This is a genomic window from Streptomyces sp. NPDC055966 (assembly GCF_042269865.1).
Lineage (GTDB): Bacteria > Actinomycetota > Actinomycetes > Streptomycetales > Streptomycetaceae > Streptomyces.
In genome coordinates this window covers 209137-265120 of record NZ_JBHJYK010000008.1, presented here as the reverse complement: position 1 = coordinate 265120, position 55984 = coordinate 209137, and the positions used below count along the sequence as shown (strand labels likewise).

Annotated in this window: 51 protein-coding genes (2 of these 51 running past the window's edge); 26 read left to right on the top strand and 25 right to left on the bottom strand. The window is 72.1% G+C overall.

Annotated features, from left to right (window positions below):
* Together lon and ACFC8N_RS19415 are read right to left on the bottom strand one after the other, a co-directional pair.
* Positions 1-1291, bottom strand: the 5' portion of a protein-coding gene (lon, locus tag ACFC8N_RS19420; protein ID WP_376288872.1) for an endopeptidase La. Its footprint begins 1145 nt before the window's first position; the window shows 1291 of its 2436 coding nt (coding positions 1-1291); the start codon lies at positions 1289-1291; the stop codon falls past the left edge of the window.
* A gap of 133 nt (positions 1292-1424) precedes the next feature.
* On the bottom strand, positions 1425-2255 hold the full coding sequence (locus ACFC8N_RS19415; protein ID WP_356027652.1) for a rhomboid-like protein: 831 nt from the start codon (positions 2253-2255) through the stop codon (positions 1425-1427).
* A 217-nt stretch (positions 2256-2472) separates the two neighbouring features.
* Between ACFC8N_RS19415 and ACFC8N_RS19410 the strand changes: the two genes are divergently transcribed.
* From ACFC8N_RS19410 to ACFC8N_RS19395, 4 genes are all read left to right on the top strand, one after another.
* A complete protein-coding gene (locus ACFC8N_RS19410; protein ID WP_356027649.1) occupies positions 2473-3150 on the top strand; it encodes a spermidine synthase in 678 nt (225 codons plus the stop codon).
* 125 nt (positions 3151-3275) lie between these two features.
* On the top strand, positions 3276-4016 hold the full coding sequence (locus ACFC8N_RS19405) for a response regulator transcription factor (RefSeq protein ID WP_356027647.1): 741 nt from the start codon (positions 3276-3278) through the stop codon (positions 4014-4016).
* Entirely contained in the window at positions 4013-5137 is a 1125-nt protein-coding gene (locus ACFC8N_RS19400) for a HAMP domain-containing sensor histidine kinase (RefSeq protein WP_356027644.1), read from the top strand. Before ACFC8N_RS19405 ends, ACFC8N_RS19400 begins: the two co-directional genes overlap by 4 nt.
* Before the next feature lie 303 nt (positions 5138-5440).
* Positions 5441-9259: a multifunctional oxoglutarate decarboxylase/oxoglutarate dehydrogenase thiamine pyrophosphate-binding subunit/dihydrolipoyllysine-residue succinyltransferase subunit gene (locus tag ACFC8N_RS19395; RefSeq protein ID WP_376288871.1), complete on the top strand. Its 3819-nt coding sequence runs from the start codon at positions 5441-5443 to the stop codon at positions 9257-9259.
* 65 nt (positions 9260-9324) lie between these two features.
* Here ACFC8N_RS19395 and fxsT read toward each other — a convergent pair whose 3' ends face one another.
* The 8 genes from fxsT to ACFC8N_RS19355 form a co-directional block, all read right to left on the bottom strand.
* Complete coding sequence (gene fxsT, locus ACFC8N_RS19390) at positions 9325-12333, bottom strand: FxSxx-COOH system tetratricopeptide repeat protein (protein ID WP_362818620.1); 3009 nt, start codon at positions 12331-12333, stop codon at positions 9325-9327.
* A 145-nt stretch (positions 12334-12478) separates the two neighbouring features.
* Entirely contained in the window at positions 12479-13900 is a 1422-nt protein-coding gene (locus tag ACFC8N_RS19385; protein ID WP_356027881.1) for an HEXXH motif-containing putative peptide modification protein, read from the bottom strand.
* Positions 13900-15102 (bottom strand): FxsB family cyclophane-forming radical SAM/SPASM peptide maturase, encoded by a 1203-nt coding sequence (locus tag ACFC8N_RS19380; RefSeq protein ID WP_376288870.1) that lies wholly within the window; start codon positions 15100-15102, stop codon positions 13900-13902. Before ACFC8N_RS19380 ends, ACFC8N_RS19385 begins: the two co-directional genes overlap by 1 nt.
* Before the next feature lie 172 nt (positions 15103-15274).
* The gene (gene fxsA, locus ACFC8N_RS19375) at positions 15275-15457 is read right to left on the bottom strand and encodes an FxSxx-COOH cyclophane-containing RiPP peptide (RefSeq protein WP_356027634.1); all 183 of its coding nucleotides are present in this window, start codon (positions 15455-15457) and stop codon (positions 15275-15277) included.
* A gap of 43 nt (positions 15458-15500) precedes the next feature.
* Entirely contained in the window at positions 15501-18920 is a 3420-nt protein-coding gene (locus ACFC8N_RS19370) for an SAV_2336 N-terminal domain-related protein (RefSeq protein ID WP_376288869.1), read from the bottom strand.
* A 7-nt stretch (positions 18921-18927) separates the two neighbouring features.
* Positions 18928-19944, bottom strand: coding sequence for a MoxR family ATPase (locus ACFC8N_RS19365; RefSeq protein ID WP_356027629.1), 1017 nt, complete (start codon positions 19942-19944; stop codon positions 18928-18930).
* Between the two features lie 109 nt (positions 19945-20053).
* Positions 20054-22306, bottom strand: coding sequence for a trypsin-like peptidase domain-containing protein (locus ACFC8N_RS19360; RefSeq protein ID WP_376288868.1), 2253 nt, complete (start codon positions 22304-22306; stop codon positions 20054-20056).
* A complete protein-coding gene (locus tag ACFC8N_RS19355; RefSeq protein ID WP_356027879.1) occupies positions 22303-22842 on the bottom strand; it encodes a CU044_2847 family protein in 540 nt (179 codons plus the stop codon). Before ACFC8N_RS19355 ends, ACFC8N_RS19360 begins: the two co-directional genes overlap by 4 nt.
* A 195-nt stretch (positions 22843-23037) precedes the next feature.
* Between ACFC8N_RS19355 and ACFC8N_RS19350 the strand changes: the two genes are divergently transcribed.
* The 3 genes from ACFC8N_RS19350 (at position 23038) to ACFC8N_RS19340 (ending at position 25501) form a co-directional block, all read left to right on the top strand.
* Complete coding sequence (locus ACFC8N_RS19350) at positions 23038-23217, top strand: DUF6104 family protein (protein WP_003992906.1); 180 nt, start codon at positions 23038-23040, stop codon at positions 23215-23217.
* 231 nt (positions 23218-23448) lie between these two features.
* On the top strand, positions 23449-24444 hold the full coding sequence (locus ACFC8N_RS19345; protein ID WP_356028875.1) for a DUF4097 family beta strand repeat-containing protein: 996 nt from the start codon (positions 23449-23451) through the stop codon (positions 24442-24444).
* A gap of 1 nt (position 24445) precedes the next feature.
* Entirely contained in the window at positions 24446-25501 is a 1056-nt protein-coding gene (locus ACFC8N_RS19340; RefSeq protein ID WP_376288867.1) for a helix-turn-helix transcriptional regulator, read from the top strand.
* Positions 25502-25598: 97 nt separating this feature from the next.
* Here the strand turns inward: ACFC8N_RS19340 and ACFC8N_RS19335 are convergent, their stop codons facing one another.
* The 4 genes from ACFC8N_RS19335 to ACFC8N_RS19320 all read right to left on the bottom strand — a co-directional run bounded on the left by ACFC8N_RS19335 (position 25599) and on the right by ACFC8N_RS19320 (position 28789).
* A complete protein-coding gene (locus tag ACFC8N_RS19335; RefSeq protein WP_376288866.1) occupies positions 25599-26135 on the bottom strand; it encodes a Clp protease N-terminal domain-containing protein in 537 nt (178 codons plus the stop codon).
* Positions 26135-26344 carry a helix-turn-helix domain-containing protein gene (locus ACFC8N_RS19330; protein ID WP_037851906.1) on the bottom strand — a complete coding sequence of 70 codons (210 nt, stop codon included), beginning with the start codon at positions 26342-26344 and terminating at the stop codon, positions 26135-26137. The genes ACFC8N_RS19335 and ACFC8N_RS19330 overlap by 1 nt, the downstream gene beginning before the upstream one ends.
* A gap of 80 nt (positions 26345-26424) precedes the next feature.
* Complete coding sequence (locus ACFC8N_RS19325; protein ID WP_356028883.1) at positions 26425-27390, bottom strand: zinc-binding dehydrogenase; 966 nt, start codon at positions 27388-27390, stop codon at positions 26425-26427.
* Positions 27391-27565: 175 nt separating this feature from the next.
* Entirely contained in the window at positions 27566-28789 is a 1224-nt protein-coding gene (locus ACFC8N_RS19320; RefSeq protein WP_356028886.1) for an NADP-dependent malic enzyme, read from the bottom strand.
* Between the two features lie 601 nt (positions 28790-29390).
* On the opposite strand from ACFC8N_RS19320, the gene ACFC8N_RS19315 reads away from it, so the two are divergent.
* The 3 genes from ACFC8N_RS19315 to ACFC8N_RS19305 are packed head-to-tail and all read left to right on the top strand — an operon-like array spanning position 29391 to position 32128.
* Positions 29391-30353: an ABC transporter substrate-binding protein gene (locus ACFC8N_RS19315; RefSeq protein ID WP_356028888.1), complete on the top strand. Its 963-nt coding sequence runs from the start codon at positions 29391-29393 to the stop codon at positions 30351-30353.
* Between the two features lie 36 nt (positions 30354-30389).
* Complete coding sequence (locus tag ACFC8N_RS19310) at positions 30390-31322, top strand: amino acid ABC transporter permease (RefSeq protein WP_356028891.1); 933 nt, start codon at positions 30390-30392, stop codon at positions 31320-31322.
* A 53-nt stretch (positions 31323-31375) separates the two neighbouring features.
* Positions 31376-32128, top strand: coding sequence for an amino acid ABC transporter ATP-binding protein (locus ACFC8N_RS19305; RefSeq protein ID WP_356029119.1), 753 nt, complete (start codon positions 31376-31378; stop codon positions 32126-32128).
* 63 nt (positions 32129-32191) lie between these two features.
* On the opposite strand, the gene ACFC8N_RS19300 is transcribed toward ACFC8N_RS19305, so the two are convergent.
* Positions 32192-32950: a class I SAM-dependent methyltransferase gene (locus ACFC8N_RS19300; RefSeq protein WP_356028893.1), complete on the bottom strand. Its 759-nt coding sequence runs from the start codon at positions 32948-32950 to the stop codon at positions 32192-32194.
* Between the two features lie 106 nt (positions 32951-33056).
* Here ACFC8N_RS19300 and ACFC8N_RS19295 point away from each other — a divergent pair, with 106 nt between their 5' ends.
* The gene (locus tag ACFC8N_RS19295) at positions 33057-33689 is read left to right on the top strand and encodes a CGNR zinc finger domain-containing protein (RefSeq protein ID WP_356028895.1); all 633 of its coding nucleotides are present in this window, start codon (positions 33057-33059) and stop codon (positions 33687-33689) included.
* On the opposite strand, the gene sodX is transcribed toward ACFC8N_RS19295, so the two are convergent.
* A complete protein-coding gene (sodX, locus tag ACFC8N_RS19290) occupies positions 33593-34027 on the bottom strand; it encodes a nickel-type superoxide dismutase maturation protease (RefSeq protein ID WP_356029121.1) in 435 nt (144 codons plus the stop codon). The genes ACFC8N_RS19295 and sodX overlap by 97 nt on opposite strands.
* A gap of 145 nt (positions 34028-34172) precedes the next feature.
* Here sodX and sodN point away from each other — a divergent pair, with 145 nt between their 5' ends.
* Positions 34173-34568, top strand: coding sequence for a superoxide dismutase, Ni (gene sodN / locus ACFC8N_RS19285; RefSeq protein ID WP_356028896.1), 396 nt, complete (start codon positions 34173-34175; stop codon positions 34566-34568).
* A gap of 412 nt (positions 34569-34980) precedes the next feature.
* On the opposite strand, the gene ACFC8N_RS19280 is transcribed toward sodN, so the two are convergent.
* Complete coding sequence (locus tag ACFC8N_RS19280) at positions 34981-35220, bottom strand: hypothetical protein (protein ID WP_356028899.1); 240 nt, start codon at positions 35218-35220, stop codon at positions 34981-34983.
* 17 nt (positions 35221-35237) lie between these two features.
* Positions 35238-36392, bottom strand: a complete 1155-nt coding sequence (locus ACFC8N_RS19275) for an anion permease (protein ID WP_376288865.1) — start codon at positions 36390-36392, stop codon at positions 35238-35240.
* Between the two features lie 157 nt (positions 36393-36549).
* Here ACFC8N_RS19275 and ACFC8N_RS19270 point away from each other — a divergent pair, with 157 nt between their 5' ends.
* The 3 genes from ACFC8N_RS19270 to ACFC8N_RS19260 all read left to right on the top strand — a co-directional run bounded on the left by ACFC8N_RS19270 (position 36550) and on the right by ACFC8N_RS19260 (position 38274).
* Positions 36550-36951, top strand: coding sequence for a helix-turn-helix transcriptional regulator (locus ACFC8N_RS19270; RefSeq protein WP_071384220.1), 402 nt, complete (start codon positions 36550-36552; stop codon positions 36949-36951).
* Positions 36952-37018: 67 nt separating this feature from the next.
* On the top strand, positions 37019-37435 hold the full coding sequence (locus ACFC8N_RS19265) for a VOC family protein (protein WP_071376507.1): 417 nt from the start codon (positions 37019-37021) through the stop codon (positions 37433-37435).
* Between the two features lie 77 nt (positions 37436-37512).
* The gene (locus ACFC8N_RS19260) at positions 37513-38274 is read left to right on the top strand and encodes a VOC family protein (protein ID WP_362818598.1); all 762 of its coding nucleotides are present in this window, start codon (positions 37513-37515) and stop codon (positions 38272-38274) included.
* A 257-nt stretch (positions 38275-38531) separates the two neighbouring features.
* On the opposite strand, the gene ACFC8N_RS19255 is transcribed toward ACFC8N_RS19260, so the two are convergent.
* The 3 genes from ACFC8N_RS19255 to ACFC8N_RS19245 all read right to left on the bottom strand — a co-directional run bounded on the left by ACFC8N_RS19255 (position 38532) and on the right by ACFC8N_RS19245 (position 41851).
* The gene (locus ACFC8N_RS19255; RefSeq protein WP_376288864.1) at positions 38532-38864 is read right to left on the bottom strand and encodes a DUF952 domain-containing protein; all 333 of its coding nucleotides are present in this window, start codon (positions 38862-38864) and stop codon (positions 38532-38534) included.
* A 247-nt stretch (positions 38865-39111) separates the two neighbouring features.
* A complete protein-coding gene (locus tag ACFC8N_RS19250) occupies positions 39112-40320 on the bottom strand; it encodes a family 2 encapsulin nanocompartment cargo protein polyprenyl transferase (protein WP_376288863.1) in 1209 nt (402 codons plus the stop codon).
* A gap of 124 nt (positions 40321-40444) precedes the next feature.
* Positions 40445-41851, bottom strand: a complete 1407-nt coding sequence (locus tag ACFC8N_RS19245; RefSeq protein ID WP_356028915.1) for a family 2B encapsulin nanocompartment shell protein — start codon at positions 41849-41851, stop codon at positions 40445-40447.
* 279 nt (positions 41852-42130) lie between these two features.
* On the opposite strand from ACFC8N_RS19245, the gene ACFC8N_RS19240 reads away from it, so the two are divergent.
* Positions 42131-42724: an N-acetylmuramoyl-L-alanine amidase gene (locus tag ACFC8N_RS19240; protein WP_376288862.1), complete on the top strand. Its 594-nt coding sequence runs from the start codon at positions 42131-42133 to the stop codon at positions 42722-42724.
* Between the two features lie 41 nt (positions 42725-42765).
* Positions 42766-43665 carry a 1-aminocyclopropane-1-carboxylate deaminase/D-cysteine desulfhydrase gene (locus ACFC8N_RS19235; protein ID WP_376288861.1) on the top strand — a complete coding sequence of 300 codons (900 nt, stop codon included), beginning with the start codon at positions 42766-42768 and terminating at the stop codon, positions 43663-43665.
* On the opposite strand, the gene ACFC8N_RS19230 is transcribed toward ACFC8N_RS19235, so the two are convergent.
* Entirely contained in the window at positions 43662-45257 is a 1596-nt protein-coding gene (locus ACFC8N_RS19230) for a Na+/H+ antiporter (RefSeq protein ID WP_376288860.1), read from the bottom strand. The genes ACFC8N_RS19235 and ACFC8N_RS19230 overlap by 4 nt on opposite strands.
* A 61-nt stretch (positions 45258-45318) precedes the next feature.
* Here ACFC8N_RS19230 and ACFC8N_RS19225 point away from each other — a divergent pair, with 61 nt between their 5' ends.
* The 3 genes from ACFC8N_RS19225 (at position 45319) to ACFC8N_RS19215 (ending at position 47388) form a co-directional block, all read left to right on the top strand.
* The gene (locus tag ACFC8N_RS19225) at positions 45319-45579 is read left to right on the top strand and encodes a UBP-type zinc finger domain-containing protein (RefSeq protein ID WP_356028922.1); all 261 of its coding nucleotides are present in this window, start codon (positions 45319-45321) and stop codon (positions 45577-45579) included.
* 262 nt (positions 45580-45841) lie between these two features.
* On the top strand, positions 45842-46258 hold the full coding sequence (locus ACFC8N_RS19220) for an anti-sigma regulatory factor (protein WP_031163342.1): 417 nt from the start codon (positions 45842-45844) through the stop codon (positions 46256-46258).
* A gap of 20 nt (positions 46259-46278) precedes the next feature.
* Positions 46279-47388 carry an RNA polymerase sigma factor SigF gene (locus ACFC8N_RS19215; RefSeq protein WP_356028924.1) on the top strand — a complete coding sequence of 370 codons (1110 nt, stop codon included), beginning with the start codon at positions 46279-46281 and terminating at the stop codon, positions 47386-47388.
* A gap of 42 nt (positions 47389-47430) precedes the next feature.
* Here ACFC8N_RS19215 and ACFC8N_RS19210 read toward each other — a convergent pair whose 3' ends face one another.
* Entirely contained in the window at positions 47431-47886 is a 456-nt protein-coding gene (locus ACFC8N_RS19210) for a hypothetical protein (protein ID WP_362818588.1), read from the bottom strand.
* A 140-nt stretch (positions 47887-48026) separates the two neighbouring features.
* On the opposite strand from ACFC8N_RS19210, the gene ACFC8N_RS19205 reads away from it, so the two are divergent.
* Both ACFC8N_RS19205 and ACFC8N_RS19200 read left to right on the top strand, forming a co-directional pair.
* On the top strand, positions 48027-48995 hold the full coding sequence (locus tag ACFC8N_RS19205; protein ID WP_356028928.1) for a diacylglycerol kinase family protein: 969 nt from the start codon (positions 48027-48029) through the stop codon (positions 48993-48995).
* Positions 48996-49315: 320 nt separating this feature from the next.
* The gene (locus tag ACFC8N_RS19200) at positions 49316-49573 is read left to right on the top strand and encodes a WhiB family transcriptional regulator (protein ID WP_003992873.1); all 258 of its coding nucleotides are present in this window, start codon (positions 49316-49318) and stop codon (positions 49571-49573) included.
* 196 nt (positions 49574-49769) lie between these two features.
* Here the strand turns inward: ACFC8N_RS19200 and ACFC8N_RS19195 are convergent, their stop codons facing one another.
* Both ACFC8N_RS19195 and ACFC8N_RS19190 read right to left on the bottom strand, forming a co-directional pair.
* Positions 49770-51236, bottom strand: coding sequence for a PAS domain-containing sensor histidine kinase (locus tag ACFC8N_RS19195; protein ID WP_356029123.1), 1467 nt, complete (start codon positions 51234-51236; stop codon positions 49770-49772).
* Positions 51237-51596: 360 nt separating this feature from the next.
* Positions 51597-52226 carry a TetR/AcrR family transcriptional regulator gene (locus ACFC8N_RS19190; protein ID WP_376288859.1) on the bottom strand — a complete coding sequence of 210 codons (630 nt, stop codon included), beginning with the start codon at positions 52224-52226 and terminating at the stop codon, positions 51597-51599.
* Positions 52227-52429: 203 nt separating this feature from the next.
* Here ACFC8N_RS19190 and nagB point away from each other — a divergent pair, with 203 nt between their 5' ends.
* The 4 genes from nagB to mctP all read left to right on the top strand — a co-directional run.
* Positions 52430-53215, top strand: a complete 786-nt coding sequence (gene nagB, locus ACFC8N_RS19185) for a glucosamine-6-phosphate deaminase (protein WP_376288858.1) — start codon at positions 52430-52432, stop codon at positions 53213-53215.
* A 166-nt stretch (positions 53216-53381) separates the two neighbouring features.
* On the top strand, positions 53382-54146 hold the full coding sequence (locus tag ACFC8N_RS19180; protein WP_356028934.1) for a GntR family transcriptional regulator: 765 nt from the start codon (positions 53382-53384) through the stop codon (positions 54144-54146).
* 154 nt (positions 54147-54300) lie between these two features.
* A complete protein-coding gene (locus tag ACFC8N_RS19175) occupies positions 54301-54564 on the top strand; it encodes a DUF3311 domain-containing protein (protein WP_356028936.1) in 264 nt (87 codons plus the stop codon).
* A protein-coding gene (gene mctP / locus ACFC8N_RS19170; protein ID WP_356028938.1) for a monocarboxylate uptake permease MctP crosses the window boundary here: on the top strand, positions 54561-55984 show its 5' portion. Its footprint extends 193 nt past the window's final position; 1424 of the gene's 1617 nt are visible here — the first part of the coding sequence; its start codon is at positions 54561-54563; the stop codon falls past the right edge of the window. Before ACFC8N_RS19175 ends, mctP begins: the two co-directional genes overlap by 4 nt.

The following is a 55984-nucleotide window of genomic DNA, read 5'->3' as shown; positions in this document are numbered from 1 at the left end:
ACCCGGCCTCCTTGACGGCGCGCACGATCCGGCCGGGCAGCGCGCCGACGTACGTACGCCGGTGGCCGCGGATCTCGGCCTCGTCGCGGACGCCGCCGAGCGCGACGCGGACGAACTTCCGCCCCATCGCGTGGGCGACACTCTCTCCCAGGCTGGTCTTTCCGACACCAGGCGGACCGACCAGGGCAAGCACAGCACCGCCACGTCGGCCGCCGATGACGCCGAGGCCGCGCTCGCCGCGCCGCTTGCGCACGGCCAGGTACTCGGTGATCCGCTCCTTCACGTCCTCCAGGCCCGCGTGCTCGGCGTCGAGGACCGCCTTGGCGCCCTGGATGTCGTAGGCGGAAGCACTGTCGTCAGTCCGCTCGTTCCAGGGCAGCTCCAGGACCGTGTCGAGCCAGGTGCGGATCCAGGAGCCCTCCGGGGACTGGTCGCTGGACCGCTCCAGCTTGTCGACCTCCTTGAGCGCGGCCTCGCGGACCTTCTCGGGCAGGTCGGCGGCCTCGACGCGGGCGCGGTAGTCGTCGGACTCCTCGGCCGTGTCCGTGCCGTCGCCGTTCAGCTCGCGCAGCTCCTTGCGGACGGCCTCCAGCTGGCGGCGCAGCAGGAACTCGCGCTGCTGCTTGTCGACGCCCTCCTGGACGTCCTTGGCGATGGTCTCGGCCACGTCCTGCTCGGCGAGGTGGTCGCGGAGCTGCTGCGCGGCGAGCCTGAGCCGGGCCACCGGGTCGGCGGTCTCCAGCAGTTCGACCTTCTGTTCGATGGCGAGGAACGGTGAGTATCCGGAGTTGTCGGCGAGCGCGGAGACGTCCTCGATCGCCTGGACGCGGTCGACGACCTGCCAGGCGCCGCGCTTCTTCAGCCAGTTGGTGGCCAGCGCCTTGTACTCCTTGACGAGGTCGGCGACCTGACCGGGCAGCGGCTCGGGCACGCTCTCCTCGATCCGGGCGCCCTCGACCCACAGGGCCGCGCCGGGCCCCGTGGTGCCCGCGCCGATCCGCACCCGGCCGCGGCCGCGGATCAGAGCCCCCGGGTCGCCGTCGGCCAGCCGGCCGACCTGCTCGACCGTACCGAGCACACCGGTCTTGGCGTACGTGCCGTCGATGCGTGGCACCAGCAGCACCTGGGGCTTCCCGGGCGCCGACCGGGCGGCGGCCTGTGCGGCCTCCACCGCGGCCCGCACCTCGGCGTCGCTCAGGTCCAGCGGAACCACCATGCCGGGCAGCACGACCTCGTCGTCGAGCGGCAGCACGGGCAGTACGAGCGTGAACGCCGTGGACTCAGCAGCCATGATCTCCCCTTCGGCAGTCAACTTGAGCTATGCCGACTCAACCTCTGGGCAGGGGCTGGTGTTCCCCCCACGTGTTCGCTGTGAGCGATCAGGAGGTGACGTAGAGATCCATGCAGGTGAAAGCAGTGAGAGGTCAGACCGCGCGGGCCCAGCGGCGCACGAGGGGCCAGCTCAGGACGCCTATCGTCAAAGCGATCAGGTGGCCCCAGTCCGTCATCGGGTCCACGAACTCGGCCAGGTCGTTCAGCAGCAGCCCGGCCACCACGGTGAGCAGGGGCCAGCGGAACCAGGGGCGGAGCAGACCGGCCAGGGAACCGATGCTGGCGGCCACGCCGAAGCTGATGCCGTAGTCGAGGCGGTGCAGGGACGTGGCCGGGAGATGGCCCGCCAGGACGGCGAGGCCCACCGGGACCTCGGTGGCGAGCGTGGCCAGGACGTGCCCGGCCAGGAAGACACAGGCCGCGCGCCCTCCGCCTATACGCCGCTCCAGCGCGGTGAGCACCAGCACGAAGGCCGCGCTGTACGGCGAGAGGATCCCGCCCGCGATCCACAGCGCGCTCGCCAGGAGCACCACCGCGGGCGACTGCACCAGATGGGCCACGTCGGTGCTGGAGCCCTGGTAGAGCGTGTTCATCAGGCCGGGGTCGGCCACGGCCGCGACGGCGGAGGTGACGGCGAGGAGGGCCGCGTAGCCGAAGGTGAAGGGCGTGGCGGCCGGGGTGGGCAGCAGCCGCCACAGCCGGGCGGCCGGGACCGGACGCGGTGCCCCGACGGGCACGGGAGCCGCCGGCGCGGGGCCGAGCGTGGCGGAGGGAGCCACCGGCTCGGGGCCGCGCTGGCGGGGCATGCCGTCCAGGAGGCCCTCGAACACGGGGGCCGGGACGACGGCGGCACCGTCGGACAGGGGCGTGCCCGCCGGGGGCGGGGACGCGGCCGCCGCAGGGCCCGTCGCGGTCCGTTCCACGATGAGGCACTCCTTCCGTCGCGCCCACCATTGAGGCTCGACCGGCCGCATGTCTATGACCGACGCCACGCGGAAGCCGATTCTCAGCAACCTCCTACATTCCGCTCGCGTCCGCACCCCGGCGTACGCCCCTCGGACGAGTACGTCGCACCGGGGCCGCGCCACCGTCATCCGCAATTCCCGTACCCGACAGGACACGTTCAAGCAGGATGGGGGCATGACTGCCGCGTACGACACTCCCGTGGTCCTCGACCGGCGTGACGGCCCGTACGGCGAGGTGGTGCTGCGCAGACACGGCGCGCTGCTCCAGATCATCGCCAACGGGTGTTTCCTGATGGACACCTCCGACGGCCGCTCGGAGCGGCTGCTGGTCGACGCGGCGTACGACGCGCTGGACGGGCGGCCGGGGCCGGCGCTGCTGCTCGGCGGGCTGGGCGTCGGGTTCTCGCTCGCACACGCCGCCGCGGACCGGCGCTGGGGGCGGATCACCGTGGTGGAGCGCGAACCGGCGGTGATCGGCTGGCACCGGGACGGACCGCTCGGCCGGCTGTCCGCCGCGGCGCTCACCGATCCGCGCACCGACGTCGTCCAGGGCGATCTCGTTCCTTACGTCACTGAGACGTCGGACACGTTCGACGCGCTGTGCCTGGACATCGACAACGGGCCCGGCTGGACCGTCACGGACGGCAACGACAGCCTGTACTCCCCGGCCGGACTCGCTTCCTGCGCAAGGGTGTTGAAGCCCGGCGGGGTGCTCGCGGTGTGGTCGGCCGCACCCTCTCCGGATTTTGAAGGAAGCTTGCGGAATGCCGGGTTCCGGCAGGTGCGTACCGAAGAGGTGCCGGTTGCCCGGGGCGTTCCGGACGCTGTGCACCTCGCGGTCCGCCCTGGATAGCGGCAGCGCGGCGGATCCCCGTAGTGTGCTGCCCTGACGCGGATCATTCAACGGATCAACCAAGCGTCGATCGCAGACATGGGATCACCCCACTGATTCCGGAAAGCAACAAGCAGGGGCGGGCGATGGAGCAGACACACACCTCCCAGAGCGGCGCGGCGACGAGCACCCCGGGCGCTCAGCGCCGGGTGCTGGTCGTCGAGGACGACCCCACGATCGTCGACGCCATCGCGGCCCGGCTGCGTGCCGAGGGATTTCTCGTACAGACTGCGGTGGACGGTCCGGCCGCGGTCGACACGGCCGAGGCCTGGCAGCCCGACCTGCTGATCCTCGACATCATGCTGCCGGGCTTCGACGGTCTCGAGGTCTGCCGGCGGGTCCAGGCGCAGCGGCCGGTACCGGTGCTGATGCTGACCGCGCGGGACGACGAGACGGACATGCTCGTCGGTCTCGGCGTCGGCGCGGACGACTACATGACCAAGCCGTTCTCGATGCGCGAACTGGCGGCACGCGTGCACGTGCTGCTGCGCCGGGTGGAGCGGGCGGCCCTCGCCGCCACCACGCCCCGCTCCGGCATCCTGCGCCTCGGTGAGCTGGAGATCGACCACGCGCAGCGCCGGGTGCGGGTGAAGTCCGAGGACGTCCACCTGACGCCGACCGAGTTCGACCTGCTGGTGTGCCTGGCGAACACCCCGCGCGCGGTGCTCTCCCGGGAGCAGCTGCTGGCCGAGGTGTGGGACTGGGCGGACGCCTCCGGGACCCGCACGGTCGACAGCCACATCAAGGCGCTGCGCCGGAAGATCGGCGCCGAGCGGATCCGTACGGTGCACGGCGTGGGCTACGCCCTGGAGACACCGACGCCATGAGCGACGGCGGGCGGCAGGCCGCACGGAGGAGCCCCGGGAGCCCCGGCGAGGACCCCTGGGGCGGCGTACGCCCGTTCTCGGTCAAGACCAAGCTCGGCGCGCTGGTCGTCATCTCGGTGCTGATCACCACCGGTCTGTCGATGATCGCGGTGCACACCAAGACCGAGCTGCGCTTCATCACGGTCTTCTCGATGATCGCCACGCTGCTGATCACGCAGTTCGTGGCGCACTCGCTGACCTCGCCGCTGGACGAGATGAACGCGGTGGCCCGGTCGATCTCGCAGGGCGACTACACCCGCCGGGTCCGCGAGAACCGCCGGGACGAGCTGGGCGACCTGGCCGGGACGATCAACGTCATGGCCGACGAGCTGGAGGCCCAGGACCGCCAGCGCAAGGAGCTGGTCGCGAACGTCTCCCATGAGCTGCGCACGCCCATCGCCGGGCTGCGCGCGGTGCTGGAGAACATCGTCGACGGGGTCACCGAGGCCGACCAGGAGACCATGCGGACGGCCCTGAAGCAGACCGAGCGGCTGGGCCGGCTGGTGGAGACCCTGCTGGACCTGTCGCGGCTGGACAACGGCGTCGTCCCGCTGAAGATGCGCCGCTTCGAGGTGTGGCCGTACCTGTCCGGCGTGCTGAAGGAGGCCAACATGGTGGCCTCGGCACGGGCGGGCATCGCCTCCGGCTCCGGCAGCCACACGCGCACCGACGTCCACCTCCACCTGGACGTCTCGCCGCCCGAGCTGACCGCGCACGCGGACCCCGAGCGCATCCACCAGGTCGTCGCCAACCTGATCGACAACGCGGTCAAGCACAGCCCGCCGCACGGCCGCGTGACGGTGAAGGCGCGGCGCGGGCCGCAGCCGGAGTCGCTGGAGCTGGAGGTCCTGGACGAGGGTCCCGGAATCCCCCGGTCCGAGTGGCACCGGGTGTTCGAGCGCTTCAACCGGGGCGCGGTCACCCGGCCGCACGGCCCGGGCAGCGACGGCGGCACGGGACTCGGGCTGGCCATCGCCCGCTGGGCGGTGGATCTGCACCGCGGCCGGATCGGTGTGGCCGAATCCGAGCGGGGCTGCCGGATCATCGTCACCCTCCCGGGACTGACTTCCGCCCCAAGTTGACGTAAAGTCCGAACCGGAAGCACAAGATCCACGACGGTCGCCGCCGCTGCGGCGCAGCTGGACACGTGTGATCAGGGGCAGGCCCGCGCCACCCTTCGTGGGACGGCGCGCCGGGCCCGGGTTTGTGCACCCTCTCACATGCGGAACCACGCTTGTTTCCCGCCATATCAAGCCCTGAAACAAGATTTCCGATGTGACTTACGCGACGATGACCTTGCTCGACCTGACCTTCCCGGCCATGGAGGCGTAGCCTTTATTCCCGCTGTCCATCACCTTGTGAAGCGGAAGAGGGCGGTTGCCGCCGTGTCGCCACAGTCCCCCAGTAACCCGAGCGTCTCCACCGACGACCAAGCCGGGAAGAACCCCGCAGCTGCCTTCGGTCCGAACGAGTGGCTCGTCGACGAGATCTATCAGCAGTACCTCCAGGACCCGAATTCGGTAGACCGCGCCTGGTGGGACTTCTTCGCCGATTACAAGCCGGGTGCACCTGTCACCCCGGCTGCGGCGGGTACTGCGGCCGCGGGGGCCGCAGGGACCACCTCCACGGCCCCGCAGGCCCAGCCCGCGGCCCCGGCCCCCCAGGCCGCCGCCGCGCCGGCTCCCGCCGCCCCGAAGCCCGCCGCGGCCCCCGCCCCGGCACCGGCTCCCGCGGCGCAGGCCCCGGCACCGGCCAAGCCGGCGCAGCCCGCACAGGCGCCCGCCCAGCCGAAGCCGGCCGCCGCCAAGGCGGCCCCGGCCGCCGCGGCCCCCGAGGGCCCCGAGCTGGTCACGCTGCGCGGTCCGGCCGCCGCGGTCGCCAAGAACATGAACGCCTCTCTGGAGCTGCCGACGGCCACCTCGGTCCGCGCGGTCCCGGTGAAGCTGCTGTTCGACAACCGCATCGTCATCAACAACCACCTCAAGCGCGCCCGGGGCGGGAAGATCTCCTTCACGCACCTGATCGGCTACGCGATGGTGCAGGCCATCAAGGCCATGCCGGCGATGAACCACGCGTTCGGCGAGAAGGACGGCAAGCCGACCCTCATCAAGCCGGCCCACGTCAACCTCGGCCTGGCCATCGACCTGGTGAAGCCCAACGGCGACCGCCAGCTCGTCGTGGCCGCCATCAAGAAGGCCGAGACGCTGAACTTCTTCGAGTTCTGGCAGGCCTACGAGGACATCGTCCGCCGCGCCCGTGACGGCAAGCTGACGATGGACGACTTCACCGGTGTCACGGTCTCCCTGACCAACCCCGGCGGCCTCGGCACCGTCCACTCGGTCCCGCGCCTGATGCCCGGCCAGTCGGTCATCATGGGCGTCGGCTCCATGGACTACCCCGCGGAGTTCCAGGGCACCAGCCAGGACACCCTGAACAAGCTCGGCATCTCGAAGGTCATGACGCTCACGTCGACCTACGACCACCGGGTGATCCAGGGCGCCGCCTCCGGCGAGTTCCTGCGCGCCGTCGCGAACCTCCTCCTCGGCGAGAACGGCTTCTACGACGACATCTTCGAGGCCCTGCGCATCCCCTACGAGCCGGTCCGCTGGCTCCGGGACATCGACGCGTCCCACGACGACGACGTCACCAAGGCCGCCCGCGTCTTCGAGCTGATCCACTCCTACCGGGTCCGCGGCCACGTCATGGCCGACACCGACCCGCTGGAGTACAAGCAGCGCAAGCACCCCGACCTGGACATCACCGAGCACGGCCTCACCCTGTGGGACCTGGAGCGCGAGTTCGCGGTCGGCGGCTTCTCCGGCAAGTCCCTGATGAAGCTGCGCGACATCCTCGGTGTGCTGCGCGACTCGTACTGCCGCACCATCGGCATCGAGTTCATGCACATCCAGGACCCCAAGCAGCGCAAGTGGATCCAGGACCGCGTGGAGCGCCCGCACTCCAAGATGGAGCGCGAGGAGCAGCTGCGGATCCTGCGCCGCCTGAACGCCGCCGAGGCCTTCGAGACGTTCCTGCAGACCAAGTACGTCGGCCAGAAGCGCTTCTCGCTGGAGGGCGGCGAGTCCGTCATCCCGCTGCTCGACGCGGTGATCGACTCCGCGGCCGAGTCCCGGCTGGACGAGGTCGTCATCGGCATGGCCCACCGCGGCCGGCTGAACGTGCTCGCGAACATCGTCGGCAAGTCGTACGCGCAGATCTTCCGCGAGTTCGAGGGCAACCTCGACCCGAAGTCGATGCACGGCTCCGGCGACGTGAAGTACCACCTGGGCGCCCAGGGCACCTTCACCGGCCTGGACGGCGAGCAGATCACGGTCTCGCTGGCCGCCAACCCGTCCCACCTGGAGACGGTCGACCCGGTCATCGAGGGCATCGCCCGCGCCAAGCAGGACATCATCAACAAGGGCGGCACGGACTTCACGGTCCTGCCGGTCGCGCTGCACGGCGACGCGGCCTTCGCGGGCCAGGGCGTGGTGGCCGAGACCCTGAACATGTCGCAGCTGCGCGGCTACCGCACCGGCGGCACGGTCCACATCGTCATCAACAACCAGGTCGGCTTCACCGCGGCCCCCGAGTCCTCGCGTTCCTCCATGTACGCGACGGACGTGGCCCGCATGATCGAGGCCCCGATCTTCCACGTGAACGGCGACGACCCCGAGGCCGTCGTCCGCGTTGCCCGCCTGGCCTTCGAGTTCCGCCAGGCGTTCAACAAGGACGTCGTGATCGACCTCATCTGCTACCGCCGCCGCGGTCACAACGAGTCGGACAACCCGGCCTTCACCCAGCCGCTGATGTACGACCTGATCGACAAGAAGCGCTCGGTGCGCAAGCTCTACACCGAGTCCCTCATCGGTCGCGGCGACATCACGCTGGAAGAGGCCGAGCAGGCGCTGCAGGACTACCAGGGCCAGCTGGAGAAGGTCTTCACCGAGGTCCGCGAGGCCGTCACCGCCCAGCAGGGCGCCGAACCGGCGCCGGACCCGCAGGCGGACTTCCCGGTCGCCGTGAGTACCGCGATCTCCTCGGAGGTCGTCAAGCGCATCGCCGAGTCCCAGGTCAACATCCCGGACTCCTTCCACGTCCACCCGCGTCTGCTGCCGCAGCTGCAGCGCCGGGCGACGATGGTCGAGGACGGCACGATCGACTGGGGCATGGGCGAGACCCTCGCGGTCGGCTCCCTGCTCCTTGAGGGCACCCCGGTCCGGCTGTCCGGCCAGGACTCCCAGCGCGGCACCTTCGGCCAGCGGCACGCGGTCCTCATCGACCGCGAGTCGGGCGAGGAGTTCACGCCGCTGATGTACCTCGCCGAGGAGCAGGCGCGCTACAACGTCTACAACTCCCTGCTGTCCGAGTACGCGGTCATGGGCTTCGAGTACGGCTACTCGCTGGCCCGCCCCGACGCGCTCGTGATGTGGGAGGCGCAGTTCGGCGACTTCGTCAACGGCGCGCAGACGGTGGTCGACGAGTACATCTCGGCGGCGGAGCAGAAGTGGGGCCAGACGAGCGGTGTCACGCTGCTCCTCCCCCACGGCTACGAGGGCCAGGGCCCGGACCACTCCTCGGCCCGTGTCGAGCGGTTCCTCCAGCTCTGCGCGCAGAACAACATGACGGTCGCCATGCCGACCCTGCCGTCGAACTACTTCCACCTCCTGCGCTGGCAGGTGCACAACCCGCACCACAAGCCGCTGGTGGTCTTCACCCCGAAGTCGATGCTGCGCCTGAAGGCCGCCGCGTCGAAGACGGAGGAGTTCACGTCGGGTCAGTTCCGCCCCGTCATCGGCGACGCCTCGGTGGACCCGGCCGCGGTCCGCAAGGTCGTGTTCGTGGCCGGCAAGCTGTACTACGACCTGGAGGCCGAGCGTCAGAAGCGCGGCATCACCGACACGGCGATCATCCGCATCGAGCGCCTGTACCCGCTGCCGGGTGCCGAGCTCCAGGCGGAGGTCAACAAGTACCCGAACGCCGAGAAGTACCTGTGGGCCCAGGAGGAGCCGGCGAACCAGGGTGCCTGGCCGTTCATCGCGCTCAACCTGATCGACCACCTGGACCTGGCGGTCGGCGCGGACGTCCCGCACGGCGAGCGCCTGCGCCGCATCTCGCGTCCGCACTCCTCCTCCCCGGCGGTCGGCTCGGCCAAGCGCCACCAGGCGGAGCAGGAGCAGCTGGTGCGTGAGGTCTTCGAGGCGTAGGCCTTGGGACAAGGGCCCGGTACCGAGTTCGTACTCGGTACCGGGCCCTTCGCGTTGCCGGACGCTCAGCTCGCCTGCGGTTCGAAGTCCCAGTACGGACGGTTGCGGGAGCGGGCCGAGATGGTGTGGGTGTGCTGGGCGCCCAGGGTGGCCGCGAGGTCCGAGAGCGCCTCCTGCTCGACCTTCTCGGCCTGCTGACGGTCCCGCAGGGCGCGCAGGTCGGCCGCGTGGGCGACGCGGGCGGAGAGGGTGAGCGGGTGGGTGCGGCCCAGGGTCTCGGTCGCCCGGGCGATCGTGGCCCGGCTGAGGTCGGCGGCGGCCTCCGCGTCCCCGACGAGGTTGCGCAGCGCCGAGGCGTTGATGGCGCAGCCGAGGGTGTGCGGGTGGCCCTCGCCGAGCGCCGCGGTCAGCCCGGCCAGTGCTTCCTCGGCGACCGCGTACGCGTGCTCCCGTTCGCCGACGCTGCGCAGGATCAGGGCGTGGTTGGCGCGGGCGCCGATGACGAAGGGGTGGCCTTCGGGCAGCAGCATCTCGTAGCGGGCGATGACCGACTCGCTGGCCTCGCGGGCCTGGTCGATGTCGCCGTGCTCGCGGGCGAAGCAGCTCTGGCTGACGGCCGCGGCCAGGGTCAGCACGTGGGTGTCGCCCAGCTTGCGCTCGTAGCCTTCGAGCACGCGCGTGAGGAGCGTGCCCGCCGAGGCCCGGTCGCCGCCGCGCAGCTGGCACATGGCCAGGTTGTGCTCGGCGCGCAGGGTGTCCTGGTTGTCCCGGCCCATGACCATCCGGTACTCGCGCACGTTCTTCGCCTGGGCGGACTCCGCCTCGGCGTAGCGGCCCAGCAGCCGCAGGTCGATCGCGTACGACACCTCGGAGAAGAGCGTCCACGGATGGCGGCCCTTCAGCAGCAGGCGCCGGGCCTCCAGCGTGCGCTGGTCGATGCCCCGCGCCTCCTCGTAGCGGCCCATCAGCCGCACGGTGTAGCCGATGTTGTTCAGGGCGTTGAGGGTGCGCGAGTCCTGGTCCCCGAGCAGCTCGCGGTAGGCCGCGTAGAGCCACTCGGACATCTCCAGCGCCTCGTCGTAGCGGCCGAGTTCGCGCAGGTCGGCGGCGAGTCCGCCGGCCATGCGCAGATGGTCCAGGTCGTTCGCGCCCTTCTCCTCGCGCAGGTGCTCCACCGCCGCCCGCTCCAGGGCCTCCGTCTCCTGGAACCGCCCGGCCGAGCGCAGCAGGTTCGCGTAGTGGTAGGTGACCTCCCAGACCCGGGGGTGGGCCTCGCCGAGCAGCCGGCGCCAGGCGCGCAGGGCGCGGGCGCCGAGGTTGACGCCGGCGGTGTACTCGCCCGCGAAATACATGTAGCGCAGGCAGTTCAGCACCATCGTCTGGACCTTGCGGTCCTTGCTCTGCAGGACGTCGGCGTACTTCAGGTGCGGCACGATCTCCGCGTACGCGTCCCAGTTGCGGGTGTCCGTGGGGCGGCCGGGGTCGGCCTCGGCCAGGGCGCGGCGGACCACGTCGATGAACTCGCTCCGGTCCGACTCGGGCATGTCCTTGTGCACGATCTGGTGGACCATGCGGTGCAGGTAGACCGACTCGCCCGTGGCGGCCGTCTCGTCCAGGGCCCCCTCGTGGGACTCCAGGCGGACGACCGAGTACTGGCGGAGCTGGTTGACCGCCTTGTTCCACAGCAGGGGGTCGTCGAGGAGACCCGCGAGCTGTTCGGGCAGGTCGTCGTGGGACATCTCCTTCAGCAGCCGGACGGGGATGAACCCGGGGGCGAAGAAGGTGCACAGCCTCAGGAGGTCGACGGACTCGGGGACGGTCTCGCGGAGTTTGTTCAGCAGTATCGACCACGCGGTCTGGAAGGCGAGCGGGAAGTCCGCGGACACCTTGACCACGTCCTGGTCGATGCCGCCCTCCAGCAGGCCGATGTACTCCTCGACGGACAGGTCGGAGTCGTTGAGCCAGCCCGCCGTCTGGTCGAGCAGCAGCGGCAGGTCCTCCAGGGCCTCCGCCAGCTGGTCGGCGTCCGTCTCGGTCAGCCGGGGCGCGCGGCGCCGGATGAAGGCGACGGACTCGTCGCGGGCGTAGACGGGGACTTCGAGGAGCTTGCTGTTGTGCTCGCTCCACTCGGGGTTGCGGGAGGTGATGATCACGTGGCCGGGGCCGGACGGGACCAGGTCCCAGATCTGCTCGGGCTCGTCGGCGCCGTCGAGGATGAGCAGCCAGCGGGAGTACGGCTCGCCGCGGCGCAGGGAGTCACGGACGGCGCGCAGCCGTTCGCCGTACTCGGGGCCGGTGGACAGGCCCAGCTGGGGGGCGAGTTCGGCGAGGAGGCGGCGGTAGCTGACCCGTTTCTCGGAGCCGACCCACCACACGACGTCGTACTCGGAGCCGAAGCGGTACGCGTACTCGACGGCCAGCTGGGTCTTGCCCACTCCGGACATGCCGTGCAGCGTGAGGACGCCGGCGCCGGGCTCGCTGCCCTGCAGCAGGTGGTAGGCGTCGTTCAGGAGCGGCTCGCGGCCGGTGAATCGGGTGTTGCGGCGCGGCACACCGCCCCAGACGTCGGGCATCGAGGCGGGAAAGCGCGGGGCCGGGCGGGTGACGTCGCCGGTGACCTGGGTGTCGAGCGGCACGTCCAGCCGGTCCAGCAGCCGCCGTTCGGCCTCCTCCGCGCCCATGTTGGTCAGGTCGACCGGGGCGAGGACGGCGGTGGCGGAGGGCACGGTGGTGTTGGTGACGGACACCGCGGCGAACCGGTCCGGATCGGGCGCGACGACCTCGCGCAGGGCCTCGTTCCACTCCTCGTGGGTGCGCGGGCCCAGCTGGAAGTACCACTCGCTGACCAGGATCAGGGTGCGGCCGCCGGCCAGCGTGAGGTCGCGCAGCAGGCCGGTGAGGGACTGGTCCGGCGGGGCGTCCCAGCGCAGGTACACCACGCGCAGACCGCGCCGCTCCAGCCTGTCCCCGATCCACGCCGCCCAGGGCCGGTTGAACCCGGCGAAGCTGATCGCGACGGTCTGCCTCGCGACCCCCTTCCCGGTCGACCGGACCGGCGTACGAGCTTCAGACATGCGGCGGCCTCCAGCGCGTAGTACCTGAAATCGTAGAACCTCGGCGCGGCTCTGGGGAGTCCGGCGACTGCGGCAGCGCCGTGCCTGGGCCCGACGATCTTCCCGCAGTGCGGGGCGGGAAGTCTGTATTTTGCCGATCGGCCTTTCACCGATTCGTGAACGGAGGCGCCGGAGGCTGCCGCTGCCGCCACAGGTTCCGTACGGCCTTGACGTACGCCTGGGCGCGTGCGGTGTACCCCCGGGGTGCCGGGCGCGCGGCGAGCCGTTCGTGGACGGCGGCCATGGCGTCGACGAAGCGCCGGCCGGCCGGTGTCAGGTCGGGCGAGCCGGCGAGCGCGGGCAGGGCGGCGCCGACCATGGCGTGGTAGCGGGCGTGTTCCGCCCATGCGGCCGCCCCCCGGGCGGGGTCCGCGAGCGCCCGGCGCTGGAAGAAGTCCGCCATCGCCAGGTGGGAGTAGGCGCCCTGGAGGAGGCCGTCGTACGGCCGCGGGTCGGGGCGCCAGGGGGCGAAGTAGCGGGCCTCGGGGCCGGCCCGGTGCAGTTCCACCAGCTCGCTGAGCGCGGCGAGTTTGGTGTGCTGCACCTCGTGCACGAGGGTCGCGGCGAAGGCCACCGGGCTCGCGGGCGTGCTGCTGAGGAGCGCGCCGAACGCCTCGCGCCGGGTCGCGCTGCAGCCGCCGCGGCCGGCGGCGCCGGGGGGCGGCTCCAGCGGGACCAGGCAGCGCAGCAGGGCGAGCGTCTCGGCGAGCCGGTGCTCGCCCGCGCCGCGCAGTACGGCGGCGGTGCCGGACCAGGCCTGCAGCCAGCGTTTGCGCTCGGCGTCGTCGGGGGCCATGGGTCCGCTCAGCGCGTGCTGGTCGGGCTCGCGGGGCGGGACGCGGTAGGGGTCGAGGTCGTCCAGCGGCATGGGGGCGGCGCCGGGCACGAGGCCGGGCAGGGCGTGGGCCGGAATCCAGGCGGGGGTCGCGGACCAGGCGCCGGTGAGGTGCTCCGGGCACACGGTGACCTCGGGCGCCTCCGGCCGGCGCAGGGTCAGCCGGCCGTCGGCGTGCCGGACTTCGATCCGTACGTCGTCCCGCTCGTGCGTGCGCAGGGCGCCGAGGGAGGGCAGGGTCAGCACGCCGTCGCGGGCGGTGAGGTCGGTGGTGAACGGCAGCCCGGCGCGGGCCGCGGCGGCCACGGCGACCGCGCTGAAGTGGGCCAGGTCCCGCAGGAGTTCGGTGCGGTCCTGTGCCGTGGGGCGGCCGTCGCGGGGGTTCAGTCCGGCCAGGACGCGCCGGGCCCAGGGTCCCAGCAGCGGATGGGTGAGGCGGGCCCGCGCCGCGGAGTGCGCGCCGCCGTCGCCCGCCCGGTCCGCCGCCGTCAGCAGCGCCCAGTCCTCGCGCAGCCGGCGTTTCGCCGCGCCGGGGCAGACGGCGGGGTCGGCGGCCTCGGCGGCGTCGAGCACGGCACGGAGCATGAGCAGTCGTCGGGTGTCCTGGTCGCGGACGAGCAGCGCGAGGGTGTCCGGGCCGCCCTCGGTGCGGCTCAGCTCGGCAAGTGCCCGGTCCGGGACCGCCGGAGGTATCACGGGGTGCCCCCTTCGGATGACGCCGGAACCACCGGGCGGGTACTGCGGGTGTCCCGGGTCCCCCCGGCCAGCCGGCCGGCCACGTGCTGGATGAAGTGCTGGAGGTCCGCGCAGTACACGGACGGGTTCCGAAAGCCCTGTCCGGCCCGGTAGCGGTGGGCGTAGTGGCCGCCGCCGCACACCGTGAGCAGCGGACAGGCCCGGCAGCGGTCGGCCAGGGCGTCCGGTCCGGCCTGCCGGGCGGCGACGCCGGGGTGGGCGAGCGCCCGGTCGAAGTCGTGCCGGAAGACGTCCAGTCCGGTCGCGGCGGCGCCCTCGTACGCCGACTTCAGCGAGTCGACCTGCTCGATCGAGCCGTCCGTCTCGACCACGACGGCGTCGAAGGGCTGGAGCCCGAGCGACTCGGTGGCGGCCGGCAGGCCGAGCAGCAGCGCCAGGCACTCCTCGAAGAGCCGCACCCGCGTCTCGCGCCGCCCGGCCGACCACCAGCGGTCGAAGACCCGGCACAGCCAGGCGCCGTACCGCGCCTCACCCCAGTGCGGCGGCGGCGCGGACCAGTTGCCGTGCGGCAGCAGCAGATCCAGCGCGGGCGGACCGAGCGCGAGCAGCGACTCGTACGTGTCGACCGGGTCGCTCGTGGGGTCGACGACGGTGAGGACACCGGCGTACGACCGCGGGAAGTGCTCGGCGACCAGCCGGGCACCGCGTGCCGCGGCGGGCCAGGAGGGCCGGCCGGCGTGGTCGACGCGCCGGGCGTTGTGCGCGGGGCGGCCGCCGTCGAGGCTGATGCCGACGCGGATGCCGTGCCGGGCGAGGACGGTCATGCGCGCGTGGGTCAGCAGGGTGGCGTTGGTCTGCACGGTGGCCCGCACCGCGCAGCCGGCCGGGACGCGGGCGCGGACGTCGTCGGTGAAGCGGGCGAGCGTGTCCACGCCGGCCAGCAGGGGCTCTCCGCCGTGCAGGACGAGGGAGACGGTGCTCAGGGCGTGGGCACGCGCGTGCTCGACGACGCGGTCCGCGGTGCGGGCCAGGACCTCGGCGGGGGCGGCGGCCGGACGGGTGCGCCAGGTGTGGTCGGGGCCCTCGTACAGGTAGCAGTAGCGGCAGGCGAGGTTGCAGCGGCCGTGCACCTTGACGATGAACTGCCGGAAGGGGCGGGAAGGCTGGGCCACGGGCGTGTCGGCGGTGTTTTCGGACACTCCAGCACCCCCATGCCGTACGCCCCGCCGGCTGCGATTCGAGCGCGGGCCACGGCTCTCTCCGCCCGTATGGACGCGCATTCCCGGCCAGTGGCCGGGCGCAAACCCCCGACGGCCGAAGTTGGCTTCTTCTGCTCCTGGTTGACCGGGATGCGGAGGCGGTCACCGGGGTTCAGAGACAGTTGGTGAAACCCCAGAGCATCTCGCTCGGGCGCTCCGCCCGCTCCCGCAGGCCCGCCAGCACCTCCTTCAGGACCGGATGCTCGACCGTGCGCAGCTCCTCCAGGTCCAGCGCCAGCAGGTCCGGCAGTGGTCCGTCGTTCTCCGGCGGGGGTGTCCCGTCCCGTGCGCCCATCCCCGTTCCCCTCTCCTTTTCCGGCGTTGTTCCGCCGGTGTGCTCATTCCAGCTCGGCCAGCCGCTCCGCCGTGTCCGCCGCCGTCGGTCCGCCCGTGCCGAGGCTCGGGTCGGGCAGCCTCGACCACTCGGTGCGCGCCGCCCGGTAGGCCTCGCGGGCCGCGCGGGGGCGGGCGGCCGCCTCGTAGGACATACCCCGCCAGTGGTGCGCCTGCGCACCCAGCTCCACCGCGTCCAGCCGCCGGCGCTCGGTTTCGGCCTCCTCCTCGGCGTCCCGCGCGGATTCGGCCGCCGAGCGGAAGGCGTCCACCGCGTCGTCCAGGCGGGTGGGCCGGCCGAGGCTGCGGTAGGCCTCGTACTGCGTCTGCCCCAGCTCCAGCCGGCAGCGGGCGGCCAGCAGCGCGTCGGCCGCGTCCGCCGCGGCCAGGCCGAAGAGGTGCTCCGCCTCCCGCAGGTCGACCCGGTCACCGCGCAGCCGGTAGCGCAGGATCAGCGCGCGGCCCAGCATCAGCAGCCGGTACGCCGTGTGCCGGCTGCCCGTGGGGGTCTCCGTACGGCAGTCCCGCAGCACGCGGATCGCCTGGGACAACGGCTCCCACGCGCGGGCCCCGCTCTCCGCGACCGCGCGGCGCAGCAGCGCCTCGCCCCACTCGGCGAGGACGTCGGAGTAGCCGGCCGCGTCCCGCGGCACGTCCGCGGCCGCCAGGGCGAACGCGTCGGCGGCGTCGCGCAGTTCGCGCAGGTCCCCCGACTCGGTGTACCGGGCGATGCGGACGCGTCCGGCGCGCACGTGCAGGAGGGAGCGCAGGCTGCGGCTGCTGGTGCTCGCCAGCGCCTCCTCGACGTGGTCCTGGGCCTCGGCCAGGTCCCCGCCCGACGTCAGCAGGGCGTCGACCAGGTCGAGGCGGGCCCGGACGCGTTCCCGGGCACGGCCGGTGCCGCCCGGGCTCTCGTGCGCCTCCTCGGTCGCCAGCGCGTCGCGCAGGGATCCGCAGGCCTGCTCGGCATAGCCGCGGGCCTGCTCCGGGTCGGTCGTGGCGGCCGCGAGGCGGAGCAGCAACCGGCCGTGGGCGAGCGGCAGTTCGGGCGGGCGGTCCCGGCGGTCGGGCCAGATGTCGGCGAACGCCTCCAGCATGCCGACCGCGCCCTGGAGCAGCGCGCCGTCGTCGCCGCCGAGGTGCCACTGCGTCTCCAGCGCGCCCACCCGCTCCAGGGTCAGCCGCAGTGCCTCCTTCGGGTCCAGTCCGGGCGCGGCGCAGGCCACCGCGTACTCCCGGTCGGCGCGGCGCAGCAGGCCCAGGGCGCCGTGCTGGTCGCCGCGGCGCCTGCGGTCGGTGGCGGCGGCGCGCAGCACCCTGGCGAGCGCCGCCCGCTCGCGCAGCGCGTGCGGGTGCGCCACGGCCTGCTCGGCGGCCGTCTCGGCCTCCCGCAGCAGCTCGGCCCCGCCCTGCACCTCCCACAGCCGCAGCGTGGCGTAGGCGTACTCGGCCCACAGCTCGGGGTCGGCCCCGGCCGGACGCTCGTGCTCGGTGGCGCCGCGCAGCAGTTGTACGGCGTCGATCGCGTCCTGCACCATGCCCTCGGCGTCGAAGCGGGCGAGCAGGGTGCGGGCCCGGACCACCGCCGGATGCGTGGGCCGTTCCCCGGGTGTCTCGCCTCGGAACGGTTCGGGCAGCGGCATGAAGCGCTCCAGCACCCGCGCCGCGACCTCGGCGAAGGGCTGCGGGACCAGCGTCGCGTCCCCGTTGTCGCCGTTCTCCGCGGCGGGGTAGCCGGTGCGGGGCGCGTAGGCGGGCGCCGGCGCCGTGGCGCGCTCCCGCGGCTGACGCGTCTGCGCCTCGGCGTCGGCCGCGCCGCCGAGCTGGGCGAGGGCCAGGGCCGGGAAGTTGGCGCCGCCCTTGCCGAAGTGCTGTTCGATGTACTCGGAACAATGCTTGAGGACTAAAACGGCCTCGTCCCGGCCGAGCGTCGACAGCAGTGCCTCGCGCACGTCGGGGTCCATCTCGTACCACTGGGCGGCGTCCGGCCCGTAGTCCTCCTCGGCGCGCCGGACGAGGCCGCCGAGCAGTACCTCGGCGAGTTCGGAGGGGCCGGAGCCGGGCAGCATGGTGCGCTGCACCAGCTGCATCACCGGCAGGCACAGCGGGGCGGCCGCCAGATAGACGGCGAGCCGGCCGGCGGTCGGCGAGGCCGCGGCACGGAACCGGCTGATCCGCTCCACCGACGTCGGCCTGCGCGTACGGCGCGCCTCCGGGGCGGGCGGCTGGTCCGGGCGCACCCAGCCCACCGCGCCCGGCACCGGTCCGGTGCCGGCCCCGGACAGCAGCCGGGCCCACGCGCCGAGGGCCACCGGCTCGGGCGGCAGCACGGGTACGGGCAGCACGCCCGGCGGCGGGACCACGGGGGCGCCGCCGGGGGTGCGCACGCGCAGGGTCGTGCCGCCCAGGGTGTCGCCGCGGGTCAGTTCGCCGTACGTCACGGGCAGCAGGGTGCGGTTCCACAGGCGCTGCGGGAGCGGCTGGAGCACCGCGACGGGGGCGAGGCGGGCGAGGTGGTGCAGCAGCCGGTGCGCCCGGCCGGCGCGCCAGAGCTCGCCCGCGCAGTCGCTGACCAGCAGGGTGATCCGGCGGCCGGTGGGGTCGCTCAGCCGCTCCACGGTGTGCAGCGGGGCCGCGTGGGGGTCCGCGCTGCGGCTGACCGCGGGCTCGCCGTCCGGGCCGGCGTGCAGATGGCTGACCTGGATGTCCCCGAAGGCACCCAACTGGGCGAAGGCCTGGTGGAGTTCGGCGAACATCCGGTCCCACACCCGCATCGAGGGCGCCGCGTCGAGCACCAGCTGGAGCCGGGCGTCCCGGCGGGTCACCGCGCGGTGCACGGGCAGGATCAGGCCGCCCGCGCGGGCGCTCAGTTCGGCGGTGGCCGTCTCGTCCAACCGGGTGCGCAGCGCCGGTGCGGCGCTGCGGTAGGCCTGCAACGGCCGCAGGGCGCGCTGGAGTTCGAGGAGGGAGGGCAGCGCCGGGGCGGCGGGCACGCCGATCGGCAGTGCCTTGATCCGCCCGGTCGCGCGGGTGCTCGGGGCGCCGTCCCGCGGCAACGGGTACAGCGTCACACGCCGGTCGGGAACAGGGACGTCCGCCTCCGGCTCCACCCACGGGGCGGGCCGCGCGGCACCCGGCCCGGCCGGCCCCCCACCGCCCGGCCCAGGCACGGCCTCGCCCGCCTCCGTTGCCGTCCCCGGCGGGCCCTGGCCCCCGCCGGCGGCAGCCCCCTCACCGTCGTCCTCGTCCTCCGCCCCGGCCCAGCGCGCCAGCCACAGCGCGTCGCTCAGCTCCACGGCATCGGGGTCCATCCCGATCTCCCGCAACCGGCATACGAGTTCGGCCAGGAGACCACCGCCGCCCGGGTCGGGTCGGTCGGAGGGGTCCGGCGGGACCGGGCCGTGGCGTGCCGCTGCGTCGGGCATCAGCGCCTCACCTCGAACGGTCGAGTCGCTGGATGAGCAGATCGGCGAGGCGCTCGCGGCTCGGCGGGGCGGCGGCTGCGGTGAGGTGGATCGCGTTCAACAGCTGGTCGGCGGCGAGGAGTTCGCTGCGGGAACGCTCCAGGAAGCGGGCGATCAGGTCGTCGCCCGCCCGTGCGGCCTCGTCACCGAGGTGGGCGCGGACGAAGGTGGCGAGCCGGTTGTGGTCGGGCCGGTCCAGCTCCAGGTGGATGCACCGGCGCATCAGCGGCGCCGGGAAGTCGCGCTCCCCGTTGCTGGTGAGGACCACGAACGGGAAGGCGCGGCAGCGCACCCGGCCGTCGCGCACCCGGACCCTGGCGCCGTCGGCGGTGAGCACCTCGGCCTCGCCGCCGGGCAGCCGGTCGGCGATGCGCTGGAGCTCGGGTATCTCGAACTCGCCCTCCTCCAGCACGTTCAGCAGGTCGTTGGGCAGGTCGATGTCGCTCTTGTCCAGCTCGTCGATGAGCAGCACGCGCGGCGTGTCCGAGGGCAGCAGGGCGGTGCCGAGGGGCCCGAGCCGGATGTAGCTGCCGATGGCCTCCACGGCCCCAGGGCTGCCGGCCGCGCCGCCGTGGCCCCCCTGCGCCGCGATCTGGACGTCCTGCAGTCGGGCGATGGCGTCGTAGTGGTAGAGCCCGTCCTGGAGCGCGGTCCGGCTGACGATGGACCAGCGCAGCACCTCGCCCAGCCCCAGTTCGTACGCCACCGAATGGGCCAGGGTGCTCTTGCCCGCACCGGGGCTGCCGGTGACGAGCAGCGGGCGGCGCAGGTACAGCGCCGCGTTGATCATCTCCAGCTCCTCCGCGCCGGGGCGGTGCAGTTCGGCCAGGTGCCGGTGCGCGCCGAGCCTGCGGTCCTGGGAGCTGTCGCCGTCCGCGTCCCGGCCGGAGAAGTCCCGCCAGGGCGGTGGCGGCGGGAGCCGGCTCATCCCGTCGTGCGGTTCTCCGGCGCCTCGGTAGATGAGCCACTCACTGGATTCGGTCATGTCCAATCCTCGTCGTCACTCGTCCGCCACCGCAGCCGTCGAACGTGCCTCACGTTATCGACCCTCAGGACGCCTGGTAAGAGGAACTGGAGGGAACGCGCGCGCTGCGTCACGGCGCCTCCAGCAGATCTCCGGTTCCGGGCAGGGGGCTGTGCGGATCGTCGTACAACAGTGCTATTCCATGGGCCCAGTAGGCCTCCGTGAGCCCCGCGTGGACCTGCCGGCGCAGCCCGTGCACCACCCCGGGCAGCAGCGCCACCCCGACGCCGTCGTCGACGACCGTCTTGGCGCCCCGGTGGAACTCGCCGCACACGGACTCGGGCTGCCACCGCCTGCGGCGCCAGACCGCCACCCCGAACCCGGCGTTCAGGATCCGGCCGAGCGAGGCGGGGTCGCTCGCGTAGCGCTGGTCGCCCAGGCGGCAGAGCACCGGGACGTCGTGCGGCGCGAGGCCGCGCAGCGCCGGGGTGTCCGGTACGGGCCTGCGCACTCCGTCGTCGCAGTCGAGCACCTCGGCCCGCGCCTGACGGGTGTGCAGCCGCCGCCAGCGGTCGCGGCGTTCGCCGTCCTCGTCGTCGTACGGCTCCCAGGCCGCCGCCGGCCACGCGCCGGGGCCCTGCGCCGCCTCGTCGGGCAACTGGTCGCGGTCCGAGCAGCGTACGAGCACCGGCCGCTCGACGCCCACCGGGACGCCGTCCGGCCGCAGCCGCCAGTCGTCCACCGGCATGTCCAGGAGCCGGTGGGGCAGGGCCACGTACAGGGGCGCGGGCCGCCCGGGCTCGTCGCACTGCCGGAAGGCCTCGGTGAGCGCGGCGGCCGCCCGGGCGTCGAGGTCGGCCAGCGCGGTGCGCTGGGTCTCGTGCAGCAGCGTCGTCCCGCCGTCCGCGTCCGCGACGGAGACCGACCAGTCGCAGCGGTCGGGCTCCCAGCCCCGGCACAGCACCACCAGCAGCACGGACGGCCCGGGCGGCGCGAGGGGCGGATGCTGCGCGGGGCGCTCGGGCGCCCGGCCGGCCTCGTCGTCGGCCCGCTCGTGACCGGCCCGTTCGCGACCGTCCCGCTCCCGCCCGAGCAACTCCTCGCGCTGCTGGGCGAGTTCGGTGCGATAGCCGCTGTCCAGTCCCGTCGACGCGTGCCACACCCACTCCCACAGGGCCCGCTCGGCGGCGAGCACGCTGCGCGTGCGGTCGCGGTCGGCCAGCAGGATCCGCATCGCGTAGCCGACGACGAGCCTGCGCGCCTCGTCCTGCCGCGCGTGCTCGTACAGCACGCCCAGGCCGTCCCGCCAGCCGCGCGGCGCGGGCACCAAGGACGGCAGCCGGAAGCCGGGCAGCGATCCGAGGATGCCGAGCAGAGCGCGGGTGCTGACCGGGGGCGGCAGATCGGCCAGCCGCCCGAGCAACTCCCCGCGCTCGTGCGGACTGAGCGCGCGCCCGGGGCGCGCGCCGAGCTCACCCTGGATGTCGGCCCAGGTGGGCGCCGCCGACTCGGAGGGCTGCTGACGGTCGCGGTGGTAGCGGTCGTGGGCGTGGAAGACGGCTTGGTAGAGGTCGGTGTGGTCAGCGTGGTCGGTGTGGGGGGCGGTGTCCGCGTGGCGGGCGGGGCCCGGGTCGACGGGGCCCGGGAAGGTGCCGCGGGTGTGGCCGCCGTTCCCCTCGGCGCCGTCGCCCCGGCCGTCGCTCCGGTGGAGGGTGCGCAGCTGCTCGACGCCGATGGACGTGCCGCCCGCCCCCTGGTCCGCGCGGGACTTCAGGACCCCGACGACCTCACCGCGCACGGGGTCGATCACCGGCCCGCCGGAGACACCGGGCGGCAGGTCGTTCTGCCCGAGCCGCACCTGCTCCTCCGGCGACCAGGCGCTGATCGTCCCCTGGACCGAGAGGTACCCGTCGAGGATCTCCAGCCGGCCACGGGCGCCCGTCCAGCCCGCGTAGTACACCCTGTTCCCGCCGAAGTGCGGGTTGGGCCGCTCCGAGACGTACACGCACGCGTGGCCGACGGGCTCGCGGAGCCGGACCAGCGCGAGATCCGGGGCGGGCCAGCTGCCGGGGACGAGCCGGCCGGCGTGCTCCGGCAGGGTCGCCGCCACCTGCCCGGGCACGGCGCACGGGTCGTCGTAAGGGCTGGTCCGGTACACCACGACGACCTCGCCCCCCTCCTCGGCGTGAACCACGTGTGCGCAGGTCAGAACCCAGTTCGGCGCGACGAAGAATCCGCTGCCGAGGAAGCTGCCGGGCTCGTCGTGGGCATACCCGGCACCCGCGTGATGAATGCGCACCGTCGCCGCGAGAACGAGTTCACGCAGCGCAAGCCGGGCAGCATCGAAGCCGTCCGGTGCGCCCCCGTCGTACCCCTGCGTCATGCCGTGCCCCCGACGCCGCCGTCCCCGGCACCCCCGTGCCCCCGAGCGCCGGTGGGCGCGCCGGTACGGGAAGCCGGGCCGGGGGTCCGCGGGGGCGGCGGCACGGGGGTGTCGGGGCCGTGGGCCGGGCGGGGGGCGGAGGCGTCCGCGGACGACGGGTCCGGCGGACCGTCCCCGTGCCAGGTCAGGGTGACCGTGATGGCCGCCTTGGCCTCGCCGTCCGCGAGCAGGCCCACCACCTTTCCGGCCTTCGCGGTGAGCTCGATGCCGAACTCGACGCTCACCTCGTCCGGCCGCACCGCCCGCAACGGGCCGGACAGCGACCGCGCGACCCCGGTGATCAGCGACTGGAGGCTCTCGACGCTCGCCTCCACCCGCTCGGCGAACCCGGTGTCCGTGTACGACAGTCCCCCCGACGGATGTCCCGCCGACGGCGCGGCGAGCTCCTCCGCCCCGGAGATCCGGGCCCACACCGGCGTGCCGTCCGGCAGCTGGATCCGCGCTACCCGCGTCGACTCCGGCGACTGCGCGTTCATCATGTTCCCCCGTCCCCTCGCCCCGTCTCGCCCCGCGCGGACCGCTCGCCCGCCGGGGCCGGCGGCTGCCTATCATTTTCCTGTTCTCGCCAGGCTCCTCAGGCGGAAGAGCGGCATCTTCCACCTCTCACAGGTTGAGGGTTCTTCCCGCCCGGGAGCGGCCCTATCCCTGCACTGAACGACGGAGCGGCATCCATGTACTTCACCGACCGAGGCATCGAAGAACTGGAGAAGCGGCGCGGCGAGGAAGAGGTCACCTTCGAGTGGCTCGCCGAGCAGCTGCGCACGTTCGTCGACCTGAACCCCGACTTCGAGGTACCGGTGGAACGCCTCGCGACCTGGCTGGCCCGCCTGGACGACGAGGACGACGAGTAGTCCCCTTCCCGGCGGATTCCCGGCGCTTTCCCGGCGGTACGACAGCGGCCCCTGGCGGGGCGGTACGGCGACACGGCCGCACCGCGACCGCCAGGGGCCGCAGCACGTGAGGCCCACGAAAGGGTGTCTTGACTTTCCGCGACCGCGATATATCGTGAATAGGGAAGACGCGATATGGCGCGTCGCGAGTGCGTCGCCGCGCTTCGCCCCGCCGTGCCCGAGGAGGTCCCCATGCCCGAATGGTCCGTGACAGAGCCCCGGAAGCTGACCTTCGACTCACGCGTGAGCGATCTCCGGGTCCGCATCGTCAGCGGAACAGTGAACGTGGTGGGCACGGAAGAAGGTTCCGCCCGCCTGGAGGTCTCGGAGATCAAAGGCCCGCCCCTCGTGGTCACCGAGGAGGACGGCCGGCTGACGGTGGCCTACGAGGACCTGCCCTGGAAGGGCTTCCTCAAGTGGCTCGACCGCAAGGGCTGGCGGCGCAGCGCCGTCGTCTCCCTCGCGGTCCCGGCGGACACGCGCGTGGAGGTCGGCGTCGTCGACGCCGACGCGATCGTCTCCGGCATCCACGGCCCCGCCGTCGTCAAGGGCGTGACCGGCGACACGACCCTGGTCGCCGTCTCCGGCCCGGTCCACGCGGACACCGTGTCGGGCAGCCTGGAGGCCCAGGCGGTCACCGGCGACCTGCGGTTCAACTCGGTCTCGGGCGACCTGACGGTGGTCGAGGGCTCCGGCCGCTCCGTCCGCGCCGACTCGGTCAGCGGATCCATGATCGTCGACCTGGACCCGGACGGCCCGACGGAGGTCAGCCTCACCAGCGTCTCCGGCGAGATCGCCATCCGCCTGCCGCACCCGGCGGACGCCGAGGTGGAGGCGAACACCGCGAGCGGCACGATCTCCAACGCCTTCGACGGACTGCGGGTGCACGGCAACTGGGGCGCCCACAAGATCACCGGCCGGCTCGGCGCGGGCACCGGCAGGCTCCGGGCCACCACGGTCTCCGGTTCCATCGCCCTGCTGCGCCGGCCACCGCGCGAGGACGAGAAGAGCACCCCGTGGGAGCCCGAGCCCCCACGGGCCCCCGGCACCGCCCCCGCCGCGGGCTCCCCGGCCGCCCCGGGGGAGAATTCCGTCTCCGGCCAGGACGCGCAGGCGACGGACGCCACCGGCGGCTCCGACACCTCCGGCACCCCGGCCGACGGTACGACCGACAAGAAGGTGCTCTGACATGCCCCCCGTCTTCGCCCACGGGCGCCTCCGCCTGTACCTGCTCAAGCTGCTCGACGAGGCACCGCGCCACGGCTACGAGGTGATCAGGCTCCTGGAGGAGCGCTTCCAGGGGCTGTACGCCCCCTCGGCGGGCACGGTCTACCCCCGCCTGGCCAAGCTGGAGGCCGAGGGCCTGGTCCGCCACACCACGGAGGGTGGCCGCAAGGTCTACTCCATCACGGACGCGGGCCGCGCCGAACTGGCCGACCGAAGCGGCGAGTTGGCCGACCTGGAGCTGGAGATCCGCGAGTCCGTCGCGGAACTGGCGGCCGAGATCAGGGCCGATGTGCGCGGCGCGGCCGGCGACCTGCGCCGCGAGATGCGCGCGGCCGCCACCGAGGCCCGCCAGGGCGCGCGGACGGGCGCGGCGGGCCCGTCCGGGGAGTACCTGGGCGGCGACAAGGAGTCCTGGCGCGTCGCCAAGGAGGAGATGCGCCGGGCCAAGCAGGAGTGGAAGGAGCAGGCCCGCCGCGCCAAGGACGAGAGCCGCCGGGCCCGCGAGGAGGCCCAGCGGGCCCGCCACCAGGCCCAGGAGGCGCAGGCGCGGGCGCGGGCCCAGGCGCAGGAGGAGATGCAGCGCATCGCCCGCCATGTCCAGGACCGAGTCCAGGACCACTTCACGCGCGGCGACTGGCCGACCGGCGTCCGCGAGGGCCTGACCGAACTGGCCAAGGAGTTCGGCGACTTCGGCAAGGAGTGGAGCAAGGGGCTGGGCAAGGAGCGGGGCTTCACCCGCACCCCGCAGGATACGGCCCAGCCCCCCACCACCCCGGCGCCCGACTACGTCGAGCCGGCCGAGGAGTTCCCGGCCGAGTACGAACCTTCCTGGTCCCACGAGGACTTCACCGGAGACCCGGCCCGCGACCTGGACCGCCTGCTGGACCGCTTCCGCGACGACATCCGCGACACGGCCCGCGACCACGGGGTCACCACCGACCAACTCCGCGAAACCCGCCACCACCTGTCCACGGCGGCAGCGCGCATCGCCGCCCTGCTGCACCAGCCGAAGCCCTGACGCACCCCCGGCCGCCGGGGCGCCCCCCAAGGACGCCTCGCCCGGCCGGGACGGCCCACCCGCCCGGCCGGAAGGTCCGGCGGGGCGGGTGGGCCCGTCACAGCACGCCCTGCACCGTCTCGTACGTCACCCCGTGATCCGCCAGGACCTCGCCCGCCACCCCGGGACGCATCGTCAGGGACAGCAGGATGTGTTCGTCGCCGATACGGCCGTCACGGCGGCCGGCGGCGCTGCGCAGGGCGCCCTCCAGGACGCCCTTCGCGCCCCGGTCGAAGGAGCGCCGGCCCGACCACCGGCCCCGGCCCGCAGGGCCGCCGGCCATCGCGCCCACGCCGTGCGCCTCCTCGACCCGGGAGACGATCTCGGACACGTCGATCCCGAGTCCCGCGAGCGCGTCCGTCTCGGCCCGTGACAGCCCGGCCCGCCGCCGGGCCTCGGCCAGCGCCTCCCGTACGGAGGCCTTGCGCTGCGCGAGCCCGAGCGCGGCCAGCGCGGTCGGCGCACGGCCGCTCTCGCGGTCGAGAAGGGCGAGCAGCAGATGCTCGGCGCCCACGGTCCGCTCCCCCGCCCGCTCGCAGTGGCCGACCGCGCCCTCGACGACCTCGCGGGCGTCCTTGGTGAAGCGTTCGAACATCACTGCCTCCCGTACTTCTTGTGCACGGCCTGCCTGCTGACACCCAGTTCCGCGGCGATCTCCTGCCACGACCAGCCCTGATTGCGCGCACTGCGCACCTGCACCGCCTCCAGCTGCTCCAGCAGCCTGCGCAACGCGGCCACGGCCCGCAGTCCCACCCGCGGGTCACGGTCACCGGCGCGCTCGGCGAGATCGGTTGCATCGGTCATGGTGTCAACCTACATTGACAGGACCGCCACGTCAACCAAAGTTGACATGGCGGTCCCGCCGGCCAACCGGCCGACCACACTCAGGAGTTGGTCAGCACGATCTTCCCGAACTGCTCCCCCGACGCCAGCCGCTCGAAGCCCTCGCGGGCCCGGTCCAGCGGCAGCTCCTCGTCGATGACGGGCCGTACCCCGGTCGTGGCGCAGAAGGAGAGCAGGTCCTCCAGCTCCTCCTTGGTGCCCATGGTCGAGCCGACGACCTTCAGTTCCAGGAAGAAGATCCGGGTCAGCTCGGCGTGCGAGGGCCGGTCGCCGCTCGTCGCCCCGGAGATGACGATCGTCCCGCCGGGCCGCAGGGACTTCACCGAGTGCGACCAGGTGGCCGCGCCCACGGTCTCGATCACGGCGTCCACCCGCTGCGGCAGCCGCGCCCCCGGCTCCACGGCCTCCACGGCCCCCAGCTCCAGGGCCCGCTTCCGCTTCGCCTCGTCCCGGCTGGTGGCGAAGACGCGCAGCCCCGCCGCCCTGCCGAGCACGATCGCGGCCGTGGCGACCCCGCCACCCGCGCCCTGCACGAGGACCGAGTCACCGGGCCGTACCCCGGCGTTGGTGAACAGCATCCGGTACGCCGTGAGCCACGCGGTCGGCAGACAGGCCGCCTCGGCGAAGGACAGCTCCTTGGGCTTGGGCAGCACGTTCCAGGTCGGTACGGCGACCTGCTCGGCGAAGGTGCCCTGGTAGCGCTCCGTGAGGATGGAGCGCGGCTCGTCCGGGCCGACGCCGTGGCCGGTCTGGCCGATGACGGAGTGCAGGACGACCTCGTTGCCGTCCGCGTCGACCCCGGCGGCGTCGCAGCCGAGGATCATCGGCAGCCGGTCCTCGGGGAGGCCGACGCCGCGCAGGGACCAGAGGTCGTGGTGGTTGAGGGAGGCGGCGCGCACATCGATCGTGCTCCAGCCGGGCCGGGCCTCGGGAGCCGGACGCTCCCCCAACTCAAGGCCGGTGAGCGGCTGGTCGCGGTCGATTCGGGCGGCGTAGACAGCGAACATGGGCCCGACGATAGGTGCGCGGATCAGCCGAGGGAACCAGGCACCCCTGTGACACATGCCCTCTTGCGCACCGGCACCCGTGCGGCGCAGACCGCGCGGCCGGCGCCGCGGAGAGCCCCTGACACGACTGGCCCCGCCTCAGCAGGCGGGGCCAGTCGATCCGGAGGTGTGTGCCCTAGAGGCGCGCGACCCCTTCGGCGCGGGCGGCCGCGGCCACCGCCGCGGTCACGGCCGGGGCGACCCGCTCGTCGAACGGCGAGGGGATCACGTAGTCGGCGGCGAGGTCGTCGCCCACCACGGCGGCCAGCGCCTCCGCGGCGGCGATCTTCATGCCCTCGGTGATCCGGGTGGCCCGCACCTGGAGCGCGCCCGCGAAGATGCCCGGGAACGCCAACACGTTGTTGATCTGGTTCGGGAAGTCCGAGCGCCCGGTGGCGACGACCGCCGCGTACTTGTGCGCGACGTCCGGGTGGACCTCGGGGTTCGGGTTGGCCATCGCGAACACGAAGGCGCCCTCGGCCATGGAGGCCACGGCCGCCTCGGGCACCGTACCGCCGGAGACGCCGATGAAGACGTCGGCGCCCGCGAGGGCGTCCTCCAGCGAGCCGGTGATGCCCGCCTTGTTGGTGAAGCCGGCCACCTCGCGCTTGACCGGGGTGAGGTCCTCCCGGTCGGCGGAGATGACGCCCTTGCGGTCCGTGAGGGCCACGTCCCCGACGCCGGCCCCGATCAGCATCTTGGCGATGGCCACACCGGCCGCGCCGGCGCCCGAGATGACGGCCCGCAGGTCGCCGATCTCCCGGCCGCTCAGCTTCGCCGCGTTGCGCAGCGCCGCGAGCGTCACGACGGCCGTGCCGTGCTGGTCGTCATGGAAGACCGGGATGTCGAGGCGCTCCTGGAGCTGCTTCTCGATCTCGAAGCACCGGGGCGCCGAGATGTCCTCCAGGTTCACGCCGCCGAAGGACGGAGCGAGCCGGACGACGGTCTCGACGATCTCGTCCACACCCGTGCAGTCGAGCGCGATCGGGACCGCGTCGACGCCGCCGAACTGCTTGAAAAGGATCGCCTTGCCCTCCATCACGGGGAGGGAGGCCTGGGGACCGATGTCCCCGAGCCCGAGCACGGCCGTACCGTCGGTCACGACGGCGACCACGTTGGACTTCCACGTGTAGTCGTTGACCAGTTCCGGCTGCTCCGCGATCGCGGTGCACACGCGCGCGACGCCGGGCGTGTACGCGAGGGAAAGGTCGTCCTTGTCGCGGACCGGCACGGTGGCCTGCACGGCCATCTTGCCGCCGCGGTGCAGCGCGAACGCCGGATCGAAGGACTCCAGGGGCTCGGCCCCGGCGTCCTGGTCCGTATTGCTGTCGCTGCGAGGATTGACGATCTCCGCTGCCACTTTGTCTTACCCCTTAGGTATGCATGGTTTGAGGGTCGACCACTCCTGGTGAGGGGTGGGCGGGCACCGCGTACGGCCCGATTGCTGATACGTACGAGCACATACACGACGGGCGCGCCGCACACGCGCCCTGAGCCCCGGATGAGGGGTGTAAAGAACCTTCTTACCGGACGGACGGTGCCCACGACGAGTCCATTAGGTCCAAGGTCACATCTGACAACCAGAGAGCCACACGCAGATGACACGAGGCTGACGTCCGCCCCAAGGGCGCGGGGCCGGGCCCGCAGTCGGGCCCGCAGCCAGGCGCAAGCCGCCGCTACGCGGGTAGATACATGGACCACATCGTGAGATGCGCCGAAGATTCTCCGGCATAAGTGCTGGATTTCCGCAGATGGTCCGGCGGCCAACGACCGTTGTTGCGCCGACCTGATGCGGTTCGGGGGGTCACCCGTTATGCGATTTTGACATAGTCGCCACCTCGAATGGCGCAGTCCGAATGGCAAGATGCCGTAAACCCGCGAGGTCGTGACACCCGAAGGTGTGTGTTCCAGTCGACCCATCGGTACTTCTTCATCTCTTCCCATCCGCCGGAGGATCCACGATGACCGCACGTTCCACCCGTCGTACCACCGCCACGCACTCCCGTCTGGCCGCGGTGGGGGCGATCGCGGTCGCAGGCGCCCTGCTGGTCACCGGCTGCGGCGACCAGACGAAGGACAAGAACAAGGGCTCCGGCAGCGGCTCCTCCGTCGCCGGCGCGCCGCTCAGCAGCAAGCTCCCGGCCGACATCCGGAACAAGGGCGAGATAAAGGTCGGATCGGACATCGCGTACGCCCCCGTGGAGTTCAAGGACTCCTCCGGCAACGTCACCGGCCTCGACCCCGACCTCGCGGCGGCCATGGGCAAGCAGCTCGGCGTGAAGCTGACCTTCGAGAACGGCACCTTCGACGGCCTGCTCACCGGTCTGCGCTCGGGCCGCTACGACATCGCGATGTCCGCGATGACGGACAACAAGAACCGCCAGCAGGGCGTCGACCCGGACACGGGCAAGAAGGTCGGCGAGGGCGTCGACTTCGTGGACTACCTGACCGCCGGCGTCTCGATCTACACGCGCAAGGGCGACACCCAGGGCATCAACGGCTGGGCGGACCTGTGCGGCAAGAAGATCGCCGTCGAGCGCGGCACCGTCTCGGAGGACCTGGCCAAGCAGGAGGCCAAGAAGTGTCCGGGCGGCAAGAAGCTCTCCATCGAGCCCTTCGACGACGACCAGCAGTCCCAGACCCGGCTGCGCTCGGGCGGTGTGGACGCCGCCTCCTCCGACTTCCCGGTGGCCGCGTACGCGGTGAAGACCTCCGGCGGCGGCAAGGACTTCCAGACCGTCGGCCAGCAGGTCGAGGCGGCCCCGTACGGCATCGCCGTCTCCAAGGAGGCCACGCAGCTGCGCGACGCGCTCCAGGCCGCGATGAACGCGATCATCAAGAACGGCGAGTACGCGAAGATCCTCCAGAAGTGGGGCGCCCAGGACGGCGCCGTCCAGCAGTCCGTGATCAACGGCGGCAAGTGACCCGCGCAGGCGAGCGGCCACTGAGAGGCAACACCCGTGACTGACAACGAGAAGACGGCCGGGGCGGCGCCCGCGGCCCGCCCGGAGGCCGTCAGGGCCATCCCGGTCCGCCACTACGGACGGTACGTCACCGCCGTCGTGGCCATCGCGATCCTCGTCGCGATCATCTACGCGTTCGGCCAGGGCAAGATCAACTGGCACGCGGTGCCGGAGTACTTCTTCGACCACCGGATCATGACCGGTGTCAGCAAGACCCTCCTGCTGACCGTCCTGTCGATGCTGATCGGCATCGTCGGCGGCATCGTCCTCGCGATCATGCGGCTGTCGAAGAACCCGGTGACCTCGTCGATCGCCTGGTTCTACATCTGGTTCTTCCGCGGCACCCCGGTCCTGGTCCAGCTGTTCCTCTGGTTCAACCTGGGCCTGGTCTTCGAGTACATCAACCTGATGCCGTTCTACAAGGACTACTGGTCGAACTTCATGACGCCGCTGCTGACGGCGCTGCTCGGCCTGGGTCTGAACGAGGCGGCGTACATGGCCGAGATCTGCCGGGCGGGCCTGCTCGCGGTGGACGAGGGCCAGACCGAGGCGGCCCACGCGCTCGGCATGAGCCACGCCAGGACCCTGCGCCGGGTGATCATCCCGCAGGCGATGCGCGTGATCGTGCCGCCGACGGGCAACGAGGTCATCAACATGCTGAAGACGACCTCGCTCGTGGCGGCCGTCCAGTATCCCGAGCTCTTCCGTTACGCCCAGGACATCGGCCAGAACTCCGGCGCCCCGGTGGAGATGTACTTCCTCGCCGCGGCCTGGTACCTGATCATGACGTCGATCCTGAGCGTCGGCCAGTACTACATCGAGCGGTACTACGCCCGCGGCTCCAGCCGCAGCCTGCCGCCGACCCCGTGGCAGAAGGTGAAGGCCAACATGTTCTCGCTGGGCCGGCCGAAGGGAGCGGTGAGCGCATGAGCGACAAGCTGAACGAGACCGAGGGCGCCGCCCCCGTGCGCGGCGGCGTGCCGATGGTCAGGGCGCAGGGCGTGCACAAGTCCTTCGGCCACGTCGAGGTGCTCAAGGGCATCGACCTGGAGGTGAAGCCGGGCGAGGTGTTCTGCCTCATCGGCCCCTCCGGCTCCGGCAAGAGCACGTTTCTCAGGTGCATCAACCATCTTGAGAAGATCAACGCCGGCCGGCTGTACGTCGACGGCGAGCTGGTCGGCTACCGCCAGCAGGGCGACAAGCTGTACGAGCTGCGCGACCGCGAGGTCGCCATGAAGCGCCGGGACATCGGCATGGTCTTCCAGCGCTTCAACCTGTTCCCGCACATGACGGCCGTGGAGAACGTCATGGAGGCACCGGTCCAGGTCAAGGGGGCCGGCAAGGCGCAGGCCAAGGAGCGGGCCATGCAACTGCTGGAGCGCGTGGGCCTGGCCGACCGGGCCGGGCACTACCCCTCGCAGCTCTCCGGCGGCCAGCAGCAGCGCGTGGCGATCGCCCGGGCGCTCGCGATGGACCCGAAGCTGATGCTGTTCGACGAGCCGACCTCGGCCCTGGACCCGGAGCTGGTCGGTGACGTCCTGGACGTCATGCGCGATCTCGCCGAGTCCGGCATGACGATGGTCGTCGTCACGCACGAGATGGGCTTCGCCCGCGAAGTGGGCGACAGCCTGGTGTTCATGGACGAGGGCGTGGTGGTCGAATCCGGCCATCCGCGGGACGTCCTGACCAACCCGCAGCACGAGCGGACGCAGTCGTTCCTGTCCAAGGTGCTGTGAGCGGGTGACGCGGCGAGGGGCGGTACGGATCTCCCGTACCGCCCCTTTTCGCCCGTGAACGGCCTACTTCACGGCGAGCAGCAGCGTGTCCGACGGGGAGCACCACACCGCCCGCGCCTCGCCGAAGCCCCGGGCCAGCAGCGTGCGCGCGTGCCACGCGGCCGAGGGCGTGTCGCCTTCGGCGTGCTCGCCGTAGATCTCGAAGCGGCGGGCGGTGGGCTCGGCGAGCACCGGGTCCTGCGCCGCCAGCTGCCACCACTGGGCCCAGTCCACGACACCGTCCTCCTTGGCCCGATCCATCCGGGCGTGGCGCTGGGCGCGCTCGGCCGCGTTGATCCGGGGCGTGCCCTCGTCGATCATGTGGTCCGCGTTCATGAAGACACCGCCGTCGCGGACCAGCCCCGCGACCTGGCCGTAGAGGGTCGCGAGGGGTTCGCTGTGCAGCCAGTGCAGGGCCGTGGCGGTGAGGACGGCGTCGTAGGAGTCGTACGGCAGCTGCGCCGACCACGCGGGGTCCTTGAGGTCGGCGGTGACGAAGGAGACCCGCGCGTCGCCCGCGAAGGTGCCGCGCGCGATGGCGAGCAGGGCCGGGTCGAGGTCGACGCCGGTGCTGGTCGCCTCCGGGAAGCGGGCCAGCAGCCGGGCGGTGATGCTGCCGGTGCCGCACGCGAGGTCGAGGACCCGCGGGGCCGTCCCGACCAGCGCCTCGACCATGTCCAGCATGATCCGGAACCGCTCCTCGCGGTCCGGCATGTACCACTCCTGCTGCCGGTCCCAGCTGTGCTGCCAGGCGGCCCAGTCGGTGCCCGTGCTCGTCGTCATCGGATCCGTCCCCCTTGTCCACAAGGCATGCGTAATACCCTGGATGCACGACCGGCTGTTACCCGACCGCAGACACGACCATAAAGCGCCCTCGTAAGGACTACAAGTGGAACTGGCCTATTACTCGGATTACGCCGTCCGTCTCGTCAACAGCGAGGAACCGGCGCGGGGGAAGGACTCCCTGACCTCGGTCGAGGCCGTCCGCGATCTGTTCGGCGCCAACAACTCCTCCACGGCCCGGCGCGCCACCGACGCCGACGTCACCCGCTTCCGCTCGGTACGGGCACGGCTGCGCGCGGTCTTCGAGGCGGCGGACCAGGGCGACGAGACGCTGGCCGTGGACCTGCTGAACTCGCTGCTCCTGGAGTTCCCGGTCAGCCCGCAGATCTCCGGGCACGACTTCCGGGACGAGGACGGCCGCCCGCTGTGGCACATGCACCTGGCCGACCACCCGTCCAACCCGACCGCGGGCTACGCCGCCATCGCGGCGATGGGCCTGGCCTTCCACCTCACCGAGTACGGCGTCGACCGGCTGGGCCTGTGCGAGGCGGCCCCGTGCCGCAACGCCTATCTCGACACGTCCACCAACCGCTCCCGGCGCTACTGCTCGGACCGCTGCGCGACCCGCGCCAACGTCGCCGCCTACCGGGCCCGCAAGCGCCTGGAGGCCGACCGGTCCGGCAGCAGCGGCCGCGCGGCCGAGAGCACCCAGCGCGCCAGCGCCAGCGGCGAGCGCTGACCGGCGGGCCACGGCCGGTACCTGAAGTACGCCTTCCCCAGGACCAGTTCGTCCGGTACGACCCCGTAGTCGGTGCTGTCCCCGCCCGCGTACGGGTTGTCCCCGAGCACCCACCAGCCGCCCTCGCGCCGCTCCACGGCCCGCTTGACGACGAGCAGATCCTGCTGGAACGGATGCCGCAGCACGACGACGTCCCCCGGCCGCACGACCGCTCCGTACCGCAGCAGCAGCCGGTCCCCGTGCCGGAGCGTGGGCACCATGGACGGGCCCGTCACCTCGGCCAGCCCGAACGGCGCCCCGGCCCTCCCCCGTTCGGTCTCCTGCGACAGCTCCGGCATCCCCGGCACCTCCCCGGTCCGTTCCTCCACCAGTCTCAGTCTGACCCTGGACTTTTGTCCTAAGCCCTAGGGGGCACCCGAGAAATCGCCTTCCTCAGGGAGTAATGTCGCACCTGAGAAGACGATCACGAGGAAGGAATGCTCCATGCTTTCCCGCCTGTTTGCCCCCAAGGTCAAGGTCAGCGCCCACTGCGACCTGCCCTGCGGCGTCTACGACCCGGCCCAGGCCCGCATCGAGGCGGAGTCGGTGAAGGCCGTGCAGGAGAAGATGGCCGCCAACGACGACGCCCACTTCCAGGCGCGTGCCGCAATCATCAAGGAGCAGCGCGCGGAGCTCGCGAAGCACCACGTCTCCGTGCTGTGGAGCGACTACTTCAAGGCCCCGCACTTCGAGAAGTACCCGGAGCTGCACCAGCTGGTCAACGACACCCTGAAGGCCCTGTCGGCCGCCAAGGCGTCGACCGACCCGGCGACCGGCCAGAAGGCTCTGGACTACATCGCCCAGATCGACAAGATCTTCTGGGAGACCAAGAAGGCCTGATCCTGGATCAGACCTTGTGACCTGCATTCTCTTTATTCTGCAGGGTCTACTTGTCCGCACCCGGACCGCGGGGCGCCGAGCACGGCGTCCGCGTGGTCCGGGTGCGGACTTTTTGCTCCCTCTGCCGCCCGCCAGGGCCCCGGCTCCCGCGATCGCGGCATGCTGCGGCCGGGAGGAACCGGGCAGATCCCTGGGCGCGGCGACGACGACTCGGCCCCGTGCCGGGCGCATAGGCGGCAGGGTGGCAGGGCAGCGCCCAGCGCAGGGCGCGTGGTGGTTGCCGCTCCGTCATGCCAAGGCCCCTTCGGGCGGACGGCGGACGGCGGGCACGCGGCGCTCGGCCTCGGCGAGGGCGTAGACCTTGCGGGCCCGGCCGTTCCCGCGGCCGGGCCCCTCGGACGTACGCACCGAGTCAGTGGAACTGCGGCACGATCAGGTAGATCCCGTACGCCACCACCGCCGCGCAGGCGAGGAAGCACAGGCCTGCCTGGGCGCGGCCGGCCGCGCCGCCGGTGCCGTCGTCCGCGGCGTCGCGCGCGGTGTCGGCGCGGGACAGGCCGAGGACGCCGAAGGTGAAGACGACGACCACGGCGACCGTGACGCCGAGGCTGACCGCGGCCACGCGGCCGAGGGCGGACCAGTCGACATGCATGAGGGACTCCCGGGGGTTCAGGCGGCCGTGCCGACCTTGGTCGGGGCCGAGGTGCGAAGGGTGACCTCGTGGTCGTCGTTGACGTTGTCGGCGCGCACCGGGTTGCGGCGGGACGCGGCGACGATGACCCCGGCGAGGGCCAGGGCAACCAGCGCGATCACGGCCGTACCGACGTTGCCGCCGTGCTTGACGACGCTCGCCGCGAGGCCGCCGACCAGCGCCGCCGCGGGCAGCGTGATCAGCCAGGCCAGCACCATGCGGCCGGCCACGCCCCAGCGGACCTCCGCGAGCCGGCGGCCCAGGCCCGCGCCGAGGATGCTGCCGGAGGCGACCTGCGTGGTGGACAGCGCGAAGCCGAGGTGGGCGGAGGTGAGGATCACCGCCGTGGACGCGGTCTCGGCGGCGAAGCCCTGCGGGGACTGGATCTCCGCGAGGCCCTTGCCCATGGTGCGGATGATCCGCCAGCCGCCCAGGTAGGTGCCGAGGCCGATGGCCACGCCGGCCGAGCCGATCACCCACACCGGCGGGCCGGCCTCATGGCCGAGCGCGCCCGCCGAGATCAGGGTCAGCGTGATCACGCCCATGGTCTTCTGCGCGTCGTTCGTGCCGTGGGCGAGCGAGACCAGGGAGGCGGAGGCGATCTGGCCGAGCCGGAAGCCCTTCGTCACCGAGTCCTGGCGGGCGCGGGCGCTGAGCCTGTAGGCGAGGTAGGTGGCGACCAGCGCCGCCACACCGGCCACGACCGGGGAGACCACCGCGGGGAGGAGCACCTTCTCGACAACCTTGTCGAGGTGCACGCCGTGGGAACCCGCGCCGACCCAGACCGCGCCGATCAGTCCGCCGAAGAGGGCGTGGGAGGAACTGGAGGGGAGTCCGGCGAGCCACGTCACCAGGTTCCACAGGATCGCCCCGACCAGCCCCGCGAAGATCATCGCCGGGCTGGCCAGTGTGTCGTCCACGATCCCGCCGGAGATCGTCTTCGCGACCTCGGTGGACAGGAAGGCCCCGACGATGTTGAGGACCCCGCTGACCAGGACCGCTGTACGCGGTTTGAGCGCACCGGTGGCGATGGAGGTGGCCATCGCGTTCGCGGTGTCGTGGAATCCGTTCGTGAAGTCGAACGCCAGAGCCGTGACGATGACGACCGCCACGAGGAACGTGATGTGGTCCATTCCGCAAGGCTGGCAAGGGCAGGCCAATGCACGGAGAACTGAAGGCGAACGGCGTGTCGAAGATGGGGGACTCTGTTGTGTGCTCGTGTGCGGAAACGTCGGATCTCCCGGTGTCAGTGCCCTGTGCCACGCTGTGAACGCGACCGAGGAGGCACGGATGACCGTCCTGGAGGACCTCAGACGGCTGCGCCGCGTGCGCGACCGGATGGACCGTGAGTACGCCGAGCCGCTCGACATGACCGAGCTGGCCCGGGGCGCCCACATGTCCCCGGGCCACTTCCAGCGCAGCTTCCGCAAGGCCTTCGGCGAGACGCCGTACAGCTATCTGATGACCCGCAGGATCGAGCGGGCCAAGGCACTGCTGCGCCGGGGCGACCTCACGGTGACCGAGGTGTGCCTCGCCGTGGGCTGTACGTCGCTCGGCTCCTTCAGCTCCCGCTTCACCGAGCTGGTCGGGGAGACACCGAGCGCCTACCGCGCCCGGGACCACGAGGAGAGCGCGGTGATCCCGTCCTGCGTGGCCCGTACGTTCACCCGCCCGCGCCGCAGACCCTACTGACCCCGGCTCCCTGGGCGCCGTACCGAACTCGCGCGCGCCCGCGTCCGGGCGGGCCTAGCGTGAGGTCATGGACGTGAAACTCAAGCAGTGCTTCATCTCGGTGGACGACCACGACAAGGCGCTCGCCTTCTACCGCGACGTGCTCGGCCTGGAGGTCCGTAACGACGTGGGCTTCGAGGGCATGCGCTGGGTGACGCTGGGCTCGCCGCTCCAGCCGGACGTCGAGATCGTGCTGGAGCCGCCGGGCGCGAACCCGGACGCCTCCCCCGCCGACCGGCAGGCGATGGCCGAACTGCTCGCCAAGGGCATGCTCCGGGGTGTCATCTTCACGACCGAGGACTGCGACGCCCTGTACGAGCGGGTGCGCGAGTCCGGCGCCGACGTGCTCCAGGAGCCGACGGACCAGCCGTACGGCGTACGCGACTGCGCCTTCCGTGACCCGGCGGGCAACCAGCTGCGCTTCCTCCAGCGGCCCGCGGAGTAGCAGCCGGCGGCGGGCACGGCAGCGGGTGTGGCGAAAGCCCGGCGACGGCGCGGGAGTTCGCCCCTACACTCCGGAGCGTGATCATTCGCTGGACGTACGCCTTCGCCGACCGCCCCGCCGGCCGGCTGCCCGAGGCCCTCGCCTTCTGGACCTCGGTCACCGGCACCCGGCCGTCCGAACCCCGGGGCGAGCGGGGCGAGTTCCTGACCCTGCTGCCCGACACGGCCACCGGGGCGGACGCGTGCGTGAAGCTCCAGGGGGTGACCGAGGGGGACGGCGGCGCCCATCTCGACCTGTGCGTGGAGGACGTGCGGGAGTCGGCCGGGGCGGCCCGCGCCCTCGGTGCGGACCCGGTCGCGGACCACGGCGATTGGGTCGTACTGCGCTCCCCCGCCGGGCAGTTGTTCTGCCTGGTGCCCTGGCACGGCGAGGCGGTACGGCCGCCCGTGGTGGCGGGCAGCCGGCTGGACCAGGTCTGCCTCGACATCCCGCCGTCCGCGTACGCCGCCGAGTCGGACTTCTGGGCCGCGCTCACGGGCTGGGAGCGGCTGACGGGTTCCCGGCCGGAGTTCGAGGCGCTGCGGCCGCCGGCGGGACTGCCCGTGCGGATCCTGCTCCAGCGGCTCGACTCCGAGCGACCCGCCGCCGCCCATCTCGACCTCGCCTGTACGGACATCCGCGCGGTCCGTGCCCGGCACGAGGAGCTGGGAGCCGTCCCGGTGGCGCACGGCCCGCACTGGTCGGTGATGCGCGATCCGGCCGGCGGCGTCTACTGCCTGACCGGCCGCGACCCCGAGACGGGCGGCCTGCCGGCCGCTCGGCGGAACGACGTCGCGTAGAGGCGGATGACCGCGGCGTGCCCGGACGCCGCGGCCCGGTCGGCCGGCGGACCCGGCGGGCACGAGGCCTCGCCGTCCGCCGGCCGGGCCCGCGTGCTCGCCGGGCCCGGCGCGGGCAAGGCACCGGGCCGTTCTGCACCGGCTGTACGGCTCGCGGGGCCGGGCGTCCTCCTGGAGTGCGAGCGCGAGGCCTCCGCCCACGGCGACGGCGGCCGCCCAGTCCGCCACCGCCCGGCGCCACCGCCGGCCCGCACCCCTCACCCCCAGGGCTCCACCTCCACCACCGCGCCGACGGGCAGCGGTCCGTACACGTGCGGGAACTCCTCGCCGTCCGGCTCCATCGCCTCGTACTTCACCGGCACGCCGACCAGGGCCGGGTCCACGACGAGCACGACCAGCTCGTCCGGGCCGTCGTAGTCGCCGTAGAGGAAGGCGGCGATGCGCGGGAGCTGTTCGCGCGTGGAGAAGTGGATGAAGCCCTCTTCCTGGAGGGTGCGGCCGCGCGTGGACACCTCGTAGCTGCCGCGCTCGCGGGCCGCCTCCCACAGGGAGCGTTCGGTGATGTGGAGGATGGGGGGCAGTTTCGGCATGCGTTCACGGTACGTCGCCGTCGCTGCGGAGCCGTGACGATTTCCGTCGCCCGCGCACAGCGGCGGGCCCTGCACACTGTGGGGATGTGCGGGGACCGCCTCAACCGGAGCCCCGGCCGCCGTACGGGGTCAGGAGCCGCACGACGACCGGGGTCCGGGGTCTTTCCGACCGCCGCCACAGGAGCGAGACCGGCCACGACGGCGCCGCAGACGCCCGACGGCACATCGCGGCGCCCCCGGCGGAGCGCTACGCGCTGCGCCGGGTCACGAACTCGGCGAGCGCCAGCAGGCCTTCCGCCTCCGGGGCGGGGACCGCGCGGGCCAGCTCCTGCACGGCGCGGGCCATCCGGTCGGCCGCCTCGGCCTGCGCCCAGTCCCGGCCGCCGGCCCGCTCCACGGCCAGCGCCGTCCGCGCGATGCCGTCGGCGTCGCCGGTGACATTCGGCGTGGCGTACAGCCCGGCCAGCTCGGCCGCCGCCTCCGTACCGGACGCGAGCGCCGCCACCACCGGCAGCGACTTCTTGCGGGCCGCGAGGTCCGCCCCGGCCGGCTTCCCGGTGCGCCGCGGGTCACCCCATATGCCGATGACGTCGTCGATCAGCTGGAAGGCGAGCCCGGCCTGGCGGCCGAAGCCGTCCAGCGCGGCCACCTCCTGGGGTCCGGCGCCCGCGTACAGCGCGCCGAGGGCGCAGGCGCAGCCCAGCAGCGCCCCGGTCTTCGACTCGGCCATGGCCAGCACCTCGTCGAGGGTGACCTCGTCCGGGGCGCGGTGTTCCAGGTCCGTGTCGGTGTGCTCCCCGGCGCACAGCTCCACCACGCAGTTCGCGAGCCGGGCCGCGGCCGCGGCGCCGGCCGGGTGCGGGTCCTCGGCGAGCAGCCGCAGGGCCAGGGCCAGCAGGGCGTCCCCGGCGAGGATCGCGTCGGTGTCGCCGAACACCGTCCAGGCCGTGGGGCGGTGCCGGCGGGAGGTGTCGCGGTCCATCACGTCGTCGTGCAACAGCGTGAAGTTGTGGACCAGTTCGACCGCCACCGCCGCCGGGACGGCCGCCGTACGGGCCGCCGGGCCGCCGAGGGCGGCGGCCGCGGCCAGGACGAGCGCGGGCCTTATGGCCTTGCCACGGCCCGCCGCTGCCGGGCTGCCGTCGGCGTGCTGCCAGCCGAAGTGGTAGAGGGCGATGCGGCGCAGGGAGCCGGGCAGCGACTCAAGCGCCGCGCGCAACCCGGGGTCGACCACGGCCCTGGTGCGCTCCAGCAGCGCCGCCGCCTCGTGGCCCTCCGCGCCGTCGACCGGACCGCGGTCGCCGTTCTCCGTCCTGCCCTGCCCGTTCTGGCCGTTCTGGCCGTTCTGGCCGCGCTGTGCGTTCTGCGTGTCCTGCGTGTCCTGCGTGTTCCCCCGGGTATCCCCCGCCGTGCCCGGATGCGGCACGGCGGGGGAACGCTCTTCGGTCTCCGTCATGAACTCGGCCATGTCTCCCCCTCGCCAGGTCCCCGGACGCCGGCGTCGCCGGACCGGCCGGACACGTGTGCCGAGGGTCTACCCGCCCGGGCGGCCGAGAACACGGCTCCGAAGTGCGGAAACGTCACCCCCACCGGCCGATCTCGACGTTCTCCAGCACACCGAGCGCGTCCGGCACCAGCACGGCGGCCGAGTAGTAGGCCGTCACCAGGTAGTTGATGACGGCCTGTTCGTTGATGCCCATGAACCGCACCGACAGGCTCGGCTCGATCTCGTCCGGGATGCCCGACTGCCGCAGGCCGATGACGCCCTGCTCATCCTCGCCGGTACGCATCGCGATGATCGACGTGGTGCGCTGCTCGGTGACCGGGATCTTGTTGCACGGGTAGATCGGCACACCACGCCAGGTCGGGATGCGGTTGCCGTTGACCTCGACGCTCTCGGGGACCAGGCCCCGCTTGTTCAGCTCGCGTCCGAACGCGGCGATCGCGCGCGGGTGGGCCAGGAACAGCTTGGTGCTGCGGCGGCGGCTGAGCAGCTCGTCCATGTCGTCCGGGCTGGGCACGCCGTCGTGCGGCTGGATCCGCTGGTCGTACTCGCAGTTGTTGAGCAGGCCGAAGTCGCGGTTGTTGATCAGCTCGTGCTCCTGGCGCTCCTTGAGCGCCTCGACCGTGAGCCGCAGCTGCTGCTCGGTCTGGTTCATCGGCTGGTTGTACAGGTCGGCCACGCGCGTGTGGATGCGCAGCACGGTCTGGGCGATGCTCAGCTCGTACTCGCGCGGGCGCGGCTCGTAGTCGACGAAGGTGTGCGGGATGTCGGGCTCGCCGGTGTGGCCGGCCGCCAGCTCGACCTCCTTCTCGCCGTACTTGTTGGTCCGCTGCTCGGGCACCGCGCGCAGCTGCTCCAGGTGCCCACGCAGGCTGTCCGAGCGCTCCGCGACCTGCTCGAAGTCCTGGCGGCTGAGGATCAGCACCGTGGTGGGGGTGGCCGCGCGGACGGTGAACTCCCAGATGGCGTCCGGGTCCAGCAGCGCCGCCTCGCCGAAGTAGGCGCCGTCGGCGAGGACTCCGAGGACGGCGTCGTCGCCGTAGGGGCCGGTGCCGACCTTCTCGACCCTGCCGTGCGCCAGCAGGTACACCTCGTTGGTCGGGTTGCCGAAGTCGGCGATGACCTCGCCGGGAGCGAAGTCGCGCTGGCGGCAGCGCCGGGCCAGCTCCGACAGCACCTCCTCGTCGTCGTACGCGCGCAGGGCCGGCAGCTCGCCCAGTTCGGCCGGGATGACCTCGACCTGGTCACCCGTCTTCACGAAGGTGATGCGGCCGTCGCCGACGGTGTACGCCAGGCGCCTGTTGACGCGGTACGTGCCGCCCTTGAGGTCCACCCACGGGAGCGTGCGCAGCAGCCAGCGGGAGCTGATCTCCTGCATCTGCGGAACGGACTTGGTGGTGGTGGCCAGGTTCCGCGCGGCCGCCGTCCCGAGGGACTGCTGCGGCTTGCCCTCTTCCGTGCGGACCTCTTCGCCTACCGACATAAGGAAATGTCCTCCCATGTATGGCTGGTGCCGGATCGCACGGGCACCGGTCTCGGGACCGAGCCTTCCATCACGGAACGTGCCGTCGCCATTACCCGAAAGAGCGGGATTGGATCATCGGACGGCTGGGCATAAAAGGGGACCTTGTACAGCACACAGGGCCTTTCTGCACGTGCAGGCTGTCCGGATCGGCTCGCACAGCGCACGAACGAGGTGTCCGGGACATCCGCTTTCCGGTAGAGGGCCGCTACAGGATGGAGCGAACACGAAGGAGGCGGCATGGCCCCACCCATGTCCGCGAGCACGTTTCTGGACGTTCTGCGCGCCGAGGGCGTCACGGTCGTCGAGGTCGGCGACTGGCGGCACCACCATCGCAACCACAGGGGCCCCTGGGGGCCGGTGCACGGCGTGATGATCCACCACACGGTGACCCGGGGCAGCGCGGCCACGGTGCGGCTCTGCCGCGACGGCTACCGGTCGCTGCCTGGCCCGCTGTGCCACGGCGTGATCACCAAGGACGGCACGGTCCACCTGGTCGGCCACGGCCGCGCCGACCACGCCGGGCTCGGGGACGACAGCGTACTGCGCGCCGTGATCGCCGAGCAGGCGCTGCCGCCGGACGGCCAGGCGGACACCGACGGCAACCGGCACTTCTACGGCTTCGAGTGCGAGAACCTCGGCGACGGCGCGGACCCGTGGCCGGACGTCCAGCTGGAGGCGATCACGCGCGTGGCCGCGGCGGTGTGCCGGCGGCACGGCTGGACGGAGCGTTCGGTCATCGGGCACCTGGAGTGGCAGCCGGGGAAGGCGGACCCGCGGGGCTTCACGATGGAGTGGCTGCGGGGGCGGGTCGGGGGGCGGCTGAAGGGGTAGCGCCGCGGCGGCCGGGCGCCCGCGCCGGGCGACAATGGAGTGTGACCGGCCCCGACTCCCTCGCGCCCCGCCTTCCCTCCCCTCTCCACGAGGTACGGGACGAGCGGTTCGAGCGGCACGGCCTGCGCCTGCTGCTCAAGCGGGACGACCTCATCCACCCGGAGCTGATCGGCAACAAGTGGCGCAAGCTGGTGCCGAACATCGCGGCGGCGGGCGGGCGGCCGCTGGTCACCTTCGGCGGGGCCTGGTCCAACCATCTGCGGGCCACCGCCGCCGCGGGCCGCCTGCTCGGGATACCGACCACGGGCGTGGTCCGCGGCGAGGAGCTGGCCGGGCGCCCGCTCAACCCGTCCCTGGCCCGGTGCGCGGCCCACGGCATGCGCCTCCACTTCGTCGACAGATCGACGTACCGCCGCAAGGCCGAGCCGGAGACCCTGGCCGCGATCCTGCGCGCGGCCGGCGCCGAGGAGGCGTACGTCGTCCCCGAGGGCGGCAGCAACAGCGTGGCCGTGCACGGCTGCCGGGCCCTCGGTGAGGAACTGCGCGGGCACGCGGACGTCGTGGCCGTCGCCTGCGGCACCGGTGGCACCCTCGCGGGCCTCGCCGCGGGACTCGCCCCCGGGCAGCGCGCGCTCGGCGTGCCCGTCCTCAGGGGCGGCTTCCTGGAGGGCGACACCGCGGCACTGCAGGAACGTGCCTTCGGCGGCCGCACCGGCGACTGGTCCCTCGACGAGCGCTTCCATTTCGGCGGGTACGCGCGTACGACCCCCGAACTGCACGCGTTCGCCCGGGACTTCGAGGAGCGCCACGGACTGCCCGTCGAACGTCTCTATGTCGCCAAGTTGCTCTACGCCCTTGTCGCCCGCGCGGAAGAGGGTGCCCACGCGCGCGGGACGACGATCGCCGCCGTCGTCACCGGACGGCCGTTCCCGGAGGGCTAACCCGCCTCCCGGTAGGCCGCCGCCTCCTCCAGATCAAGGCGTCTGAGCAGTGCGCGCAGCATCTCGTCGTCGATGTAGCGGTGGTCGCGGAGCTTGACGAAGACCTCGCGCTCGGCGCTGATCATCTCGCGCGAGAGACGACGGTAGGTGTCGTCCACGGACTCGCCGGTGACGGGGTTGGTCTGGCCGAGGCGCTCCCAGACGGCGTTGCGGCGGCGCTCCAGGACCGTGCGCAGGCGGTCGGCGAGCGGCGGCGGCAGGGCGTTGCGCTCGTCGTCGAGGAGGTCGTCGAGGCGCCGCTCGGCGGCCCGGGAGGCCTGCGCCTGGGCGTTGGCCTCGGCGAGCGTCTCGGCCTGCCGGTCGCGGCCGGGGAACCTCATCAGGCGGATCAGCGGCGCGAGCGTCAGTCCCTGCACGACCAGCGTGCCGATGACCGTGGTGAAGGTCAGGAAGAGGATCAGGTTCCGCTGCGGGAAGGGGGCGCCGCCGTGCACCGTGAGCGGGATCGAGAACGCGATGGCCAGGGACACCACACCGCGCATGGCGGCCCACGACGTGACGACCGGCCCCCGCCAGCCGGGGCTCTCCTCGCGGGCGCGGATGCGGTGGGAGAGCGCGCGGGGCAGCAGGGCCGCCGGGAACACCCACACGAACCGGGCCGCGACGACCACGACGAAGACCGCGATCGCGTACCAGGCCGCGTCGGTCCCCCGGTAGGCGCCGAGCCCCCGGAGAACGGTCGGCAGCTGCAGGCCGATCAGCGCGAAGACCGCCGACTCCAGCAGGAAGGCGACCATCCGCCACACCGCGTCCTCCTGAAGCCGGGTGGCGAAGTCGACCTCCCACGCGCGGTGTCCGAGATAGACCGCGACCACCACGACCGCGAGCACACCGGAGCCGTGCAGCTGCTCGGCCACGCCGTAGGCGACGAACGGGATCAGCAGCGAGAGGGTGTTCTGGAGCAGCGCTTCCTTCAAGCGGGTGCGCAGCCAGTGGATCGGCACCATGAGCACCAGTCCGACGAGCACACCGCCGACGGCGGCCCGCAGGAACTCCCCGATGCCGCCCGACCAGGTGGCGCCCTCGCCGACGGCCGCGGCGAGGGCCACCTTGTAGGCGGTGATCGCGGTGGCGTCGTTGAGCAGGGACTCGCCCTGGAGGATGGTGGTGATCCGGGACGGCAGCCCGACCCGGCGCGCGATGGCCGCGGCCGCGACGGCGTCGGTCGGCGCGACGACGGCGCCGAGCACCAGCGCGGCGGGCAGCGGCAGTCCGGGGACGACGAGGTAGGCGGCCCAGCCGACGGCGAAGGTCGCGAAGAGCACGTACCCGATCGACAGCAGCCCCACGGGCCGCATCTGGGCCCGCAGGTCGAGGTACGAGCTCTCGGTGCCCTCCTTGTACAGCAGCGGGGGCAGCACCAGCGGCAGGACGACCTCGGGGTCCAGCGTGTAGTGCGGGATCCCGGGCACGTACGAGATCGCGAGGCCCACCGCGACCAGCAGCAGGGGTGCCGGCACCGGTGTGCGCCGGGCGACCCCCGCGATGCCCGCACTGCCCGCCACCAGCAACAGCAGCGGCAACACGTCCATGATCCTCGCCCGCCCTCGTTTTCCGCGCGGTCACCCGCACACCCGTCGTAATCTGGCAATCATGAAACAGTGCACGCACGCCGACGCGCTGCCGCACCCGGAACCGGAGCCGCTCGCCCCGACCTGTCCGGAGTGTCTGCGGGACGGCACACACCCGGTGCAGCTGCGGTTGTGTCTCACCTGCGGTCACGTCGGCTGCTGCGACTCCTCGCCGGGACAGCACGCGACCGGACACCACCAGGAGTCCGGCCACCCGGTCATGCGGACCTTCGAGCCCGGCGAGGACTGGCGGTGGTGCTTCGTGGACCACATCCTCGTGTGACACTGCATGCGGTGGCGGCCGTACGACGGTTCGAGCGTCGGACGCCTGGGTACGTCAACCCGGCGCGCGCTCTTCCCATTTGGGCCCGCAAACCCTCTAGACACGGAGCGTATCCACAGCTTTACTGTGAGTGACGCCAGGGGGTTGGGGTCCCGGGGACAGGACCGTTCGGAGCGCGATAGCGTCACCGCGGAACCACGTACGCGTTACCCCGGGGGGCGACCCTCGGCCCCGTAGAGCTTGTACCACCATGGAGGTGAGGGTGTCCCAGATCGCAGGCGAGCCCACGGCGAATCAGGACTTCGTGGAAGTCCGGCTGCCGGCCGCGGGTGCCTACCTGTCGGTGCTGCGGACGGCCACGGCCGGTCTCGCGGCCCGCTTGGACTTCACCCTGGACGAGATCGAGGACCTGCGCATCGCCGTGGACGAGGCCTGCGCGATCCTGCTCCAACAGGCCGTGCCCGGCTCCGTGCTCAGCTGTGTCTTCCGGCTCGTCGACGACTCGCTGGAGGTCACGGTCGCGGCGCCGACCACGGATGGTCACGCCCCCTCGCGGGACACCTTCGCCTGGACCGTGCTGTCGGCCCTCGCGGGCAAGGTCTCGTCCGCCGTCGACGAGGACAAGACCGTGTCGATCAGCCTCTACAAACAGCGCGGCGCGGGCCCCGGCCCGGCGTGAGGAAGAACGGGGACGGTCCGGTGCGGGACGAAGAGCGCGGCACACGGGAGCTGCCGACCGGGGACGGGGGTGCCCCCTGGTCGAGCACGGGCGGCATGTCCGGGGAACCTCCTCGGGACGGTTCGCGGCGCATGGCGGACGGCATCGACGGCATCCCCGAGCAGGCCAGACCACACCCGGTGGACGACTCCGCGCGGCCCGGCGGTGCCGGTGCCGTGCAGGGCGCGGCGCCGGCGGGATCCGGCGCCGACTCCGCCGTCCACGTGGGGGCGAGGGCTCGGGGAAGGGCTACGGGCGGGACGATGAGCGAGCACGAGCGATACGCCGGGGACGACGCGCCGGGCGCGGAGGCCGTGCAGGCCGTTCAGCACGGCCCCCAGGACCGCAGCGGGGCGCGGGTGCTCTTCGTCGAGCTGCGCAAGCTGAACGCGGGCAGCCCGGAGTACGCGGAGCTGCGCAACCAGCTGGTCCGTATGCACCTGCCGCTCGTGGAGCACCTGGCACGCCGCTTCCGCAACCGCGGCGAGCCTTTGGACGACCTCACTCAGGTCGCCACGATCGGTCTGATCAAGTCCGTCGACCGGTTCGACCCGGAGCGCGGCGTGGAGTTCTCCACGTACGCCACCCCGACCGTCGTCGGCGAGATCAAGCGGCACTTCCGTGACAAGGGCTGGGCGGTGCGCGTGCCGCGCCGGCTCCAGGAGCTGCGCCTCGCGCTGACCACGGCGACGGCCGAGCTGTCCCAGCTGCACGGCCGCTCCCCCACGGTCCACGAGCTGGCCGAGAAGCTCGCCATCTCGGAGGAGGAGGTCCTGGAGGGCCTGGAGTCCGCGAACGCGTACTCCACGCTGTCCCTGGACGTCCCCGACACGGACGACGAGTCCCCGGCGGTCGCGGACACCCTCGGCGCCGAGGACGAGGCGCTGGAGGGGGTGGAGTACCGCGAGTCCCTCAAGCCGCTGCTGGAGGACCTGCCGCCGCGCGAGAAGCGCATCCTGCTGCTGCGCTTCTTCGGGAACATGACGCAGTCGCAGATCGCGCAGGAGGTCGGCATCTCCCAGATGCACGTCTCCCGGCTGCTGGCCCGCACCCTGGCCCAGCTGCGGGAGAAGCTCCTCGTGGAGGAGTGAGCCCGCGGAGCGGGCCCCGGTCGGTGAGCCCCGGGAAGTCGGCTATTCGCTCCGGCCCGGTCCCCTGATGCCGAGGGCCCGGGTCGTGGCGGGGTTGACGAGCAGCACCAGCGCCGCGACGGCGACGACCGCGAGGGCGATGCCGGCCGGGATGGCCATGCTGTCGGCCTTGAGCAGGCTGTAGGCCACCGGAAGCGCCATCAGCTGTGTGATCACCGCCGGGCCCCGGCTCCAGCCGCGCCGCAGCAGTAGACCGCGCGCGGCGAGCAGCGGCAGCAGCGCGAGCACGAGGAGGGTGATCCCCAGGGAGATCCCCTGCTGCCGGTCGGAGGCGTCGCCGGAGATCCCGAGGACGACCATCCACAGGCCGCCGGCCACCAGGGCGACGCCCTCCAGCGCGGCGAGCACGGCAGCGTAGGTCAGCCGGCTCGGACGCGGTCCGGCGACGGCTTCGGTGGTGTCCGCGGCTTCCTTGGCGGCTTTCTGCTCACTGCTCACCCCAGCAGGGTAGCCGTCTCCGCGCAGGCGCCCTCCCGCCGCCCCGGGGGTCCGGGAGTGCCAGGACTCACGCCCTCCTCTCTTACCCGATCCCTACCTCGGCGTCCGCCGGGTACCACCCAGTAGGTACGCTGCCATCCATGCGTGCACTTCTCGTGGTCAATCCGGCGGCAACCACCACCAGCGCACGCAGGCGTGACGTTTTGATCCACGCGCTGGCCAGCGAGGTGAAGCTGGAGGCGGTCACCACCGAGTACCGCGGGCACGCGCGCGACCTCGGCCGGCAGGCGGCGGACAGCGACGACATCGACCTCGTGGTGGCCCTCGGCGGCGACGGCACGGTCAACGAGGTGGTCAACGGCCTCCTGCACGGCGGCCCCGACCTGGACCGTCTGCCCGGCTTCGCCGTGGTGCCCGGCGGCTCCACGAACGTGTTCGCCCGCGCCCTGGGCCTGCCCAACGATCCCGTCGAGGCCACCGGCGCCCTGCTGGACGCGCTGCGCGAGCGGCGGGAGCGGGTCGTCGGGCTCGGGCTGACCTCGGGCACGCCCGGCACCGAGGACGAGGCGGTCCCGGACCGCTGGTTCACCTTCAACGCGGGACTCGGCTTCGACGCGGGCGTGGTCGGCCGGGTCGAGCAGCAGCGCGAACGCGGCAAGACCTCGACCCACGGGCTCTACGTCCGCCAGGTGGTCCGGCAGTACCTCGGCGAGCCGAGCCGCCGGCACGGCTTGATCACGCTCGAACGCGCCGGCGAGGACCCGATCGCCGAACTCGTCGTCGCCATAGTGTCGAACACGGCCCCGTGGACGTATCTCGGCAATCGCCCGATGTACACGTCACCTAAGGCCTCGTTCGACACCGGCCTCGATGTGCTCGGTCTCAGCCGCCTGTCGACGGCCGCGGTTGCCCGGTATGGCACCCAGTTGCTCACTTCGTCCCCCGAGCGCGGACCCCATGGCAGGCACGCCCACTCACTGCACGATCTGGACCAGTTCACCTTGCATTCGAAGGCTCCTCTGCCCTTGCAGATGGACGGCGACCACCTAGGGCTGCGTACGAGCGTGACGTTCACAGGCGTACGCCGTGCACTGCGTGTGATTGTGTGAGCGGAACGGGCCAAAGTCCTTTCACTCGAACGTTTAGGCCAGGATCCACCCCATGGAAGTACGGCTGTGACCTAGTCGACACCGAGGAATCAAAAAAAACTTTCCGGAAGGGGTTGTATCCGTCGCCGAGGTTTGCGAGTCTCTACGTGTCGATCGGGACGGCCCGCAACACCGGCCTCCGCTGATCAACAGAACCCCTCTTCAAACCCAGGACCACGCCGGGGAGATCTCGGCGGTCGGCCCTTCACTTGTTGAGGGATTCGTGAAAGCGTTCACATTCACAAGCAACGTGCATGTAATACCAAGGAGAGGTAGCAGCCATGGACTGGCGTCACAACGCCGTTTGCCGCGAGGAAGACCCCGAGCTCTTCTTCCCCATCGGCAACACCGGTCCTGCGCTGCTGCAGATCGAGGAAGCCAAGGCCGTCTGCCGTCGCTGCCCGGTGATCGAGCAGTGTCTGCAGTGGGCGCTCGAGTCCGGTCAGGACTCCGGCGTCTGGGGTGGTCTCAGCGAGGACGAGCGCCGCGCCATGAAGCGCCGCGCCGCCCGCAACCGGGCTCGTCAGGCCTCCGCCTGACCTACCCACCCCTGCTGACAGCCTGAGCTTGGCGGCGCGTACACCACGTACGCATCTCCCGCCCCCGAGCCGCAGCGCGCAGTATCCCCCGATGCGCTTAGCAATGACGCAGAGCAGCAACGAGCACGAGCCTCGGACCACTACCGGTCCGGGGCTTTTTGCTGTGCCCGACTCCCTTTGCGGGCAGGGCCGTCGGCTACTTCTGCGACCGCACCGGAAGGTCGAGGATCACCCGGGTGCCCCGCTCCGGCGCCGGGACCATGTCGAACGAGCCGCCCAACTCGCCCTCCACCAGCGTCCGTACGATCTGCAGGCCGAGGTTGCCCGAGCGGTGCGGGTCGAAGCCCTCGGGCAGGCCGACGCCGTCGTCCTGGACCGTGACCAGGAGCCGGGCCTCCTTCGTCGTACCGCCGCGGACCGCGGAGACCTCGACCGTGCCGGTGTCGCCCTCGCGGAAGCCGTGCTCCAGGGCGTTCTGGAGGACCTCAGTGAGGACCATGGACAGCGGGGTGGCGACCTCGGCGTCGAGGATCCCGAAGCATCCGGTGCGCCGGCCGGTCACCTTGCCCGGCGAGATCTCGGCGACCATCGCCAGCACCCGGTCGGCGATGTCGTCGAACTCCACGCGCTCGTCCAGGTTCTGGGACAGCGTCTCGTGCACGATCGCGATGGAGCCGACCCGGCGCACGGCCTCCTCCAGGGCCTCCCGGCCACGCTCGGACTCGATCCGCCGCGCCTGGAGGCGCAGCAGGGCGGCGACCGTCTGGAGGTTGTTCTTCACCCGGTGGTGGATCTCCCGGATGGTGGCGTCCTTGGTGATCAACTCGCGTTCGCGGCGCCGCAGTTCGGTGACATCCCGGCACAGCACCAGTGAGCCGATCCGGGTGCCCTTGGGCTTGAGCGGGATCGCCCGGAACTGGATCGCCCCGTCGTGGGCCTCGATCTCGAACTCGCGCGGTGCCCAGCCGCTCGCGAGCTTGACCAGCGCCTCGTCCACCGGGCCGCGGGTCGGGGCGAGTTCGGCGGTGGTCTGTCCGAGGTGGTGGCCGACCAGGTCGGCCGCGAGCCCGAGCCGGTGGTAGGCGGACAGGGCGTTCGGGGAGGCGTACTGGACGATCCCGTCCGCGTCGAGCCGGATCAGTCCGTCGCCGGCGCGCGGCGAGGCGTCCATGTCGACCTGCTGGTCCGGGAAGGGGAACGATCCTGCGGCGATCATCTGCGCGAGGTCCGAGGCGCTCTGGAGATAGGTGAGCTCCAGCCGGCTCGGGGTGCGGACGGTGAGCAGGTTGGTGTTGCGGGCGATCACGCCGAGCACGCGGCCCTCGCGTCGTACGGGGATGGACTCGACCCGTACGGGGACCTCTTCGCGCCACTCCGGGTCGCCCTCGCGCACGATCCGGCCCTCGTCCAGGGCCGCGTCCAGCATGGGCCGGCGGCCGCGCGGGACGAGGTGGCCGACCATGTCGTCCTGGTAGGAGGTGGGGCCGGTGTTCGGGCGCATCTGGGCGACCGAGACGTACCGGGTGCCGTCCCGGGTGGGGACCCACAGGACCAGGTCGGCGAAGGACAGGTCGGAGAGCAGTTGCCACTCCGAGACCAGCAGGTGCAGCCACTCCAGGTCGGAGTCGTCGAGGGCGGTGTGCTGGCGGACCAGTTCGTTCATGGAGGGCACGTCTGTGAGCGTACTCGCACGTGTGAAGGTGGCCGAAAACACCCGCGGGCCGCGGCGCCTGGAAGGGACCCTCAACCCTCCCGGCACCGCAGCCCGGAGCATCATCGGCCGCGGGGTGTGCGGTCCCGGCCGGCCGAAGGTCGAGGAGCCGGGGCAGTCAGGGCAGAGAGCGCCGGTTCCTCGATCCGCCCTCCTGTGCGGGGAAGGCGGAGGCTTTTGTGTTCTCTTGGAATTGTGGACTAGACCACAAGGATGTGTCCATGGTCTTGTCGGCACGCACGAGCGATGGCACTCGATACACACACCTGATGGCACTCGATGCCACGCAGCACGCAGCCTAGCCCGCCGGGCTCAGTCTTGGGGCCAGATGGTCATGGCAATTTCCGCGAGTGCTTCCAGTTCCTCCCGGCTCGCCCCGTCGCGCGCCTGCTGGGACATGCCCTGGATCATCGCGCCGGTGTGCCGGGCGAGGGCGGCGGCGTCGGTGCCGGCCGGGAGCACCCCCGCCGCGACGTCCGCCCGGATCCGGGAGGCAAGGGCCGCTATGCCGGCGTTGCGCCGCTCGCGCAGCAGCCGCTCCACCTCGGCGCTGGTGCAGTTGGTCGCGGCGTGCGCGACCAGGCAGCCGAAGGGGTGGGCGGGGTCGGTGTACTCGGCGGCGGCCTCGCGCAGCGTGCGGACGACGGCGCCGCGGGCGGTGGGCTCCTCGGCGAGCGCGCGGTCGCCGAAGGCGCCGTGCGTGTCCGTGTAGACCCGGACGACCTCCTCGAACAGGCTCCGCTTGTCACCGAAGGCCGCGTAGAGACTCGGTGCCCCGATGCCCATGATCCGGGTGAGATCGGAGACCGAGGTGGCCTCGTACCCGTGCTCCCAGAAGGCCATGAGCGCCTTCTCCAGTGCGGTGTCCCGGTCGAAGGAGCGCGGCCGACCGCGCGTCCTGCCGTTGCCCGCCTGCGCTTTCGTGTCCTGACCTGCCACCATGGCAGCCATTTTATAGCGGTCCCTAGAAAATTGTCCCTGCCGTCAGGGTTCGCACGGAGCGCCGCGCTGCCCCACCCGAACGTTCCCCGGAGCTTCCGCCCCGCTTTCCCGCACCGTCGAACGGCGATTCTGTTAGATTGGTCTAAACCACATAGAGGTGCACAGAGCCCACTTCGAGCCCACTTCAGAACGGCAGGCCCAGCGTGGAAGTTGTCATCGTTCCGGACGCCGCGGCGAGCGGCGAGCTGATCGCCGAGGCCATGGCGCAGCTGCTGCGACGCAAGCCCGACGCCCTGCTCGGCGTGGCCACCGGCTCCACCCCGCTGCCCATCTACCAGGCGCTGACCGCGAAGGTGCGCTCCGGCGCCGTGGACACCTCGCGGGCGCGGATCGCCCAGCTCGACGAGTACGTGGGGCTGCCCGCCGAGCACCCCGAGTCCTACCGCTCGGTGCTGCGCCGCGAGGTGCTGGAGCCGCTCGGCATCGGCATGGACGCGTTCCTCGGCCCCGACGGCACCGCCGAGGACGTCCAGGCGGCGTGCGAGGAGTACGACCGCGCGCTCGCCACGGCCGGCGGGGTCGACCTCCAGCTGCTCGGCATCGGCACCGACGGGCACATCGGCTTCAACGAGCCGTGCTCCTCGCTCGCCTCGCGCACCCGGATCAAGACGCTGACCGAGCAGACCCGGGTCGACAACGCCCGCTTCTTCGACGGCGACATCGGCCAGGTCCCCCACCACGTCATGACCCAGGGCATCGGCACCATCCTGGAGGCCCGGCACCTGGTGCTGCTCGCGACCGGCGAGGGCAAGGCGGACGCGGTGGCCGCGACCGTCGAGGGCCCGGTCGCCGCGGTCTGCCCGGCCTCCGCGCTCCAGCTGCACGCGCACGCGACGGTGGTGGTCGACGAGGCGGCCGCGTCCAAGCTGAAGCTCGCCGACTACTTCCGCCACACCTACGCCAACAAGCCGGACTGGCAGGGGATCTAGCGGCCCGGGGCCGGGTGATGGACTAGACCAACCAGGGGTGCGACGGTATACAGAGGAGATCGCGGGGCGTGCGGGTGGACTCCGGACACAAGAAGCCGTGCCACGATGTGAGCCGTGGCCGATGTCAGTCGGTCGCTTTCGGCATCCGGAGCCGGGAAGGCAGGGCATGAGCACCGACGTGAGCAGTGCGGAGAACGAGACCGGCACCACCGTCCGTACGGCACGCGTGCCCAAGTACTACCGCCTGAAGAAGCACCTGCTCGACATGACGCAGACACAGGCGCCGGGCACTCCCGTCCCGCCCGAGCGCACGCTGGCGGCCGAGTTCGACACCTCCCGCACGACCGTCCGCCAGGCCCTCCAGGAGCTGGTCGTCGAGGGCCGGCTGGAGCGGATCCAGGGCAAGGGCACCTTCGTCGCCAAGCCCAAGGTCTCCCAGGCACTCCAGCTCACCTCCTACACCGAGGACATGCGCGCCCAGGGCCTGGAGCCGACCTCGCAGCTGCTGGACGTCGGGTACATCACGGCGGACGACCGGCTCGCCGGGCTGCTGGACATCACGGCCGGCGGGCGCGTGCTGCGCATCGAGCGGCTGCGCATGGCCAACGGCGAGCCGATGGCGATCGAGACCACGCATCTGAGCGCCAAGCGCTTCCCGGCCCTGCGCCGCTCCCTGGCGAAGTACACCTCGCTCTACACCGCGCTCGCCGAGGTCTACGACGTGCACCTCGCCGAGGCCGAGGAGACCATCGAGACCTCCCTGGCCACCCCGCGCGAGGCGGGCCTGCTCGGCACCGACGTGGGCCTGCCGATGCTGATGCTCTCCCGCCACTCCCTGGACCGCGAGGGCAAGCCGGTGGAGTGGGTGCGCTCGGTGTACCGCGGGGACCGCTACAAGTTCGTCGCGCGGCTGAAGCGGCCCGTCGAGTAACCCCCGTCGGGTAACTCCCGCCGGGGGCGGGGCCGGTGGGCGTCGCCGAATCGGTATACCGATATGCGGACGAGGTCTTCCACTGCCGTGACACCGTCACCTAGATTGCCTGCGCATTACACAGGTGATCAGCGAGGGGACGGAGATCCGTGGCATGTCCGAAGCACCAGAAGTGAGACCACCGGTGGTGACACCGGTCCGCGTGATCATCGGCGTGTGCCTCGTCGCACCCTTCGTGGCGATGCTGTGGGTCGGCTCGTACGCCAAGACCGACCCCACGTTCATCGGCATCCCGTTCTTCTACTGGTACCAGATGCTCTGGGTGCTGATCTCCACGGCGCTCACGATGACGGCGTACAAGCTGTGGCAGCGTGACCAGCGCGCCCGTGCCGCCCAGAAGGGAGGTGCGGCGCAGTGAAGAACGGCGTCAACGGCGTCGCGCTCGGCGTCTTCATCTTCTTCTTCCTGGCCGTCACGGTCATGGGCTTCCTCGCCGCACGCTGGCGCAAGGCCGAGAACGAGCACTCGCTGGACGAATGGGGCCTGGGCGGGCGGTCGTTCGGCACCTGGATCACCTGGTTCCTGCTCGGCGGTGACCTGTACACGGCGTACACCTTCGTCGCCGTACCGGCGGCGATCTACGCGGCGGGCGCGTCCGGCTTCTTCGCGGTGCCGTACACGATCCTCGTCTACCCGCTGATCTTCACGTTCCTGCCCCGCCTGTGGTCGGTGTCCCACAAGCACGGCTATGTGACGACCTCGGACTTCGTGCGCGGCCGGTTCGGCTCCAAGGGCCTGTCGCTGGCGGTGGCGCTGACCGGCATCCTCGCGACGATGCCGTACATCGCGCTCCAGCTCGTCGGCATCCAGGCCGTGCTGGACGTGATGGGCGTCGGCGGGGACAGCAGCGGCAACTGGTTCGTCCGGGACCTGCCGTTGCTGATCGCCTTCGGTGTGCTCGCGGCGTACACGTACTCGTCCGGGCTGCGCGCGCCCGCCCTGATCGCGTTCGTCAAGGACGGCCTGATCTACCTCGTCATCGCGGTGGCGATCATCTACATCCCGATCAAGCTGGGCGGCTTCGACGACATCTTCGCCAAGGCCGGTCATGCGTTCAGCCAGGTCAGCCCGGCGACGGGCAAGCCGCGCGGTGCGCTCGCGCCCCCGGAGGCGGGCCAGTGGACGTACGCAACGCTGGCCCTCGGCTCGGCCCTCGCCCTGTTCATGTACCCGCACTCGATCACCGCGACCCTGTCGTCCAAGAGCCGTGAGGTGATCCGCCGCAACACCACGATCCTGCCGCTGTACTCCCTGATGCTCGGCCTGCTCGCCCTGCTGGGCTTCATGGCGATCGCGGCCGGAGTCAAGGTCACCAACGGGCAGTTGGCGATCCCGCAGCTGTTCGAGGACATGTTCCCGAGCTGGTTCGCGGGCGTGGCCTTCGCCGCCATCGGCATCGGCGCACTCGTGCCCGCGGCCATCATGTCGATCGCGGCGGCGAACCTCTTCACCCGCAACATCTACCGGGACTTCATCAAGCCGGACGCCACGCCGAAACAGGAGGCCCAGGTCTCCAAGCTGGTCTCCCTGCTGGTGAAGGTCGGCGCCCTGGTCTTCGTCCTCACCATGGACAAGACGGTCGCCATCAACTTCCAGCTGCTGGGCGGCATCTGGATCCTGCAGACCTTCCCGGCCCTGGTCGGCGGCCTGTTCACCCGCTGGTTCCACCGCTGGGCGCTGCTCGCCGGCTGGGCGGTCGGCATGGTGTACGGCACGGTCGCCGCGTACGGCGTCGCCTCGCCGACCCAGAAGCACTTCGGCGGCTCGGCGAAGGAGAT

Bases quoted from the DNA above. Each gene is read 5' to 3' on its own strand.
- ACFC8N_RS19410 (WP_356027649.1), top strand. From the start codon at position 2,473: ATGACTGCCGCGTACGACACTCCCGTGGTCCTCGACCGGCGTGACGGC.
- ACFC8N_RS19405 (WP_356027647.1), top strand. From the start codon at position 3,276: ATGGAGCAGACACACACCTCCCAGAGCGGCGCGGCGACGAGCACCCCG.
- ACFC8N_RS19400 (WP_356027644.1), top strand. From the start codon at position 4,013: ATGAGCGACGGCGGGCGGCAGGCCGCACGGAGGAGCCCCGGGAGCCCC.
- fxsT (WP_362818620.1), bottom strand. From the start codon at position 12,333: ATGTCTGAAGCTCGTACGCCGGTCCGGTCGACCGGGAAGGGGGTCGCG.
- fxsA (WP_356027634.1), bottom strand. From the start codon at position 15,457: ATGGGCGCACGGGACGGGACACCCCCGCCGGAGAACGACGGACCACTG.
- ACFC8N_RS19370 (WP_376288869.1), bottom strand. From the start codon at position 18,920: ATGCCCGACGCAGCGGCACGCCACGGCCCGGTCCCGCCGGACCCCTCC.
- ACFC8N_RS19365 (WP_356027629.1), bottom strand. From the start codon at position 19,944: ATGACCGAATCCAGTGAGTGGCTCATCTACCGAGGCGCCGGAGAACCG.
- ACFC8N_RS19360 (WP_376288868.1), bottom strand. From the start codon at position 22,306: ATGACGCAGGGGTACGACGGGGGCGCACCGGACGGCTTCGATGCTGCC.
- ACFC8N_RS19355 (WP_356027879.1), bottom strand. From the start codon at position 22,842: ATGAACGCGCAGTCGCCGGAGTCGACGCGGGTAGCGCGGATCCAGCTG.
- ACFC8N_RS19350 (WP_003992906.1), top strand. From the start codon at position 23,038: ATGTACTTCACCGACCGAGGCATCGAAGAACTGGAGAAGCGGCGCGGC.
- ACFC8N_RS19345 (WP_356028875.1), top strand. From the start codon at position 23,449: ATGCCCGAATGGTCCGTGACAGAGCCCCGGAAGCTGACCTTCGACTCA.
- ACFC8N_RS19340 (WP_376288867.1), top strand. From the start codon at position 24,446: ATGCCCCCCGTCTTCGCCCACGGGCGCCTCCGCCTGTACCTGCTCAAG.
- ACFC8N_RS19335 (WP_376288866.1), bottom strand. From the start codon at position 26,135: ATGTTCGAACGCTTCACCAAGGACGCCCGCGAGGTCGTCGAGGGCGCG.
- ACFC8N_RS19330 (WP_037851906.1), bottom strand. From the start codon at position 26,344: ATGACCGATGCAACCGATCTCGCCGAGCGCGCCGGTGACCGTGACCCG.
- ACFC8N_RS19325 (WP_356028883.1), bottom strand. From the start codon at position 27,390: ATGTTCGCTGTCTACGCCGCCCGAATCGACCGCGACCAGCCGCTCACC.
- ACFC8N_RS19315 (WP_356028888.1), top strand. From the start codon at position 29,391: ATGACCGCACGTTCCACCCGTCGTACCACCGCCACGCACTCCCGTCTG.
- ACFC8N_RS19305 (WP_356029119.1), top strand. From the start codon at position 31,376: ATGGTCAGGGCGCAGGGCGTGCACAAGTCCTTCGGCCACGTCGAGGTG.
- ACFC8N_RS19300 (WP_356028893.1), bottom strand. From the start codon at position 32,950: ATGACGACGAGCACGGGCACCGACTGGGCCGCCTGGCAGCACAGCTGG.
- sodX (WP_356029121.1), bottom strand. From the start codon at position 34,027: ATGCCGGAGCTGTCGCAGGAGACCGAACGGGGGAGGGCCGGGGCGCCG.
- sodN (WP_356028896.1), top strand. From the start codon at position 34,173: ATGCTTTCCCGCCTGTTTGCCCCCAAGGTCAAGGTCAGCGCCCACTGC.
- ACFC8N_RS19280 (WP_356028899.1), bottom strand. From the start codon at position 35,220: ATGCATGTCGACTGGTCCGCCCTCGGCCGCGTGGCCGCGGTCAGCCTC.
- ACFC8N_RS19275 (WP_376288865.1), bottom strand. From the start codon at position 36,392: ATGGACCACATCACGTTCCTCGTGGCGGTCGTCATCGTCACGGCTCTG.
- ACFC8N_RS19270 (WP_071384220.1), top strand. From the start codon at position 36,550: ATGACCGTCCTGGAGGACCTCAGACGGCTGCGCCGCGTGCGCGACCGG.
- ACFC8N_RS19265 (WP_071376507.1), top strand. From the start codon at position 37,019: ATGGACGTGAAACTCAAGCAGTGCTTCATCTCGGTGGACGACCACGAC.
- ACFC8N_RS19255 (WP_376288864.1), bottom strand. From the start codon at position 38,864: ATGCCGAAACTGCCCCCCATCCTCCACATCACCGAACGCTCCCTGTGG.
- ACFC8N_RS19250 (WP_376288863.1), bottom strand. From the start codon at position 40,320: ATGACGGAGACCGAAGAGCGTTCCCCCGCCGTGCCGCATCCGGGCACG.
- ACFC8N_RS19245 (WP_356028915.1), bottom strand. From the start codon at position 41,851: ATGTCGGTAGGCGAAGAGGTCCGCACGGAAGAGGGCAAGCCGCAGCAG.
- ACFC8N_RS19240 (WP_376288862.1), top strand. From the start codon at position 42,131: ATGGCCCCACCCATGTCCGCGAGCACGTTTCTGGACGTTCTGCGCGCC.
- ACFC8N_RS19230 (WP_376288860.1), bottom strand. From the start codon at position 45,257: ATGGACGTGTTGCCGCTGCTGTTGCTGGTGGCGGGCAGTGCGGGCATC.
- ACFC8N_RS19225 (WP_356028922.1), top strand. From the start codon at position 45,319: ATGAAACAGTGCACGCACGCCGACGCGCTGCCGCACCCGGAACCGGAG.
- ACFC8N_RS19205 (WP_356028928.1), top strand. From the start codon at position 48,027: ATGCGTGCACTTCTCGTGGTCAATCCGGCGGCAACCACCACCAGCGCA.
- ACFC8N_RS19200 (WP_003992873.1), top strand. From the start codon at position 49,316: ATGGACTGGCGTCACAACGCCGTTTGCCGCGAGGAAGACCCCGAGCTC.
- ACFC8N_RS19195 (WP_356029123.1), bottom strand. From the start codon at position 51,236: ATGAACGAACTGGTCCGCCAGCACACCGCCCTCGACGACTCCGACCTG.
- ACFC8N_RS19190 (WP_376288859.1), bottom strand. From the start codon at position 52,226: ATGGTGGCAGGTCAGGACACGAAAGCGCAGGCGGGCAACGGCAGGACG.
- ACFC8N_RS19180 (WP_356028934.1), top strand. From the start codon at position 53,382: ATGAGCACCGACGTGAGCAGTGCGGAGAACGAGACCGGCACCACCGTC.
- ACFC8N_RS19175 (WP_356028936.1), top strand. From the start codon at position 54,301: ATGTCCGAAGCACCAGAAGTGAGACCACCGGTGGTGACACCGGTCCGC.